This window comes from Ruegeria sp. C2, from assembly GCF_056537765.1.
Genome location: NZ_JBQFRZ010000005.1, coordinates 113262 through 169628, shown reverse-complemented (window position 1 = coordinate 169628; position 56367 = coordinate 113262). Strand labels below are relative to the sequence as shown.

Sequence of the window (56367 nt, the reverse complement as noted above, 5' to 3'; positions counted from 1 at the left end):
AGCCGCTTGCCGATCTCGCCATAGCCCATGACGCAGGGCGCAAGCGCCGCCAGAAGGTCGAGCAGATCGCCACTGTACCCGGCCTCTAGCACAAAGCGGGTATAGGCGAGATTTTCGGCGCGTTCGGGGGTGGCGAACAACTCCTCCTGCGAAATGCCCGCTGCTTCGCAAATGCCGATATGCAGCTGCATTTCTTCGGCAACCAGCGCATTTACGGTGCCCACGGCAGTCAGCATCTCGGAATGCGTTTCCGATTTCACCACCGCCAGCGCCCAGGCGCGGGAGAAGTGGATCAGAAACACGTAGTCCTGCCGCAGGTAATGCAGGAACGCCTCACGCGGCAGCATCCCGTCTTTCATACCTTCGACAAAAGCGTGGCGGGTGTAATCCCGCCACGGCCCTTGCGCCGCATCACGCATCAGCGTGAAGGCTTTGCCATAATCGCTCATTGCGCGGTCACGTCGATGGCGATGTCGCTGACAGGGTTGATGCTGTCGATCATGCCGCTGTCCTTCAGGAAGGCTTCGAACCGCGCATAGCGACCAGCCTCAAGGCCCGCAGGACGCAGCGCAAAGCGAGGCAGCGTGTCGACCCAGGCGCGGGCGTTCAGCTCGTCCTGCAATTCGGGCGAGGTGCCCGAGAAGATCTCCCAGCTTTTTTCGGGGTTGTTGACGATATACTGCGTCGCCTTCTCGGTTGCGGCGAGGAAGCGGGTCACCTTGTCGATATCCATAGTCTCGGGGTTGGCCACATAGATCAGCTCGTCATAGGGCGGCACGCCTTCTTCCTCGATATAGAAACAGGTGCCGGGGACACCTTCGATATCCATCTGGTTCAGTTCGAAATTGCGATAGGCACCGATGACGGCATCAACCTGACCGGTCATCAGCGATGGCGAAAGCGAGAAATTCACGTTGATCAGCTCAACCTCATCCAGCGCCACGCCATATTTGCCGAGAACCGTGCTCAGAACAGCCTCTTCCACACCTGCGACCGAAAAGCCGATTTTCTTGCCTTTGAGGTCGGCGGGCGATTTGATCGGGCCGTCTTCCAGCACCAGCAAGCAGTTGAGCGGGGTTGCAACCAGCGTGCCGACGCGTTTCAGGGGCAGGCCCTCATGGATCTGCAGATGCAGTTGCGGCTGGTAAGACACGGCCAAATCGGCCTGCCCGGCGGCCACCAGACGCGGCGGGGCGGACGGGTCGGCGGGCGGGACGATTTCGACCTCAAGACCCTGTTCGGCGAAATAGCCGTTTTCCTGCGCTACGATGATGGGGCCGTGGTCGGGATTGATAAACCAGTCCAGCAGGACGGTCATCTTGTCCTCGGCCCAGGCGGGCGCGGCGGCCAGCAGGGCGATTGCAGCGATCAGTTTCTTCATATCTCGCGTTTCCTTTTCATTCACGAGGTTGAGGCCGCGACGAGGACAATCTCGCCAGGCCAATCCGGTTGAATCTTTTCAGCCGCGCGCCATGCACGCAGACCGGTGGCACAGCACAGTGCAAGCCGTTTGCCATTATTAGGGTCTATTTCATACAGCTTATCCGGCGAAACGCGCGCCGCGCCGGGATGCACGGGGATGGGCGCTTCGTCGTGACTGCGCAGGTCAACAATCTGGTCATCTGTCGTCAGTTGGTCGGCCGATAGGAAGCGAAAACAGCTGTTCGGCTCGGGCGCGTCGTCGAACCGGAAACTGCTGCTGCGCAGGGTACGGCCATCATATTGCACCATCTGACCCAGCGGCGATGGCTGGATGCCAAGGATCAGGTTCAGCGTCATCTGCGCCTGCATCGTACCGATGATGCCCACGACCGGACCCAGAACCCCAGCGGTCGCACAGCTGGCCCCGCTGTCCGGTGCGTCCGGGAACAAGGCACGCAAGGACGGGGCATCGCCGCAAAACCCGCCAACATAGCCAGACAGGCCCAGCACTGAGGCACTGATCAGCGGTTTACCCTGGGCCAGACAGGTGTCCGACAGGATATAACTGGCCGCATAGCTATCTGCGCAGTCGAGGATCACATCCGCCTGCGCCACCATGGAAGCGACATTCACGCTTGTTAGAGCCTGTTTTTGACCGGCAAGCTCGATCTCGCCATTCAGCGCCCGGCAACGATCAGCCGCGACATCCGCTTTGAAGCGCCCGCAGTCCGCCTCAGTAAACAAGGTTTGACGATGCAGGTTCGACAGATCAACGGTATCGCCATCGACGATCGTAATCCGCCCGATCCCGGCCCCGGTAAGCAAAGGAAGCGCCGGAGCAGCCAGACCACCCGCGCCGATGACCAGCACATGAGCCGACGCGAGGCGGGCCTGCCCCTCGGCCCCTACTTCGGGCAGCAAGGTCTGGCGGGCGTAGCGGCTCATCTGGTGACCTCGATCCACTGACGCACGCGCGCCTCGGGGTCGGTGTTCAGGGTGATATCCGTGACGACCGAGACGATGTCTGCCCCAGCATCCAGCACACCCGGCGCGCGTTCAACGCTCATCCCGCCGATACCGACCAAAGGAATGTCCCCAACGCGGGCCTTCCATTCGGTCACGCGTGGCAAGCCTTGCTGATGCCACTTCATCTTTTTCAGGATGGTCGGATAAACCGGCCCCAGCGCGACATAGTCCGGGTCCATGGCCAGAACACGCTCAAGCTCATCATCGTCATGGGTTGAAACGCCCAGCTTCAGGCCGGCTTTTCGGATAGCGGTCAGATCGGCATCGTCCAGATCCTCCTGCCCCAGATGAATCCAGTCACAGCCCAGATCGATGGCCATTTGCCAATAATCATTCACCACCAGAACAGCACCCTGAGCACGGCAAAGGTCTCGTGCGAGCGCGATCTGCTCGCGCACTACAGCATCGGGCTGGTCCTTCACCCGCAGCTGCACCAGCTTCACGCCCAAAGGCAGCATCCGCTGCAGCCAGTCCACGTGATCAAAGATCGGATAGAAACGGTCCAGTATCATGACAGGAAGGCCTTTCCGATCACGGGGGTTGAGGGTTCCGCCATATCGCGCGCCTCAATCGGGTCGGCCTGATGGGCCAGTTGCCCGGCCTCAATCGCGCGCATCATGGCGCGGGCCATCATCGCGGGATCACCAGCGCGAGCCACGGCGGTGTTCAGCAGAACGGCGTCATAGCCTAGCTCCATCGCGTGCGCAGCGTGGCTGGGCAGTCCAATACCCGCGTCGATCACCAGCGGCACATCGGGAAATTCCGCCCGCATCGCACGCAGAGCGTATTCATTGTTCAGCCCGCGACCCGAGCCGATGGGTGCACCCCAGGGCATCAGCACCTCGCACCCGACCTCAAGCAGGCGTTCGCCCACGATCAGATCATCGGTGGTGTAGGGGAAAACCTGAAACCCGTCCTCGGTCAGGATGCGCGCAGCCTCGACCAGTTGGAACACATCCGGTTGCAGGCTGTCGGTGTGACCGATCAGTTCCAGCTTGATCCAGTTGGTGTCGAAGACTTCGCGCGCCATCTGGGCGGTGGTCACCGCCTCTTTCACTGTATGACACCCCGCCGTATTGGGCAGGATCAGCACGCCAAGGTCCTGAATCATCTGCCAAAACGTCTGCCCGGCCCCGGATTCCCGGCGCAGAGAAACCGTCGCCACCCCTGCCCCGCTGTCGCGGAACGCTTGCTCCAGGATCGCGGGGCTGGGATATTGCGCGGTGCCCAGCATCAGCGGGTTGGGCAGCTCGGTTCCATAGAATGTCTTCATCCTCAGCCCCCCTGCATCGGCGCGACCACTTCAACCCGGTCGCCATCCGTCAGTTTGTGGGCGATGCGTAGGCTGGAGGGCACGAAATCTTCGTTCACAGCGGTGGCGACGCGGCCCGAAAAACCGCATTCCTCCAACAGCTCGGTCAGAGTTTCGGCCCGCACTTCGCGCGCCTCGCCGTTAAGCACGATCTTCATCGACCATCTCCGAATGTTTGTTCTCTAGCGCCAGATCAGCCACGCCTTTTGCCAATGCCGGGGCGAGCAGATAGCCGTGGCGGTACAGCCCGTTGGCATAGATTGTCCGACCCAAGCGCCGGATGCGTGGCAGGTTGTCTGGAAAAGCGGGGCGCAGATCGACGCCGATCTCCAGCACCTCCGCCTCACCAAAGGCCGGGTTCAACGCATAGGCCGCGCTGAGCAGCTCCAGCATCGACCGCGCCGTGATCCGGCTGCTGTCCTCGGATTCGATCATCGTCGCGCCCAGCATATAGACGCCATCACCACGCGGCACGATATAGAGCGGCATGCGCGGGTGCAGCAGACGCACGGGTCGCGTCAGCGCCACATCCGGGCAGCGGATTACCAGCATCTCACCCTTCACGCCGCGCAGATCATGCAGAACCTCACGCGCGTGCAGCCCCCGGCAATCAATCGCGTTCTCAAGCCGCGCCGGGGCGAGTTTCCGATGAAAGGTGACGCCCTGTTCTTTCAGGTCACGATACAAGTCCTGCAACGCCTGGCGCGGATCGACATGGGCCTCATCCGTGAAATAGAGGCCTTTACCAAACCCATGCAAATCAGGCTCTAACTTGGAGATACCGTCGTGCGCCACCTCCTCAAAGCCATGCGTTCGACGCGCAAAGCGGCGCAGATCCGGCAGGTCCCGGGCATTGGCCACAACCAGCGTCCCCCGGCGATCCATCCTAGTCCGCGCCGCCCACCAATCGATGGCTTGCTGACCCAGGCGCAAAACCGGCTCTTCGGCATTTTCAAACTCACACCAAGGGGCCAGCATCCCCCCGGCCCACCAGGAACATCCATGCGGACCCGGAGGACCACCAGGATCAAAGACCTGCACACGTGCCCCGCGCGAGGCCATCTCACTGGCCACCGCAAGACCGGCCACACCCGCCCCTATGACGGACCAGACGGTCACGCGGACCAGGCCCGATGAAAGTGATGCACCGGCCCGTGACCCTGACCAATCCTTAGATTATCCGCCGCCGAGATTGCGCCCTGCAAATACTCATGCGCCTGAGAAACCGCCCCCTCAAGCGAAAGGCCTTGTGCCAGTCCAGCCGCAATCGAAGAGGATAGGGTGCATCCAGTACCATGCGTGTTCCTGGTGTGCTGCCGCGGTGCTTTGAACTCGTGCATCGGGCCCGATGCGTCAATCAGCAGATCATGACAGACATCCCCGGCGCCATGTCCACCCTTCATCAGAACAGATTTTGCACCCAGCGCACACAACGCCCGGCCCTGTTCAATCATGTCGTCGGGCGATTCAGCCACAGATTGCTCAAGCAGGCGCGCGGCCTCAGGCAGATTGGGGGTCAATACGGTGGCGCGCGGGAGAAGAACCTCACGCAGCGTCTGCACCGCCTCATCTGCCAGCAGAGCATCCCCCGACTTGGCGATCATGACCGGATCGAGCACGACCGGACCATCAAACTCGGAATTTGCACTCGCCACCGTGTGGATAATGTCGGGCGTGGCCAGCATGCCGATCTTGATGGCCCGAACGTTCAAGTCACTGAGAACCGCATCGATCTGCGCTGCGATAACGTCGAGCGGTATACCGTGCACAGCCGTCACGGCCCGCGTATTCTGCGCGGTCACGGCAGTGATGACGCTGGCACCGTAAACGCCCAAGGCCGACATGGCCTTAAGGTCGGCCTGAATCCCGGCCCCGCCGCCACTGTCCGACCCCGCGATTGTCAACGCAATAGGCGCCATCCGCATGCTCCATCTGTTTGGGGGCAACGGAGGCGTGGAAAACGTCTGCTTAGTGTAAGACCGTTCCCTCCGCCGGTATTGCCCGGATCAGGTTCGATGGGTTGATGCAACAGCAGCTCTCAGCCCCTTGACAGGGCACCCCAACGGTTGGCGCGGACCATCTCAGGTGGGGCGCAAAGAATCAAGGGGATTTTGCGAGGCTCTGCCTCGCGCTCCGGGATATTTGGGGCCAGATGAAAAACGGGTCCCCCGCTTCATCTGGCTATAAATATCCCGGGGGAGACGCCCGAAAGGCGGCGGGGGCAGAGCCCCCTTTTTTGAAGCGGTTCAGCCCTTCATGCCATCCCAGAAGGATTTGACTGATGAGAAGAAGCTTTTGGATTCCGGGTGGTTGTCTTCACCCAGATCGTCGAACTCGCGCAGCAGTTCTTTCTGGCGGCTGGTCAGGTTGACCGGCGTTTCCACAGCCAGCTCGATGAACATATCACCGACACCACCGCCACGCAGGGCAGGCATGCCTTTGCCACGCAGGCGCATCTGGCGGCCAGACTGGCTGCCTGCTGGGATCTGAATGCGGCCGCGACCGCCGTCGATGGTCGGCACCTCGATAGATCCGCCCAGGGCGGCCTTGGCCATGCTGACCGGCACGCGGCAATAGAGGTTTACGCTGTCGCGTTCGAACAGTTTGTGCTCGGAAACCTCAACGAAGATATAAAGATCGCCCGGAGGGCCACCGCGCATTCCGGCCTCGCCCTCGCCCGCCAGACGGATGCGGGTGCCGGTCTCGACACCAGCGGGGATGTTGACCGACAAGGCGCGTTCTTTTTCGACACGACCAGCGCCACCGCAGGATTTACAGGGGTTCTTGATGATCTGGCCCAGACCGGAACAGGTCGGGCAGGTGCGTTCGACTGTAAAGAAACCTTGCTGTGCGCGAACCTTGCCCATGCCGGAACAGGTCGGACAAGCCGTTGGTTCGACACCACCTTCGGCCCCCGTGCCCTCGCAAGAAGAACAGGCAACAGCCGTGGGCACGTTGATGGTTTTTTGCAGGCCTGCATAGGCCTCTTCCAGCGTCACGCGCAGGTTATAACGCAAGTCCGACCCGCGTGCGGCGCGGCGTCCGCCGCCTCCGCGCTGACCACCCATGAAGTCGCCGAACAGGTCGTCGAATACATCCGAGAATGCGCTGGAGAAATCGCCTTGCCCGCCAAAGCCGCCACCGGGGCGGCCTCCGCCCCCCATGCCGTTTTCAAACGCGGCGTGGCCAAAGCGGTCATAGGCGGCCTTTTTATCGGCATCGCGCAGTACATCATAGGCCTCATTGGCCTCTTTGAACTGCGACTCGGCATCAGGATTGTCCTTGTTGCGATCGGGATGCAATTCCTTAGCTTTCTTGCGAAAGCCTTTCTTGATCTCATCCGCAGAAGCGCCCTTGGACACGCCGAGCACTTCGTAATAGTCGCGTTTGGACATCAGTATTTCCTTCTGCCTCAACGTAATCGGGCCGGCCCGGCAACCGGACCGGCCCAAATTGGCCCGGTTACCCGTTAGTTACGCTTGTCGTCGTCCAGATCTTCGAACTCGGCGTCGACAATGTCGTCCTCACCCGGCGCGGCATCTGCGGCTGCGGGCTCATCTTCGCCCTCTTCCGCTTGTGCCTTATAGATCGCCTCACCCAGTTTCATGGCCGCTTCGGTCACGTTCTGGATGCCCGACTTGATCTTGTCGGCATTGTCCGTTTCCAGCTCATCCTTGAGCGCGGCAACCGCCAGTTCGATCGCTTCGACGGTCGACGGGTCGACCTTGTCGCCATGTTCCTCGATCGACTTCTCGGTCGCGTGGACAAGGCTTTCGGCCTGGTTCTTGGCTTCGACCAGCTCTTTGCGCGCCTTGTCCGCCTCGGCGTTTTCCTCGGCATCCTTGACCATCTTGTCGATATCTTCGTCCGACAGACCGCCCGAGGCCTGGATAGTGATCTTCTGCTCTTTGCCGGTGCCTTTGTCTTTGGCCGAAACCGAGACAATGCCGTTGGCGTCGATGTCAAAAGTCACCTCGATCTGAGGCATACCGCGCGGTGCGGGCGGGATTTCTTCGAGGTTGAACTGACCCAGGATCTTGTTGTCCGCAGCCATTTCGCGCTCACCCTGGAAACAGCGGATGGTCACGGCGTTCTGGTTATCCTCGGCGGTCGAGAAGACCTGAGACTTCTTGGTCGGAATGGTCGTGTTGCGGTCGATCAGACGGGTGAACACGCCACCCAGCGTCTCGATGCCCAGCGACAGCGGGGTCACGTCCAGCAGAACCACGTCTTTGACGTCGCCCTGCAGAACGCCGGCCTGAATGGCGGCGCCCATGGCAACCACTTCGTCCGGGTTCACGCCTTTGTGCGGCTCTTTACCGAAGAACTTGGTGACCTCTTCGATCACTTTCGGCATGCGGGTCATACCGCCAACCAGAACAACCTCGTCCACGTCAGCAGCCGACAGGCCCGCGTCTTTCAAAGCAGCCTGACAGGGCTTCATAGACTTCTTGATCAGGTCGCCAACCAGCGATTCCAGCTTGGCACGGGTCAGTTTCATGACCATGTGCAGCGGCTGACCGTTCGAGCCCATCGAGATGAACGGCTGGTTGATTTCGGTCTGCGAGGTCGAGGACAGTTCGATCTTGGCTTTTTCAGCGGCTTCTTTCAGACGCTGCAAGGCCATTTTGTCTTGCGACAGATCGACACCGTGTTCCTTTTTGAATTCATCCGCCAGGTAGTTGACGATGCGCATGTCAAAGTCTTCACCACCCAGGAAGGTGTCACCGTTGGTCGATTTGACCTCGAACAGGCCGTCGTCGATTTCCAGAATGGTCACGTCGAAGGTACCACCACCAAGGTCATAAACCGCGATGGTTTGGGTTTCTTCTTTGTCCAGACCATAGGCCAGCGCCGCCGCTGTCGGCTCGTTGATGATCCGCAGCACTTCGAGACCGGCGATCTTACCGGCGTCTTTGGTGGCCTGACGCTGGGCGTCGTTGAAGTAAGCCGGAACGGTGATAACCGCCTGCGTGACTTCCTCACCCAGATAGCTTTCTGCGGTTTCCTTCATCTTGCCCAGAGTGAAGGCCGAGATCTGGCTTGGGGAGTACTTTTCACCGCGGGCTTCAACCCACGCGTCGCCATTGCCGCCATCAACGATGGCATACGGCACCATTTTCTTGTCTTTTTCGACTTCGGCATCATCCACACGACGGCCGATCAGACGCTTGACGCCAAAGATCGTGTTGTCGGGGTTGGTGACCGCCTGACGTTTTGCAGGCTGACCGACCAGACGCTCTTCTTCGGTGAAGGCGACGATCGAGGGCGTGGTCCGCGCCCCTTCTGCGTTTTCGATGACCTTCGGCTGCGAGCCGTCCATGATCGCCACACACGAGTTGGTGGTACCGAGGTCAATCCCGATTACTTTTCCCATATTTTCAATCCCTTTCTCTTCAAGGCGATGTCCCGAGGGTTGGACCCGTTGCGGCATCCTGCCCCCGATTGATGTGCGCGACAGCACTACACCATCGCGCGTCGAGGCGTATATAAGGACGAGATCAGGGGCCTGCAAGCGTTCAGAAACGCTGGTTTTAGGGATTCTGCGGCCTTTTTTGGCAAGGTTTTGGCAAGGTTTGGGGAATCTTGAATGGCGCGGCTGCTTTTGCGCGGATTTGATATCCGCAAGGGCTATCTGGATGCGGTGGCGCAAGCTGGTTTGATTGACCTGCTACGACCGATTCTGAAAGCTGCGCCGCTCTATCGGCCCGTCACGCCTTCGGGCAAGGAGATGTCGGTGCGCATGACCTCGGCCGGGGCGTTGGGCTGGGTCACAGATCGGACGGGGTATCGGTATCAGGACAGCCATCCAAAGGGCATGACATGGCCCGCGATTCCGGATGAGATTTTGGCGATCTGGCAGGACTTAACTGGCGCGGACCGGAAACCCGATTGCTGTTTGATCAATTACTACGGCGAAGGCACCCGGATGGGCCTGCACCAGGACAAGGATGAGGCCGATTTCTCGTGGCCGGTTCTGTCAATCTCATTGGGCGACGACGCCCTGTTCCGCATCGGCAACACCACGCGCGGCGGCAAGACCGAGTCGATCTGGCTGAGCTCGGGCGATGTGGTGATCATGGGCGGCCCGGCACGGCTGGCCTATCACGGGGTGGATCGCATCCGGTTCGGCTCATCCCGGTTGCTGCCGAAGGGCGGGCGGATCAACCTGACGCTACGGGTAGCGACCTGAAGCGCAATCCGACAAGTGGGAGCCGGTTTTCGGAACAAATTGGGCGGCTGGCAAAGATCAGCGCCGCGCATCCCAGCTTTTCGAGACCTGCTTGCGGGTATAGAACTCGGCCAACAGCCCGATCATGGTCAAAACAATGCCGACCCAAAGCGCGTATTCCCAGCTGCTGTTGCGGGGAAAATAATTGCGGAACACAAAGCCCCGGCACTGGTCGATGATATGAAACAGTGGGTTCCAGGCGAACATGGTCAACATGAAACCACCCAGCGCATTACCCACGAACATCTTGCCGGAAAAGACCATGTTCATGCGGCGATAGACGTTGTTCAGGATCGTCGCCGTGTTTGGAAACCACGGCTTGATCGACAGAAAGACCAGCCCGACTGCGCATCCTGTAAACCACGCCAACACCAGCATCGCAAAGGCTCCGCCAGGTTCCTGAATCTCGAGCGGTGAGACTGTCACGCTGTAGACAAACAGGATTATCAGGATCGACATCAGCTGCGTATATAGCGCCCCGAAGGCCGCAGCCGAAAGCATCACCATCATGGTCATCGGTGAATGTAGTGTCATCGGATTGTTGCCAGTCCCTACACCAGAAACGGCCCCAACCGTTTTGATATGCGTGATGAACAGAAACACGCCAGACAGCAGAAACAGAATGAACTCACCCCGGATTTTTGCAATCCGTGTGCCCATGAAAGACAGGATGAAATAAAATGCGGTTGCGACCACAACCACCTGAAGAATGTTGATAATGATCGCCATCACGGCATTGGCATGCTGTGAGCGGATATTGCGCACCACCGCGTGAAAAATCAGTTCGGCCGTGGTGAAGGCCCCGCCCAGCAGTGACCGATTTCTTTGATACTTGAACACTCGACTGCTCTTTTCTGCTGCGTTGCCCGCGACTGTGGCACGAAATTCTTGCCGTTCCGTATCCGCCGCATCATAAGTCCGTCAGCAACACGGATCAACAAACCTCAGGAACGGAGCTTTTATGTGACCTATGACGCCCTAATTCCCGTCATCCGGCGGCTGGCCCTTCAGGCCGGGGACAAGATCATGCAGATCTATGCGGCGGATGATTTCGACGTCAAAGTCAAATCCGATTCCAGCCCGGTGACCGAGGCGGACGAGGCGGCGGATGCGCTGATCTCAGAGGGCTTGCGCGAGGCCTTTCCCGATATCCTGCTGGTGACCGAGGAACAGGCGGCCTCGCATTCGGAAAAGGGTGAGACTTTCCTGATCGTTGATCCTCTGGACGGTACCAAGGAATTCATCAACCGGCGCGGTGATTTCACGGTGAATATCGCGCTGGTCGAGAGTGGCGTGCCGACGCGAGGCGTGGTGTATGCGCCGGCGCGGGGCCGGATGTTCTATACTCAGGCTGATGGGCAATCGGTCGAGGAAACCGGTGTCCTGGACAAAGATCAGCCGGGCGCTCTGTCACCGATATCAGTCTCTAAACCGGACAATTCGGCGTTGATGATCGTTGCGTCCAAGTCGCACCGGGATCAGGCAACCGAGGATTACATCGACAAATATCAGGTGCGCGACAGCAAGAGCGCCGGGTCGTCGCTGAAGTTCTGTCTGGTTGCGACCGGCGAGGCCGACCTCTACCCTCGCGTGGGTCGCACGATGGAGTGGGACACTGCCGCAGGCCATGCCGTTCTGGCCGGTGCTGGCGGCGATGTGGTGCGTTTTGACGACCATTCGCCGCTGACCTATGGCAAGGACGGCTATGCCAACCCGTTTTTCATCGCCTATGCTCCGGGCGTAGATCTAAAGGAAGCCTGATGTCTGTATTGATCGCCATTCCCGCCCGCTATGCCTCGACCCGCTATCCGGGCAAACCTCTGGTGCCGCTGACCGGCGCCAATGGGGCCAGCATGACTTTAATCGAACGGTCCTGGCGCGCGGCGATATCCGTTTCGGGCGTGGACCGTGTGGTTGTGGCCACCGATGACGACCGCATCCGCGAAGTCGCCGAAGGTTTCGGCGCCGAGGTGGTGATGACCTCGGACACCTGCCGCAATGGCACCGAACGCTGCGCTGAGGCGCATGCGGTGCTGGGCGGTGGATATGATATCGTGGTTAACCTGCAGGGTGACGCGCCGCTGACCCCGCATTGGTTCGTCGAAGACCTGATCAACGGGTTGCGCGCCGCGCCTGAGGCTGGCGTGGCCACTCCGGTTCTGCGCTGCGATGGCGATGCGCTGAACGGGTTGCTGAATGACCGCAAACATGGCCGTGTGGGTGGCACGACGGCCGTGTTCGAGAACGATCACAGCGCACTTTATTTCTCTAAAGAGGTAATTCCCTATACCGCCGAAACCTATTCCAGCACCGACCCGACCCCGGTGTTCCACCATGTCGGTGTCTATGCCTATCGCCCCGACGCGCTGGCGGCCTATCCCGGCTGGACAAGCGGTCCGCTGGAAACTCTGGAAGGGCTAGAGCAGCTGCGGTTTATGGAAAACGGCCGCAAAGTCCTATGCGTCGAGGTCGAGGCAAAAGGCCGTCAGTTCTGGGAGCTGAACAACCCACAAGACGTCGCCAAGATCGAAGAGATGATGGCCGCGATGGGACTGGAATGACTCATATTCTGGTCACCGGCGGCGCTGGCTATATCGGATCGCACGCCTGTAAAGCATTGGCGCAGGCGGGTTATGTTCCGGTGACCTATGACAATCTGATCACGGGTTGGTGGGACGCGGTGAAATTTGGACCCTTCGAACAAGGCGACCTGATGGATCGCGCCCGGCTGGATGAAGTGTTTACCAGATACCAACCCGCCGCCGTGATGCATTTCGCCGCCCTCAGCCAAGTGGGCGAAGCGATGAACGAGCCGGGAAAATACTGGTCGAATAACGTGACCGGGTCCTTGAACCTGATCCAGGCAGCAGTGGATGCGGGATGCCTGAACTTCGTCTTTTCCTCGACCTGCGCCACCTATGGCGACCATGACAATGTGGTTCTGGATGAGGCGACGCCTCAGCACCCCCTGAACGCTTATGGCGCGTCAAAGCGGGCCATCGAGGATATCCTGCGCGACTTTCAGGCGGCTCATGGGCTGAACCATGTGATCTTCCGCTATTTCAACGTCGCTGGCGCTGACCCCGAGGCGGAGGTTGGCGAGTTTCATCAGCCTGAAACGCATCTGGTACCGCTGATGCTGGATGCCATCGCGGGTAAGCGTGACGGGCTGACCGTGTTTGGTACGGACTATGATACGCCCGATGGCACCTGCATTCGCGACTACGTGCATGTTTGCGATCTGGTTGATGCGCATGTTCTGGGGCTGCACTGGCTGGAGCAGGGCAAGGACAGCCGCGTATTCAATCTGGGCACCGGATCGGGCTTTTCGGTGATGGAGGTGATCGAGCATTCCAAAGCCGTCACCAACCGCGAAGTGCCCTATACGATTGGGCCGCGACGTGCAGGGGATTGCACACGGCTCGTCTCGGGCTCGGTCCGGGCCGAAGAAGAGCTGGGCTGGACGCCTAAAAGATCCACGTTAGAGACGATGATCACCGATGCGTGGCGCTGGTATCAGACCGGCAGCTATTCGACGTGAGCACACAAGACCAGCCGCTGAATTGGATGCAGCGCTATAAGCTGCGCCTGAAACGCAGGCGGTTGTTGTGGCGATCGTTTCGCAGCCGTCATCAACTGACGGTGCTTTCAGATCGGACAAACCAGATCAAACCGGGAGACATTCTGGTCTTCACCACCCTTCGCAACGAAATCACCCGTCTGCCCTGGTTCTTCCATCACTACCGCAGGCTGGGCGTTAATCACTTTCTGATGGTGGACAATGGCAGCGACGATGGTTCCGTCGCTTACCTGTCGGAACAGCCCGACGTATCACTGTGGCGGACCGAAGCCAGCTACCGCGCGGCGCGGTTTGGGCTGGACTGGCTGACATGGTTGCAGATGCGCTATGGCCACGGCCATTGGACGCTGATGGTCGATGCCGATGAACTGCTGATCTATGCCCATCATGAAACACGCCCGTTGCAAGACCTGACCGCATGGCTGGATGCGCAGGATCAAGCCGCGTTTGGCGCGTTGATGCTGGACCTGTACCCCAAAGGGCCTTTGGGGACACAAACCCATGACCCTGAAGCCGACCCGACCCAGATTCTGAGTTGGTTTGACCCCGCGCCCTATCGCGCCCAGCGCCAGCAGCATTTGGGCAACCTGTGGGTTCAGGGCGGGGTGCGTGAGCGGGCGTTTTTTGCTGATCAGCCGAAGAAATCCCCAACGCTGAACAAAATCCCGCTGGTGCGCTGGTCGCGGCGCATGGCTTATGTGAACTCCTGCCATTCCGCTCTGCCGCGCGGGTTGAACTTTACCTATGACGGGCCAGAAGGGCAGGCCCCGTCGGGCGTGCTGCTGCACACCAAATTCCTGCCCGAAGTCATCGAAAAGTCCCGGTCAGAGAAGACGCGGCATCAGCATTTTCACGACCCGGACCGGTTCGGTGCCTATTACGACGGGATCATCAGCGGACCTGATCTTTGGACCCCACAATCCGAGCGGCTGCGCGATTGGCAACAATTGCAGGCCCTCGGTCTGATGAACGCAGGGGGATTTCCGGCCACAGCGGGGAAGTAAACCGTATTTAAACCCGTTGCCTCACAAGGTGCGAAAGTGTCATAAAACGTTAATTGTCCGGCACCACTCAGGCCCCAGGCGGCCCCGGGCAGGCACACGTATTAAAATGGGTTGGGCAGCCGCGTGAGCCTTTTGGATTCCTATCGCATGAGATTGCGGCGCAAGCGCCGTCTGCTGCGTTGCCTGCGCAAGCGGCGCGAATTGAAGGCGGTCCGCAACCAGACCGCGCAGATCCGGCCCGAAGACGTTCTGTTGATGAGCGTCGTACGCAACGAAAAGATCCGCCTGCCCTATTTCCTTGACTATTACCGCAAACTGGGCGTCAGCCATTTCCTGTTTGTCGACAACAACAGCGGCGATGGCACGCGCGAATACCTCTCGGATCAATCCGACGTGTCCGTGTGGTGGGCCGATGCCAGTTACAAGCGGTCGACCTATGGCGTGGACTGGTCGAACTATCTGCTGCGCACATACGCCCATGGCCATTGGGTGCTGACGGTCGATCCTGATGAGTTCCTGGTCTACCCGTTCTGTGACACCCGCCCGATCGATGCGCTGACCGATTGGCTGGACGATACCGGCGTGCGCAGCTTCGGCACCATGCTGATCGACATGTACCCCGAGGGCACGATTGAGGATGCGCCCTATGACGAGGGGCAAAATCCGTTCGAGCTGGCACCCTGGTTTGACGCTGGAAACTACATGATCACCCGCAACCCGGCCTATGGAAACCTGTGGATACAGGGCGGTGCACGGGCGCGGGTGTTCTTTCAGGACGCACCAAAGAAAGCCCCCGCACTGAACAAGATCCCGCTGGTGAAATGGCATCGCCGCTATGCCTATGTCAGCTCGACCCACGCGCTGCTGCCGCGCGGCCTCAATCAGGTCTATGAGGAAAAGGGCGGCGAGAAAACCAGTGGCGCGCTACTGCATGCCAAGCTGATCGACACGTTGGGCGACAAGGCGCGGGAAGAGATGCAGCGCGGTGAACATTATCGCGCCTCAGGTGAATACAAGGCCTATGCCACGCAGTTGGACTATAATCCGGTGTTCTGGAACAAATGGTCCGAGAAATATATCAACTGGCGCCAGCTTGAGATCCTTGGCCTGATGTCGAAAGGAAACTGGGCATGAGCCTCGGCATCGTCATGCTGGTCCACACCGCGCTCGACCGGGTCGAGCAGGTGGCACGGCATTGGACGGCCTCGGGCTGCCCGGTGGTGATCCATGTGGATCGCAAAGTGCCCGGGAAAACCTACTCCGACTTTGCGGCAGCCTGTGCTGACGATCCGCTGATCCAGTTCTCGGACCGGCATGTCTGTGAATGGGGCGGTTGGGGAATTGTCGCAGCCTCGCAATCCGCTGCTGCGTTGATGCTGGAACGGTTTCCGGATGTCCGGCACGTCTATCTGTCCTCGGGCGCCTGTCTGCCCCTGCGCCCGGTGGGCGAATTGATCGACTATCTGGCCGACCGTCCCCGCGTCGACTTCATCGAAAGCGCCACGACACGGGATGTGAGCTGGACCATAGGCGGTCTGGATCTGGAGCGTTTCACGCTGCGCTTCCCGTTCTCATGGCGCAAACACCGCCGATTGTTTGACGCCTACGTGCGCCTGCAGCGCGCATTGGGGATGCGCCGTACCATACCTGAAGGGCTGGTGCCCCACATGGGCAGTCAATGGTGGTGCCTGACCCGGCAAACCCTGTCTGCGATCCTGCAGGACCCGAAGCGTGAGGAATATGATCAGTATTTCCAGCGCGTCTGGATCCCGGACGAAAGTTATTTCCAGACGCTCGCGCGGCTCTATTCCACCCATATCGAAAGCCGATCGCTGACCCTGTCGAAATTCGATTATCAGGGTCGACCACATATGTTCTATGACGACCACCTGCAGCTGCTGCGCCGGTCCGACTGCTTTGTGGCACGCAAAGTCTGGTACAAGGCGGACCGGTTGTATCAGACCTTTCTGACCGACCAGAGCAGCGCCATGACCCCGGCGGAACCCAATCCCGGCAAGATCGACCGGCTGTTCTCAAAAGCAGTCGAACGCAGAGTGCGCGGGCGCGATGGGCTTTACATGCAAAGCCGCTTCCCACGTCACAACGCTGAGCTGAATCTAACGGCTTATCCCTATTCGGTTTTTCAGGGCTTTACCGAGCTGTTCGAAGATTTCGAACCCTGGCTGGCCAACACCACCGGTGCGCGGGTGCATGGTCGCCTGTTCCACCCCGGCCACGCGCAGTTTGCAGGCGGCGAGCCCCTGATCAACGGCAGCCTCTGCGATTGCGCCGCCTTGCGCGACTATAACCCTGATGCGTTCCTGTCGAACCTGATCTGGAATACCCGCGGTGAGCAGCAGTGTTTTCAACTCTGCCCGGCGGATACTCAGAAGATAAATGAGTTCCTTGTGCGCGATAAAAACGCCCAGATCGCAATCGTCACCGGTGCCTGGGCCGTGTCGCTGTTCCGGTCCAACATGAACTTTGCCGATATCCGGTGCGAGGCCGCGCGCTTGCAACAGCTGGAGAGCAAACAGCTGGAGCTTCTGGATACGGCCAGGGCCAAGGCGCGAATCCGGACCTGGACGATGGCGGAATTCGTGGAATCTCCGATGGATCCGCTGCAGACCATTCTTGAGGATATGGGCGTACCGCAGCCCAACCACCTGACAGAAGCACCGACGATGGTGGATCTGACCGGGTTTGGAAAGTTCCTGCAAAACCTCAAGAACCAGGGAATGCACCCCTATCTTATGGGGGATTTCCCAGTCGACGATGTGTTCGGCACGCAAGCTAAGACCTTCAAGAAACCTTATCTGGTGCAGTAATCCTGAATGACCCGCGCCTTTGACACTTTCATCGTGCTGGCCGATATGCGCACAGGATCGAACCTGTTGGAACAGCATCTGAACACGTTCGAGGGCATCACCTGCCATGGGGAGGCGTTCAACCCGTATTTCATCGGTTTGCCGAAACTGGATCAGCTTCTGGGTTTCACCCTGAAAGAGCGCGATGAAAACCCGAATGCCCTGATCAAGGCAATCCGGAACGCGCCCGGAGCAATCAACGGGTTTCGCTTTTTCAGCGATCATGACACGCGCGGCCTTTCGCCAATGCTGGACGATCCACGCTGTGCCAAGATCATCCTTACCCGTAATCCACTGGACAGCTATCTGTCGTGGAAGATCGCGATGGAGACCAAGCAGTGGAAACTGGTCAACATCAAACAACGGCGCGAGGCACAGGTTGCGTTCGATACCGATGAATTCGCCGAACAACTGCAGCAGCGGCAGAGTTTTCAACAGACGGTACTAAGCCACCTGCAACGAACGGGGCAGGTGCCTTTCCGTATCGACTATGAAGATCTGAACGATCTTGAGGTCCTGAACGGCCTTGCTGCGTGGTTGGGGGTCGATGAGCAGCTCGAAGCGCTGGATCAGCATCTGAAACGACAAAACCCAGCGCCCGCGCTTTCGAAAGTGACCAATCCCCAAGAGATGGCAGAGGCGTTGTCGCATCAGGATCGGTTTGGCCTGCACCACCTCCCCAATCACGAACCGCGTCGCGGCCCGGCTGTATCGCGTTATGTGGCCACTCCACGAACACCGCTGTTGTATCTGCCCGTGCGTGGCGGCCCCGAGGCCGAGGTAGCGCAATGGATGGCTGATCTGGACGGTGTCGAACCGGACGGTTTGCTGACCGGGCACAATCAGAAACAGATGCGCAGCTGGATGCAGGGGCATCCCGGGCATCGCAAATTCACCGTTCTGCGCCATCCGCTGGCGCGCGCGCATTCGGTGTTCTGTTCCCGCATCCTTAGTACAGGGCCGGGTGCCTACAAAAAGATCCGCAATATGTTGCGCAGACGGTACGAGCTGCCGATTCCCGAGGCCCTTGATCAAGACGACTACACGCTTGATCAACATCGGGAGGCGTTTGCGGCATTCCTCGAAATGCTTCAACGCATTCTGGCCGGTCAGACACCGATCCGGGTCGACGGGGAATGGTGCGGTCAGGCGCAAACGCTTGAGGGGATGGCCAGTTTCGCCATGCCCGACCTGATCCTGCGCGAGGATGAGATGGCGACCGCCATGCCCGCGCTCGCCGCCAAGCTAGGCCATCAAGATCCCATAACCCCAATCGCTGCGCAGACAGACATGCCATTCTCGCTGGAACAGATTTACGATGCGCCGTTGGAAACGCTGGCAGTGCAAGCCTACCAGCGCGATTATCTGCTGTTTGGGTTCGAAAGCTGGAAACCGCTTAACATCAGGCGCGCAGAGTGATGACCGTGCCCTCGTTCACCATCGCGTAAATCTCTTCGATCTCTTCGTTAGTTACGGCGATGCAGCCAGCCGTCCAATCCGGGGTTTTCTTCGCGCGCTTGAACTCGGATCGCAGGTTGGGCTGGCCATGGATAAAGATATCACCACCCGGATCAACACCCGCGGCCTTGGCTTGCGCGATATCGGCCGAGTTCGGATAGGAAATGCCCAGCGACAGGTGATAGCGACTGCGCGGATTGCGGCGGTCGATCAGATAGGTGCCCTCGGGCGTGCGCCCGTCGCCCTTCTTAGTTTTGGTGCCGGTCGGCGCAAACCCAAGATCGACCTTATATTCCTTCAGGATCTGCTCATTATGCAGAAGATAGAGCTTTCGCGCGCCCTTGTTGATAACCAGAGAGGTCACCTCGGGCCCGTTATATGACAAAAATTTAGGGCTGGCTGATGCACAAGCCGAAAGGCTTAGCGTTGCCATCGCCCCCAATCCAAATGCTCGACGATCCATGAGATTCACTGCCTGCTGCTCTTTTTTGCCAATTATTATGCCAGATTTGTGCGAAACTGAAATCACTTTTTGATGTTCGACTGCTCTGCCAGGCGGCGTTCGATCGATTCCAAACGTTCGAGAACCTCGTCACGGTAAGCATCGGTTTTCACCTCATCCTCGGCATGGTGGGCATCCTGCATCGAGTTCACGATCAGACCGACGAGCAGGTTTACCACCGCGAATGTGGTCACCATGATGAAGGGCACAAAGAACAACCAGGCATAAGGGTAGATATCCATCACCGGGCGGACGATGCCCATGGACCAGCTTTCCAGCGTCATAATCTGGAACAGGGTATAGGCCGACAGACCCAAATCGCCGAACCAGTCCGGAAAGCTGTTCGAGAACAGCTTGGTCGAGATCACAGCCCCGATGTAGAACAGGATCGCCATCAGCAGGAACACGCTGGCCATACCCGGCAAGGCCGAGATGAACCCTTCGACCACCCGGCGCAGCCGAGGCGCGACCGAGATGACGCGCAAAACCCGTAGAATCCGTAGCGCCCGCAGAACCGAAAGCGCCCCGGCGCTGGGTACAAGGGCAACACCGACGATCACGAAGTCAAAGACATTCCAGCCGCTGGTGAAGAACCGGCGCCCCGTGGCGATCAGTTTCATCACGATTTCGATAACGAAGATGGTGAGGCATAGCTTGTCGAGCGTCACGATTAGCGGACCCGCCACCTCCATCAGCGTGGGTGAGGTTTCCATCCCCAGCAGAATCGCGTTGAACAGAATCACACCGGTGATGAATTTCCCGAAAGCCGGGGCTTCGATGACAGGCAGCAGACGTTGGGCGATCCCCATGCGGGTGGTCCTTATCTCAGGGCTATTTGTTTAAGACGAACCGAGCGGCAAGTTCGGTGTGTGACGACCATCGAAATTGGTCAACCACCTGTACCCATTCAAGGGTATATCCGGCGTTAACCAACATTTTTGCATCGCGGGCAAAGGTCACCGGATTGCATGAGACATACGCGATCACCGGGCGTTTGGCTTCGGCCAGCTCAACCACCTGCGCCTCGGCCCCCGCACGCGGCGGGTCGAGGACAACGGCATCGAACTTCCGCAGTTCATCGGGCATGAGAGGGCGGCGAAACAGGTCGCGCGCCTCGGTTGTGACCTGTTTCAGGCCTTGAGCCTTGCGCCAGCCCTGATCCAGGGCTGTGGTCATCTCGGCTTCGCCTTCAACCGCGTGCACCTCGGCCGATTGGGCCAGCGGTAAAGAGAAGGTGCCGCAGCCCGCGAACAGATCAACAATCCGCTTAGCGCCCTGAGTTGCCTCGGTAACGGCCTGTAACAGAGCCTGTTCTCCGTCTTTTGTGGCCTGCAGGAAAGCCCCGGGCGGCGGGACCACACCGGCGGCGCCAAAGCGCTGCAGGGGCGGTTCCCGCATGGCAATCACCTCATCGTCCCAGCTGAGCCGGGCAAGGCCGTGATGTTCGGTCGCTTGCGCCAGCGCCAGTTCCAGCGGGCCGTCCAGCGGCTTGCCACCTTTCACCGCCACATCCAGACCGTTTTCGGACAGGGTCAGCGTCACGGCCAGCACACCCTTGCGACTGCCGCCCAGAAGGGCCAGCGCCTCGGCCACCGGGATGGCGGCGATCAGGGCGGGGTGCAGCAGATGGCAGTCGGGGATTTCGGTGATCGTGTCCGACGCGCGGCCATGGAATCCGGCCAGAGTGCCCTTTTTGGTGCGCCGCACCGCGATAGTGGCCCGGCGGCGCGAATGTTCGGGCGAGGTGTGAATGGGCCGCATCGGGGCATCGAGCCCCTGCGCGGCCAGCGCGTTGCGCACCACCGCAACCTTCCAGTCGGCGACAAAATCATCGGCCGCGTGCTGCAACTGGCAACCACCACAGGCGTTGTAATGGCGACAGGGCGCTTTGACCCGCTGATCCGACGGGGTTTCAACACGGATGTCGGACAAGACCTGTCCGTCGAGCGTTCCGCTGACCACCTCGCCCGGCAGCGTGCGGGGCGCGTAGACAGGCCCATCGGCGATGCCGTCACCCTGATGGCCAAGGCGGTTTATGGTGTAGTGCTGCGTCATGAGGGCCTGATAGCGGGGGTTTGGTCGCAACAAAACCCCTTATTCCGCGGCCTCCGCCTGAATGAACCCGCCGGATTGGCGATGCCAGAACCGGGCGTACAGCCCGCCGCGCTCTAATAATGCCTCATGCGTGCCGCTTTCGACGATGTGACCGTGATCCAGAACAATAATCCGGTCCATTTCGCTGAGTGTAGAGAGGCGGTGCGCGATTGCCAGAACGGTCTTGCCCTGCATCACGCGATGCAGCGCAGCCTGAATCGAGGCTTCAACCTCGGAATCCAGCGCCGAAGTGGCTTCGTCCAGCACCAAAATCGGTGCGTCTTTCAAGATGGCGCGGGCCAGAGCGATCCGCTGTCGTTGCCCACCGCTGAGCTTCACGCCCCGTTCCCCCAGATGCGCGTCATAGCCCTTGCGGCCCTGCGCATCCTCAAGCCCGAGGATAAATTCATGCGCCTCGGCCTTGGTTGCGGCTTCGATCAACTCGACCTCGGATGCGTCGGGGCGGCCATAGAGGATATTCTCACGCGCCGAGCGATTGAACATTGCGGTTTCCTGCGTGACCATGCCGATCTGGCGGCGCAAGCTGTCCTGAGTGACCTGGTTGACATCCTGCCCATCGATGCGAATAACGCCTTTTTCGCCGTCGTAGAGCCTGAGCAGCAGCGAAACCAAGGTCGATTTTCCTGCACCAGACGCCCCCACAATGCCCAGCTTTTCGCCTGGTGCGGCGGTGAAATGCAGATCGGAGACACCGCCAATATCGCGGCCATAAGCAAAACTGACATGATCAAACGCAATCTCACCTTCTGAGACAATCAGCTCAGAGGCGGTCATCGCATCCTCGACCCGGTCGCGCTTGGTCAAGGTATGCATCCCGTTCTCGATCTCGCCGACGTTGGCATAAAGGCCCATCAGCGTGAAACTGACCCAGCCGGTCATTTGTGAGATCCGCACGGATACCGCCCCTGCGGCGACGATATCACCCGTGGTCGCATTACCTGCCTGCCACAGCCACAGCGTTGCCCCTATCAGCATCACCGGCAAAACACCCGCCAATGTCATCAGGATCAGCCGGAAGCTGGCCGAGAGCAGCCCGAACTCCAGCGACCGTTCGCGCAGATCGACCATCGAGCTGCGCGCCGCTTCATCCTCGTGCCTTGCATGGGCGAACAGCTTGACGGTTTTGATATTGGTGATCGTATCCACGATCTGCCCCGACACCATCGCCCGTGCCCCCGCCCGCGCGCCCGAGTGTTTGCGGATGCGCGGCAGATACCAGCGCACCAGCAGGAAATAGACCACAAGCCATGCCACAAAGGGCAGCATGACAAACGGATGAATAGATCCTAACAAAAGCAAAGAACCCACCAACGAGGCCAAGGCAAACACGATTGCACTGATCGTTTCCGACACGACAGAGGTCAGCGCCGTTGCCGTCTGAACCTGCTTTTGCGCGATCCGGCCCGCGAAATCATCGTCGAAATAGGTGACCGATTGGCCTAGCGTCCAATGGTTCAGCTTGGCCAGAACCAGCGGCGGGATATTGGGCATGACGATATAGTTGTTCGAAAAGGCCGACAGGCCGAAAAACACGGGACGCAGCAGCATGAAAAAAGCCACGGCGCCCAGGATCATCCACAGATTGCCGCCGGTCAGAAAGGCATCGGGTCCGCCTGACGTGGCTACGTCGATCACGCGCCCCAATATCCACGCGGTTCCGGCCTCCATCGCGCCCGCTGTGGCCGAGAAGGCGGCTGCGACAAACAGCATCGGCCACGCCCCGGACAAGGCCCAGCGAATGAACGCCCCCAGCGATTGCGGCGGGGGCGTTTGGGTGGCGTTGAACGGTTGGATGAGGTCTGCAATCCTCATTCAGCGGCCTCCGGGTTCAGGAAGCCACCAGATTGCCGCGCCCAGAACTGGGCGTAAAGCCCTCCTTGCGCCAGCAGATCGGAATGACCGCCCTGTTCGACGATCCGACCACCATCCATGACCAGAATGCGGTCCATCTGCGCGATCGTACTGAGCCTGTGCGCAATGGCGATCACAGTTTTACCTTGCATCATGCCGTAGAGCGTTTCCTGAATCGAAGCTTCGACCTCGGAATCTAGGGCGGATGTGGCCTCGTCCAACAGCAAAATCGGCGCGTCTTTCAGGATCACCCGCGCAAGGGTCACGCGCTGCCGCTGACCGCCGGACAGTTTCACGCCCCGCTCGCCCACATGCGCATCATAACCGGTGCGGCCCTGCGGGTCCTGCAGGTCGAGGATAAACTCATGCGCTTCGGCTTGTTTCGCAGCATCTCTCATCTGCGCCTCGGTTGCGCCGGGGCGGCCATAGAGGATATTGGCCCGCACCGAACGATGCAGCAGAGCGCTGTCCTGCTGAACCATCCCGATATGGCTGCGCAAACTGTCCTGCGTCACGGTCGAGATGTCCTGACCATCGATCAGAATCGCCCCCTGCTCCACGTCGTAAAACCGCAAAAGCAGCTTGACCAAGGTCGATTTCCCGGCACCCGAACGTCCGATCAGACCGATCTTTTCGCCCGGTTTGATGGTTAGGTTGACGTGATCCAGCCCACCGGCCTTGCGGCCATAATGATGCGACAGGTCACGGATTTCGATCTGTCCCTGCTCCAGCCGCAGGGGCTCGGCCTCGATCTCATCCAGCAGTTCGATGGGCTGCGCGATGGTCTCCATCCCTTCGGCGACGACACCGAGTTGACGGAAGAAACTGGTCAGGGCCCACATGATCCAGCCGGTCATGGAATTGAGCCGCAGCGTCAACGCTGTCGCCGCTGCGACCACCCCAACCGAAGCGCTGCCCTGCATCCACAGAACAAGCGCCCAGCCGACAACCCCAACGATCAGCATGCCATTCAGTGTGACCAGCACCGCATCCATGATGGTGAAGATCCGCATCTCGACCTGAAAGGTGTGCCGGGTTTCCTCGATGGCTTCGCGGGCATAGTCCAGTTCCTGCGAGTCATGGGCGAACATCTTGACCGAATGGATGTTGGTATAGCTGTCCACCACACGCCCCGTCACAGCCGAACGCGCATCGGATGCGGCCTTGGAGGCCGGCCCGACCCGCAGAACCGCCCAGCGCACCAGCAACGCATAAAGAGCAAACCAGATGACCAGCGGCAGCAGCAGACGGGGATCGGCTGCCATCAACAGAATCCCCGCGCCGACCAGATAGGCCAGTGAAAACGAAATCGCGTCGAAGACCTGAAAAACGGCCTCACCCGCCGCCGGAGGGGTCTGCATGATCCGATTGGCAATGCGGCCGGCAAAATCATTCTCGAACCAGCCAACCGACTGACGCAAAACATGCTTATGCGCACGCCACCGGAAGATGGTGCCGATATTCGGCAGGATTGCGTTGTTCAACAACAGCACGTCGACGACATGGAGCAAGGGCCGCAGCAGCAGGACAAACGCCGCCATCAGCATCAGCTCGGTACCGTGTGCTTGCCAGACTTCTGATGGCGCGCCGGACAGCAGATCGACGACACGGCCCATGTAGTAGATCAATCCGACCTCGACCGCGGCCACGACAACCGAGATCAGGCCTGCCCACAGGAACACGCGATAAAACGGACGGGTATAGTCCAGCATGAAGGGCCAAAGCCGCGTGGGCGGCGTATCGACTTCTTCATAGGCGACAAAAGGGTCAACAAGGTTTTCAAAATAGCGAAACATGGAGGGTGCTCCGATTGAGCAGAAAATAGGTCATGCGAAGAAAGATGGCGCCAGAACACCACCCCTACGGGTCACGTGTTCCGGGCTTTAGCCGAACCAGATCCCGTAATACATTCGCATTCCTCCCTCCATTATGAGATAGGCGCACCCTGCCAAATCAAATCGAGTTTGTCATCCCCTTTTGAGACTTCCCGCTAGTCCGCCAGCAAATCTTCGCGGCTGAGCGCGAAATCCGACGCGATCCAGCGCGCCTCAAGCTCGGCCAGTTTTGCGCCCAGAGCCGGGCCCGAAAAGGCGGGGATCAAATCCGCCGCTTTGATCGGAAAACTGGCCGCGGCCCCTTGCTCCAAGGCGCGGCGCAGGCCGTCGGACCAGGGCTGTTCCAGAAATGCGCAACGCAAAAGCGTCTCGTGCAATCCACCTTCCGCGCCATAGCGATAGCCCAGTTCTGCGACGCTGGTCGTCGCCATCGCCTCGTCGCGCATCCGGGTCAGGCGCTGCAGCTGCGCCTTGCTGAGACGTAGGGTTTTGGCCACCTCAGGCGGAGCAATCGCGGCCAAACGGCGAATCGCTTCGGGCGTGGCGTGGGCGTCTTGCTCCAGCTGGATCAGGATCGCCAAAGCCCGGTCATCCGCGCCGGGCAAAAGCCGTGCCAAAACACCCGTGCTGCGCATGGCGGCGACCGACGGCGCGGGGTCGGGCGCAGCCAGAAGCTTCAGCATCTCGGCCCCGACGCGTTCGCGGGAAAGTGTCTCTAATCCGTCCAAATTCGCGGCAATCGCATCAAGCGCATCGGGATCAAACCCCTCGTCCGCATCGCCATACCAGGCGTGAAACCGGAAATATCTGAGCGACCGTAGGTAATCCTCGCGGATGCGATCACTGGCCTCGCCGATAAACCGCACGCGACGCGTCTGCAGGTCCGGTAATCCGTGCAAGGGATCGAGGATCGTGCCGTCGGGCCGGGCATACAACGCGTTCATGGTGAAATCGCGCCGCGCCGCGTCTTCTTCGACCTTATCGGAGAAAGCGACGACAGCACGACGGCCATCCGTTTCGACATCGCGGCGAAAAGTGGTGACCTCATGTGGGATGCCGCCGCTGACAATCGTCACCGTACCATGATCAATCCCCGTCGGGATCGGTTTCAACCCGGCCTTTTGCGCCAGTTCCATCACCCGTTCAGGCCTTGCATCCGTGGCAATATCGATGTCAGAAACCGGAGCCTGCAGCAACGCGTTGCGCACGCAGCCGCCCACAAACAAGGCCTGCGCCCCGCCTTTGGTCAGTGCGGCACACACATCCTGGGTGGCCTTTTTTGCGATCCAGTCTTCCGTGATCCGCTTCATTCGCTCATCCGCGCCGCCAACCCTCGCAACATCCGCGCCGTCGCGCCCCAGATGTAATAGGGGCCATAGGGCACAGCGTAGTAATACCGCCTTTGTCCACGCCAGCGGCGCGACTCGACGACATAATTCTCCGGGTTCAACACATGCGCAAGCGGGACCGAGAAAACCTCATCCACCTCGCCGGGTTCGACTATCGTGTCGAAAGTCGTTTCGAGCACTGCAACGACCGGCGTCACCGCAAAAGACGTCACCGTTTCATGTGTCGGCAGATGACCCAGAATACGCGGCAAGTCGGTCGGCAAACCGATCTCCTCCTGCGCTTCGCGCAAGGCCGTAGCGGTGACATCCGCATCACCTTCATCCTGTTTGCCGCCCGGAAAAGCGATCTGCCCCGGGTGGTGCTTCAGCGCTGACGAACGCTTGGTCAGGATCACCCGAGGTGCGTCATAGGCCAGTGAAACAGGCACTAACACGCCAGCAGGGCGCAGTTTGCGCCCTGCTGGCAGCGCCGTCTCGGGGTTCAGGTCAAAGTCACTGGACCCGGAGCCGTCACGGCCCAGCGCCGCTGTTAGCTCTGAGATCAGATCACGCGCCATCCGGGCCTTCGGCTTCGAACCCGACGGTCGCTGGGTCCAGCACATAATGCGCACCGCAGAATTGACAGTCTGCTGTGACGGTGCCTTCGTCCGTGGTCATTGTCGCAATATCCTGCGCCGAATAGATCGACAGGCTTTGGCGCACGCGATCTTCGGAACAAGTGCAACCGAATTGTACCTGCTGCGCATCATAGACACGAGGCTGTTCCTCGTGGAACAGCCGTACCAGCAGGTCTGTCGGCGCAACCGACGGCCCGATCATCTCCAGATCATCCACGGTGTCGAGCAGGATGTTGACGCGGCCCCAGTTCTCACCTTCTTCACCGTCTACCAGATCTGAGGCGGTCAGGATCTCTCCGGTCCCCTCGCCCGATGCGGCAAAGGGTGAGGCCTTGGGCATGTGCTGCAACATGATCCCACCCGCGCGCCAGTGTTCACCAACACCGGGTTCAGTCGATTTGCCGAAGCTGAGCGAGAACCGGGTCGGCAGCTGTTCCGACTGTGCAAAATAAGCCTCGGCACAGGCGCTCAGCGACCCTCCGGCCAGCGGGGTGATGCCCTGATAGGGATGCGTGCCCTCGCCTTGGTCGATCATGATGGCGAAGTACCCGTCACCCACCTGATCAAACGGGGCAGCGTCGGTCAGACGATCCCGGTCAAAGCTGGCATAGGCGCGGATCTGCGCGGGTTCACCTTCCTGCTGAGGCGCGTAGTAGTCGGTCGCGATCATACGCACCGCGCCTTTGGATTGGACCTGCAGGGACAATTTCCAGCGCAGCGACACCGTTTGCCCGATCAATGCGGTCAGCAGGGCCATCTCGGCCACCAGCGCCTCGACCACTTCGGGGTAGTCATGCTGCTTCAAGATGCCGCCCAGCACACCATCCAGCCGGGCCACGCGACCACGCATGTCCGGTACATCGAGTTGAAAGGGCAGGACGGTATCGTCCCACGCGATTTTGGTTCCAAGAGACATGAGGGTTTCCTTACACGCCACAGGTTGGCATACCGCCACCATATAGGTCGAACAGATTGGGTTGAAAGGGGCCATACATGATCAGACGGTTCGGTGAAAGCCCCGAAGCCGGGCGGACATATACGCGGCGCGTCGGTGTCTATTCCTTGTTGCCGCAAGGCAACCGCCTGCTGCTGACCTGTCAACTGGAACCCGGCCCCGATCTGCAACTGCCCGGCGGCGGCATCGATCCGGGCGAATCCCCGATAACCGCATTGCACCGAGAAGTGTTCGAAGAAACCGGCTGGCTGATCGCCGCGCCGCGCCGCGTGGGCGCGTTCCGCCGCTTTACCTATATGCCTGAATACGATCTGTGGGCCGAGAAGATCTGCCTGATCTATCGCGCCCGCCCCGTCCGCCGTATCGGTCCCCCGACCGAGCCGTTTCACGAAGCCCTATGGATGGAGATCACCGACGCCGTGCATCTGCTGGGCAATGAGGGGGACGCTTATTTCGCCCAGCGTCATCTGCAAGGGCTGCTTTAGGTCCCGTTATATTCGAAGAACACGGCCGAGACGTCATCCTCCAGCCCGTGATCCGGCGACATGACCTGAGTCAGGCGCCAGAACATATCGTCCAGGAATTCTGAGCCAACATTCTCGGTCAGGCACTCAGTGGCCATCTGCTGCAGACCGCCCTCGTCCAGCAAGCTGCCATCCCTGAGGCGGCATTCCGTGAACCCATCAGAATGAAGCAACAGCTTGTCCCCGGGCTGCATATAAGTTTCGGTCTGCTGAAAGCCGACATCCGGCAACAGGCCGATGGGCAAGCCGCCCTCGCCCAGAAACTCGGCCCCGCCATCGGCGCGCAACAGCAAAGGATGTGGGTGCCCGGCCTGCACCATCTTCACATGCCCGTTGCGCAGATCGACGATGGCATAGACCATTGTAAAATATTCCTCGACCCCGGCATCGGCGATCAGGCGCGAGTTCAGCTGCTCCGCGACCTCCTCGGGCGGCAGCAAGGCGTAGAATTTGTTGAAGCGCCGCTCCATCGCGACGTTCTGGTCGAAATACGTGCTGGATAGATACCCGCCCAACCGCGCCGTCATCATCGCCGATGTGATCCCGTGGCCAGAAACATCGATGCTGTAGAAGCCCAGCCGATTGACGCCGGGCGAGAACATGCCCACCAGATCGCCGCCGATATGACCACAGGGTTTCAGCAACAGGCTGACGCGGGACTTACCAAATTGCCCGGTCAGTTCAGGCATCAGAGATTCCTGAATTTTGCGAGCCTGCATCAGGTCCTTGTCAATGGCATCATGCGCCAGTTTCAGTTCATCCAATGCAGTCTCGATCAGGCGGTTTTTCTCGGACAGTTCACGCTGCATGTCCAGAATCCGTGCACCGGCCGAAATGCGGGCGCGCAGCTCATCGGCCTCCAGCGGTTTGATTAGGAAATCATCCGCCCCTGCATCCAGTCCCTTCGCGACCTCCTGCTTTTCGCTTTTTGAGGTCAGTAGGATGAAATAACTGTATTGCTCGGTTTCGAGCCCACGAAAGGCGCGGCAGAATTCCAGCCCGCTCATCCCCGGCATGACCCAATCGCTGAGCACCAGGTCAGGTCTGTTGTCTTTACACAGGTCAATGGCGGCCTCACCCGTATCGGCCTCAAGCACCTCAAACCCCCACTTTTTAAGTGAGGCAACCAGAATCCGCCGTTGCAGCCTGCTGTCATCCACCACCAGAACCCGACGGATCGCGCCAAAGTCCAGCTCGACCCGGCTGACTGATTGACCGACTTCCGGCACCATTAAATCCCTGTGCTCATCCAATATCTCAGTTGGGCCAACGCTAAGACTGCTGGTTTAACATCTGGTGAAAAACTGCACGCCTACAGCTTAACCACTTCTTTACCGCCGTGACAGTATGCACAAACCAACCGCAAGAGGGTGGCATGATACAGTGGTCCAGAGTCAGGCAATTGCGCGACGAGGTCGGCGCGGATGAGTTCGACGAGGTGGTCGAGATTTTCCTGGACGAAGTGCAAGAGGTAATTGCCAAACTGCGCCAGGATGCAGGGCGTTCCGAGATGGAGCAGAATCTGCATTTCCTGAAAGGCAGCGCGTTGAGCCTTGGTTTTGATAGCTTCTCGAAGCTTTGCCAGGACGGAGAGCGCCGTGCTGCCGCGGGTAAAAGTGCCGCCGTTGATCTACCTGAGATTTTCGCGGCCTATGACGAGTCGAAAACATTGTTTCAGGCCGGTCTTGCCGAAAACCTGCGCTAGATCACAAACTGCGCCAATGTCTCGTCTTCGGTGATGTCCGTATAGGTAAACCCGGCCTCATCCAGATGGGCAAACAGGCGCATGAAATTCTCGGGCTTGCGGGTTTCGATCCCGATCAGAACCGAGCCGAAATTGCGCGCCGATTTCTTCATGTACTCAAAGCGGGCGATATCATCCTCGGGGCCGAGGATGTTCAGAAACTCTTTCAATGCACCGGGCCGCTGCGGCAGGCGCAGGATGAAATATTTCTTCACCCCGGAGTACCGCTGCGCGCGTTCTTTGACTTCGGGCAGGCGTTCGAAATCGAAATTGCCGCCCGAGGTGACGCAAACCACGGTCTTGCCCCGGATGAAGCTTTGGATGTCGCCCAGCGCTTCGATCGCCAGCGCGCCGGCGGGCTCCAGCACGATTCCCTCGACATTCAGCATCTCGATCATGGTGGTGCAGATGCGATCCTCGGACAATGTCAGCACATCCGACAGGTGGCGCGATTTCAGCAGCTCAAAGGGTTTTTCACCGATCCGGCCCACCGCCGCGCCATCGACAAAATTGTCCACATGATCCAGCGACACCGGATGTCCCGCTGCCAGCGCGGCGCGCAAACAGGCTCCGCCCGATGGCTCGACAAACAGGCAATGCGTGCGGTCGCCAAACCAGGTTGCCACTCCTGCGGACATGCCGCCACCGCCCACAGGCAACAGCACATGATCGGGAATGCTGCCCAGTTGTTCCTCAATCTCAGCCGCAAGCGAGGCCTGACCCTCGATCACATCCTCATCGTCGAAAGGAGACAGAAAATGGCCGCCCTGTTCCGCGCACCATTTCTGCGCGGCAGCCAGCGTGTCATCGAAATAGTCACCGGTCAGGTGAACCTCGATATTGTCGCCGCCAAAGATGCGGGTCTTCTGAATTTTCTGCTGCGGCGTGGTCACCGGCATGAAGATCACACCCCGCACGCCAAGATGCTTGCACATATAGGCCACGCCCTGCGCGTGATTGCCCGCGCTTGCGCAGACAAACAGATCCTGACCCTGCTGCTTGCGCATAGCGTTGAACGCGCCACGAATCTTGTAGGACCGCACCGGGCTGAGGTCTTCACGCTTGAGCCAGATTTCGGCCCCGTAACGGTCAGACAAATGGGCATTCCGCTGCAACGGCGTTGCGGGAAACACAGAGCGCATTGCCTGTTCGGCGGCGCGGGCGCGGGTCATGAAATCGGTCATGTCGATTCCCCTGCCCGATCACCGCTGAAAGGGCAAGGAATACATATGTGTACGCGGGTTAGGAGAGTTCGCGCTTTTCGATGAACACGCCATAGATCGTGGTCAGAATGCTGACATTGATCAACGGAACCACCAGCATCATGGCAAAGACCACAACCAACGGCCCAATGATCGGAACAAACAGCAACATAGATGCCAGAAACTGAAGCAGCATCTGAAACAGCGCCGACAGGATCACCAACAGGACAATCGCACCCTCGGCACCAGCTGTTGCCTGCCAAGCTTCTGACAGCTTCAGGTTTCGTCCGATTGCCGCACCGGGCAGGATCGGAGAAACCCGATAGAATGCTACCGTCAGCAATACGACAACCAAAAACCAGACCAGGATTCCCACCACCGCCGGAGCTTGCCCCAACATCCCTACGACAAACATGGCCGGGATCATGGCAACCGCTGCCAGCAGCATCAGCATCAGGAGTCTTCCAAAATAGGCCAATACGCGATCCGATCTGAATGCGGGAAGAAAACCGACCGGATATTCTTCGAGCAGCACGAAACGATGCCAGGACACGACGATCCAAAGCATGATCGTAAAAATCGAAAGCAGCACACTCAGAAGAAAACCTGCAATCGCGCCTGACGAGGCGGCGTCAGGCAAGCCGTTCGGCTCCGTCGAGATATCCTCGAATGAAATGCCAAACAGAACACTGAGAGCTATGACGATCATGCCTCCAATCAGCGCAGGCACCAACGAAATCTGGAGAGCCTGCTTCAGGTTCCTCAAAACCATCTTCACCGAGTGCACGAAAATCTCTAACCCCTGCATAAATACTGCCCTCTCAACCAATCCTTGTTCTCTGTCCGCCCGTTTCACCCCAATTCCCAGCCTGCGTCAATCCACGCCGCTTGCCCCCGCGTCCAAAACCCGTTAGGGGCCAGTCGTTCTACGCATAAAGGGAAGTCAGATGTCCGCGCCCAAGAAAGTTGTTCTGGCCTATTCCGGTGGCCTTGATACCTCGATCATTCTGAAATGGCTGCAGACCGAGTATGGTTGTGAGGTCGTGACCTTCACCGCCGATCTGGGTCAGGGCGAGGAGCTGGAACCCGCCCGCAAGAAAGCCGAGCTGCTGGGGATCAAACCCGAGAACATCTATATCGAAGACATCCGCGAGGAATTCGTCCGCGATTTCGTTTTCCCGATGTTCCGCGCCAATGCGCAGTATGAGGGGCTGTATCTGCTGGGCACGTCGATTGCACGCCCGCTGATCTCGAAACGCCTGGTCGAGATTGCTGAGGCAACCGGTGCTGACGCTGTCGCCCATGGTGCGACCGGCAAGGGCAACGATCAGGTTCGCTTTGAACTGGCCGCTTACGCGCTGAACCCCGATATTAAGGTGATCGCGCCGTGGCGCGAGTGGGACCTGACCAGCCGCACCAAGCTGCTGGAATTTGCGGAACAGAACCAGATCCCGATTGCCAAGGACAAACGCGGCGAGGCTCCGTTCTCGGTCGACGCGAACCTGCTGCACACCTCATCCGAGGGCAAGGTGCTGGAAGACCCCGCCGATATGGCGCCCGACTATGTTTACCAGCGCACCGTCCATCCCGAGGACGCGCCGAACGAGCCCGAATTCATTGAGATCGGCTTTGAAAAAGGCGACGCGGTCAGCATCAATGGCGAGGCGATGAGCCCGGCTACCATCCTGACCAAGCTGAACGAATATGGCGGCAAGCACGGCATTGGCCGTCTGGACCTGGTCGAGGGCCGTTTCGTGGGCATGAAATCGCGCGGCATCTATGAAACGCCGGGCGGCACCATCCTGTTGGAGGCCCATCGCGGGATCGAGTCCATCACCATGGACCGTGGCGCAATGCACCTGAAAGACCAGCTGATGCCGCAATACGCCGAGCTGATCTATAACGGCTTCTGGTACTCGCCCGAGCGTGAGATGCTGCAAGCCGCCATCGACAAGTCGCAAGAGCACGTCACCGGCACCGTCCGCGTGAAACTGTACAAAGGTCTGGCCTCGACCGTTGGCCGTTGGTCTGATCATTCGCTCTATTCCGAGGCGCATGTAACCTTTGAGGAAGACGCTGGTGCATATGACCAGAAAGACGCGGCTGGTTTCATTCAGCTGAACGCTCTGCGGCTTAAGTTGCTGGCGGCACGCGACAAGCGGCTGAGCAAGTAAGCTAACTCACATACCGACACCAAGGCCCGGCAATCCTTTGGATGCCGGGCTTTTTTGTGGGCGTCTTCCCGCTGCGTCAGGCTTGATCGACGCATGGGAGTGTCTTTACGCATACGTCAATCAGGAAAAGGACGGATCATGCTGCAGGACATCGCCGACGGGATTCAAAAGGGTCTGGCTGGCAAGAACTTTGACGGATCGCTCAAATTCGATTGCGGCGATGACGGCGTGATCGTTTTGGCCGACAACACAGCTTCGACCGAAGATCGTGAGACAGACTGCACCATCCGCATCTCGCAGGACAATCTGACAAAGCTGCTGACCGGAAAGCTGAACCCGATGACGGGGGTTGCACTGGGTAAGCTGAAGATTTCGGGCAATATAGGTGTCGCGATGAAGTTGGGGCAGTTGCTGGGGTAACGGGCGATCACGGATAAACTCGTCTCACCAGCACGTGACAAACGATGTCAGCGCATTGCAAGCGGGTGAAACTGAGGGCAGCTTGGTCTCGGAAGGAGACCTGCCATGACCCGGACTGCTTATCTGAACTGCATCAAACCCACTCTGCTGTTTGCGCTGATCCTGCTGACGGCCATGTTGCGTGCTCTGCCCGCCCCGGCAGCGGGGACCGAGACGCTGACGGTCGCCGGAGGCTGTTTCTGGTGCGTGGAATCCGATTTCGAATCCGTCCCCGGCGTGCTTGGGGCGGTGTCAGGCTATACCGGCGGCAAGACGGCGAACCCCACCTATGATCAGGTGTCCAAAGGTGGCACCGGTCATTATGAGGCGGTTCAGATCACCTTCGACCCCGCGAAAGTGTCTCGTGAAACGCTGTTGAACATGTTCTTCCGCTCGGTTGATCCTACCGATGCAGGCGGCCAGTTCTGTGACCGGGGCGACAGCTATCGCACTGCCATTTTCGTATCTAACATAGGGGAAAAGACGCTGGCGCAGAAGGCAAAAAGTAATGCTCAGCAGGCATTGGGGCAAACCGTCGTCACGCCGATCCTGCAAGAAGGCACCTTCTATCCGGCAGAAGAATACCATCAGGATTACTACAAGGGTGACAAGCTGGTCTTTACCCGCTTTGGCCCCAAGCGCCAGAAGAACGCCTACAAGGCCTATCGAAATGCGTGTGGCCGCGATGACCGTGTCCGGCAATTGTGGGGCAGCGCCGCGCCTTTCGCTGGGTCTTAATCGAGCTGCGCCTCGCGCACCTCTTTCAAATCCGGAATAACATCCGCTGTGCCGTGCCGCGTGACCATCAAGGCCGCGGCACGCATCGCTTGGGCGATCGCCTGCGCCATCGGCATCCCTCGATCCATCCCCGCCAGCACATATCCGGTGAAGGTATCCCCCGCGCCGGTCGTATCGACAGCGTTGACCTTGTGGGCCTCGAACTGCTGAGGGTCATGGCCTTGATGGTAATACCGCGCGCCTTTTGCACCCAGCGTCACGATCACATACTCTACCGGCAGGTCCGAGGGCGCAAGGCCTGACGCGGCCTGCAACTGCTCGGCCTCGACCTCGTTCAGGATCAGGAAATCCAGAAATGGCAGGACAGCCTGAACCGCGTCGGCCTGAAATGGGGCGGCAGCGTAGCAAACGGTCAGGCCAAGGTCGCGGCCCAGCCGTGCTGCCTCGACCTGTGCGTTGGTTTCGTTCTGCATCACCAAAACGTCCCCGGTGACGGCCTCACCCAAGGCCCGTTGCAGCTGCTGCGCCTCCAACGCGTGATTGGCGCCGGGGTAGAGGATGATCAGGTTTTCGCCTTCGGCATCCACAGCGATGATTGCATGACCGGTTGGGGTATCGGTCTCGGTGATAAACCGGGTATCAACCCCATATTCGGTCAGTCGGTCGCGCGCCCAGCGCCCATCTGACCCGACGGCGCCGATATGCGCCACCCGCGCCCCAGCCCGGGCTGCCGCCACCGACATATTGGCCCCCTTGCCACCCAGAAACCGATCAAGCCCGCCCGCCGCTAGGGTTTCGCCCGCTTCCGGCAAATGCGGCAGGGCATATACCATATCCGCGTTGATCGAGCCCAGGTTCCAGATCGTCATGGTCTATCCAATATCGCAGGAGGCCAGAATAGCCATGTTCAGAATGTCATTCGCGGTCGAGACGGTCGAGCAGATCTGAATCGGCTTGTCGACGCCGGACAGGATCGGGCCGATCACGGTCGCCCCGCCCATTTCCTGCATCAGTTTGGTCGAGATCGAAGCCGAGTGCCGCGCCGGCACGATCAGGATATTGGCCGGCCCGGTGAGGCGCTGAAACGGGTATCCAGCTTGCTGATCCACGTTCAGCGCGACGTCCACGGTCATCTCGCCCTCGTACTCGAAGTTGACGCCGCGCTGGTCCAGAACCACCGGCGCGCGGTGCATCTTCTCAGCCCGCTCGGACACCGGATAGCCAAAGGTCGAGAAGCTGACAAAGGCCACCCGAGGCTCCAACCCCATGTGACGCGCCACCGCGGCCGAACGTTCGGCGATCGTGGCCAGATCATTTTCATCGGGCCATTCGTGCACCAATGTGTCACCGATCAGAACGATACGACCTTTGTGCAGCAGTGCAGTCACACCGGCTGCACCATGGGCGGCATCGGCATCAAATACGTGATTGATACGATCCAGCACATGCGCCGATTTGCGCGTAGCACCGGTCACCAGACCGTCGCCATGACCATGCGCCAGCATCAGGGATGAGAACACATGCCGGTCGCGCGCCGCGAGGCGGTAGATGTCTTTCCGGTCAAAACCCTTACGCTGCAGGCGTTTATACAAAAAGTCTGTATAGGTCTCGAGATGTGTGGTGTTGGCCGCATTCACCACTTCCAACTCGCGTACCGCATCCCCCAATCCAGCTTCTTCCAGCTTGAGTTTGACATCGTCCGGACGGCCCACAACCAACGCCTTGCCGAAGCCCGAGCGCTGATAGGTCACTGCGGCGCGCAAGACGCGGGGATCGTCGCCCTCGGCAAAGATCATCCGGCTTTGTGCCTGACGCGCACGGGCGTTCAGGCCGCGCAGGATGCTGGCAGTTGGGTCCATGCGGGATTTGAGGCTCAGCTCATAGGCGTCCATGTCGATGATCGGACGGCGGGCTGCGCCGGTGTCCATACCCGCCTTGGCGACAGCAGGCGGAATACGGTGGATCAGGCGCGGATCAAACGGCGTCGGGATGATGTAATCACGCCCAAAGGTAAGCGACTTGCCATAAGCCATGGCAACCTCATCCGGCACGTCCTCACGCGCCAGATTGGCCAGCGCATGGGCGCAGGCGATTTTCATCTCGTCATTGATGGCGCGGGCATGAATGTCCAAAGCCCCGCGGAACAGGTAGGGGAAACCCAAAACGTTGTTGACTTGGTTCGGGTAATCGCTGCGTCCGGTGGCGACGATGGCATCGACGCGCACTTCATGGGCTTCTTCCGGCGTGATCTCGGGATCCGGGTTGGCCATGGCGAAGATCACAGGATTGTCGGCCATACTAGCGACCATCTCTTGTGTCACAGCGCCTTTGACGGATACGCCCAGGAATACGTCAGCACCCTTCATCGCTTCCTCGAGAGTTCGCAGATCTGTGGTGATCGCGTGCGCCGATTTCCACTGGTTCATGCCCTCGGCCCGACCCTGATAGATCACGCCCTTGGTGTCACAGACGATGCAGTTCTCATGCCGCGCGCCCATCGACTTGAGCAGTTCGATACAGGCGATGCCCGCAGCCCCGGCCCCGTTCAGAACGATCTTCACATCCTCGATTTTCTTGCCCGAGATATGCAGCGCGTTGATCAGACCCGCCGCACAGATCACCGCTGTGCCGTGCTGATCATCGTGGAAGACGGGGATGTCCATCTCCTCCTTCAGGCGCTGTTCGATGATGAAACATTCAGGTGCCTTGATGTCCTCAAGGTTGATACCGCCAAAGGTCGGCCCCATCAGGCGAACCGCGCGGCAGAACTCATCCGGGTCCTCAGTGTCCAATTCGATATCGATCGAGTTCACATCGGCGAACCGTTTGAACAGGACAGATTTCCCCTCCATCACCGGTTTCGAGCCCAGCGCACCGAGATTGCCAAGGCCCAGAACGGCTGTGCCATTCGAGATCACGGCAACCAGATTGCCCTTGTTGGTATAGTCATAGGCCGTTTCGGGTGCCTCGGCGATGGCTTCACATGGAACAGCAACACCGGGGCTGTAGGCCAGCGACAGATCGCGCTGGGTGGTCATGGGAACGGTGGCCTGCACCTCCCACTTGCCGGGGGTCGGGTCCAGGTGAAAGGCCAGCGCCTCTTCTTTGGTGATCTTCGCTTTGGGCATCTTTTGGGTCGTTTCCATGACTTCAGGGCTGATGCGTCATAGCGCAGGCGCGCGCGCGCCTCAACGACAATGCGTTTTCACCTTTCGTCGCACGAAGGGGATTTGTAAGGTCGCGTCCGGAAGACGCCAATAGGGGGCCGCTTTTGTCCACAGTCACGCCAATGATGGCGCAATATCTTGAGATCAAAGAGGCCCATGCCGACGCCCTGCTGTTCTACCGCATGGGCGATTTCTACGAGATGTTTTTCGAGGACGCCGTCAACGCTGCCGAAGCGTTGGACATCGCCTTGACCAAACGTGGCAAACACAACGGGACCGATATTCCGATGTGCGGCGTGCCGGTCCATTCGGCCGAGGGCTATCTGCTGACCCTGATCCGCAAAGGCTTTCGCGTCGCCGTCTGCGAGCAGATGGAAAGTCCGGCTGAAGCGAAAAAAAGAGGCTCTAAATCGGTGGTAAAGCGCGATGTCGTGCGTCTGGTGACGCCCGGCACACTGACCGAAGACGCCTTGCTGGAAGCCCGCCGTCATAACTTTCTGGCTGCCTATTCTGAGGTGCGGGACGAGGCAGCGCTGGCTTGGGCTGATATCTCAACCGGTGCGTTTCACGTGATGCCTTTGACATCCGTTCGTTTAAGTCCTGAGCTTGCGCGACTGGCTCCGTCCGAGCTGATCGTAGCGGATGGCGCGGATCAGCCGCTGCAAGAACCGGTTCGCGATCTGGGTATCTCGCTGACCCCTATCGGACGCGCAAGTTTTGACAGCACGGCGGCAGAGAAACGCCTCTGCGGTCTGTTTCACGTGGGCGCGCTGGATGCGTTTGGTTCCTTCGGGCGCGCCGAAGTGTCGGCCATGGGCGCGCTGATCGACTATCTGGAGATCACGCAGAAGGGTAAATTGCCCCTGCTGCAAACGCCTTTAAAGGAATCCGAGGATCGCGTCGTTCAGATCGACGCCGCCACACGCCGCAATCTGGAACTGACCCGATCTCTGTCCGGTGGTCGGGCCGGATCGCTGCTGTCTGTGGTCGACCGCACCGTCACACCCGGTGGTGCGCGGCTGCTGGAGCAGCGCCTGTCCAGCCCTTCGCGCAATCTGGATGTGATCCATGCCCGGCTGGATGCGGTGACTTTCGCGGCTGAGGACAGCTTGACCGCCTCAGACCTGCGCGAGGCGCTGCGCAAGACCCCGGATCTGGACCGCGCCCTTTCGCGGCTTTCCCTTGAGCGTGGAGGGCCGCGCGATCTGGCCGCCGTTCGCAACGGACTGACTCAGGCGTCAACGATTGCCGAGCTTTGCGGTACGCAGGACCTGCCAATATTGCTGTCTACAGCCGTTCAAAACCTTGTCGGCTTTGATGACCTCTTGGGTCTGCTTGACGAGGCGCTGGTTGCCGAACCGCCGCTATTGGCTCGTGACGGAGGCTTCATAGCCCCCGGCTTTGACTCGGAACTGGATGAGGCCCGAACTTTGCGCGACGAAGGTCGCTCGGTCATCGCCGGGTTTCAGCAGAAATATGCAGAGCATACCGGCATTGCTTCGTTGAAGATCAAGCATAACAACGTGCTGGGTTACTTCATCGAAACCACCGCCACACATGCCGAAAAAATGCTGAACCCGCCGTTCAGCGAGACCTATATTCACCGTCAAACCACTGCCAATCAGGTGCGCTTTACCACCGTCGAACTCTCCGAGATCGAAACCCGTATCCTGAACGCAGGAAATCTGGCTTTGGAGATCGAAAAAAGGCTCTATCAAAGGCTATCTGACGAGATTCTTACCCTCGCCGGCCGCCTGAACCAAGCCGCGCGCGGGCTGGCTGAGCTGGATTTGACCACCGCCTTGGCAGATCTGGCACGCGGAGAGAACTGGTGTCGACCGCAGGTCGATGCCTCGCGCGCGTTCGATGTGCAAGGCGGTCGCCATCCGGTCGTAGAACATGCGCTGCGCCAGCAAAGTGGCGATGCGTTCATCGCCAATGATTGTGATCTGAGCGCCGAGGACGGTGCTGCCATCTGGCTGCTGACAGGTCCCAACATGGCTGGTAAATCAACCTTCCTGCGCCAGAACGCGCTGATCGCCCTGTTGGCGCAAATGGGCAGCTATGTTCCGGCAGAACGGGCGCATGTCGGTGTCGTCAGCCAGCTGTTCAGCCGTGTCGGCGCGTCGGACGATCTGGCCCGGGGCCGCTCGACATTTATGGTCGAGATGGTGGAGACCGCTGCCATCCTCAATCAGGCTGACGACCGCGCGCTGGTCATTCTTGATGAAATTGGCCGCGGCACCGCCACCTATGACGGCCTGTCCATCGCCTGGGCGACACTGGAACACCTACATGCCGCCAACAAATGTCGTGCCTTGTTTGCGACCCACTACCATGAATTAACCGCCTTGGCAGGAAATCTGGAGGGCGTCGACAACGCCACCGTCGCGGTCAAGGAATGGGAAGGTGAGGTGATCTTCCTGCACGAGGTGCACAAAGGCGCCGCCGACCGTTCCTATGGTGTTCAGGTCGCCCAACTCGCCGGTCTGCCTGCATCCGTGGTTGAGCGCGCCCGCGTCGTGTTGGATCAGTTGGAAAAAACCGAGCGTGAGGGTGGCAAGCAAAAGGCCTTGATCGACGACCTGCCCTTGTTTTCAGCAGCGCCGCCTCCTCCGCCTTCGGCACCCAAGGCCTCACCGGTCACGGATATGCTCGACGAGATCCTGCCGGATGAGCTGACCCCGCGCGAAGCGTTGGACCTGATCTATAAATTGAAAGAGGCGGCCAGATCCTGACCGCCTCAAAATTCTTGTTTTTATAACTGCTTAGCTTGCAGGCATCGACGAAACGCCGACCTGCGCCGGGCGCAGCAGGCGGTCATGCAGCATAAAACCTTCGGCCGAGACCTGAATGATGTCCCCGGCTTTGGTGCCAGGCACCGGAGCCTCAAACATTGCCTCATGTACATTCGGGTCAAACCGGTCGCCAACTTCGGGCGTGATCACTTCAATCCCGTGCTTCTGGAACACGTCCTTCAACGCCCGCATGGTCAGCTCCACACCTTCCAGCAGACCGGCGGCAACCTCTTTCTGCTCATCGGTCGCGGCCTCAAGTGCGCGCTTCATATTGTCATAGACCGGCAGCATGTCGCGCGCCAGTTTCGACCCGCCATACTGCTCAGCATCCCGGCGCGCCTTGTCGCCGCGCTTGCGGGCGTTCTCGGCGTCGGCCAGCGCACGCATGAACTTGTCTTTATAGTCGTCTCGCTCAGCACGCAGCTGATCGATCTCCAGCGCCTCTTCGCTGATCTCAGCAAATTCCTCGGCAAACTCTTCCGCTTCTGCGGACATGATATCGTCCAGAAATTCTTCGTTCTTGGGCTCTGCCATCTCTTACCCTCTAGCTCCGGTCGGATATCAGCTTGCCGACCAGTTGCGCCGTATAATCCACGATTGGCACGATCCGCCCGTAATTCAGACGTGTGGGTCCGATGACCCCGACCGCACCGATTATCTTTCGATCAGCGTTCATATATGGAGACACCACCAAAGAGGAACCCGAAAGTGAGAAAAGTTTGTTCTCGGAACCAATAAAAATGCGCACACCCTCGCCATCTTCGGTCAATTCGAGGAATTCGGCGATGTCACGTTTGCGTTCCAGATCGTCAAACAGCGTTCGGATCCGGTCCAACTCTTCAGTCTGACCCGGTTCATTCAACAGATTCGCCCGCCCGCGCACAATCAAACGGGCCGAGTCGCCGCCATCGCTGTCCCAAGCGGCCATCCCGCTCTCGACCATCTCACGCGCCAGCACATCGATTTCTTGTCTGCGGGCGTCGATCTGGCTTTGCATCTGACGCCGCACTTCGCTGAGCGTCCGCCCCTCGATCAGCGCATTCAGAAAGTTCGCCGCCTCACGCATTGAACTGGGTGTCTGCCCTGGCGGCGGGGTGAACAGCCGGTTTTCCACGTGACCGTCCGAGAATACCAGAACCACCAAAGCCCGGTCATGGCCCAGAGAGACAAACTCGATATGCTTGATCTCGGCCTCGTGCTTGGGTGTCAGAACCAGTGATGCACCTTGCGTCACGTGAGACAATGCCGATCCCACACGATCCAGCATTCCGCCCACATCGCCCGCGTTAGAGCCTAAAGTCTCGTCCAGTTTCTGCCGATCATCCGCGCCCAGATCGCCAACTTCGAGCAATCCATCGACAAACATACGTAGCCCCTGCTGGGTCGGAATACGGCCAGCACTGATATGAGGGCTGTCCAGCAAGCCCAGAAATTCCAGATCCTGCATAACGTTGCGCACAGTGGCGGCGCTGACTTTCTCGGACAATGTACGCGTCAGCGTGCGGCTGCCGACAGGCTCACCGCTGTCCAGATAACTTTCGACGATCAGCCGGAATACTTCCCGTGACCGGTCGTTCATCTCATCCAGAATTTTGCTCGCTTCACTCATCGGCGGTCCCCTGCTGGATCGTCATTAAATCGCAGGTAAATGAAAGGTCAATCGGGGTTGCATCGTAACGCTGCGGGGCGGTATCCCCAACCCAGTAGATAAAGGAATTCCCATGCGACCCTCAGGACGTGATCTAAACGAAATGCGCGCCGTTTCAATCGAAACGGGCTTTACCAAACATGCCGAAGGTTCCTGCCTGATCAAGATGGGCGATACCCACGTGCTGTGCACCGCCACGATCGAGGATCGCGTACCGCCCTTCATCAAAGGCTCAGGGCTAGGTTGGGTCACCGCCGAATATGGAATGCTGCCACGGGCGACAAATACGCGGATGCGGCGCGAGGCTGCCTCGGGCAAGCAGGGTGGTCGGACTGTGGAAATTCAGCGCCTGATTGGCCGTGCGTTGCGCGCCGGTGTGGACCGGGTCGCCCTGGGTGAACGACAGATCACTGTCGACTGTGATGTGATCCAGGCTGATGGCGGAACCCGCTGCGCTTCGATCACCGGTGGCTGGGTCGCGCTGCGTCTGGCGGTCAATAAGCTGATGAAGATGGGAGACGTGATTTCTGACCCGCTGGTCGATCCGGTAGCAGCGGTTTCTTGTGGCATCTATGCCGGTCAGCCGGTTCTGGATCTGGATTACCCCGAAGACAGCGAAGCTGGCGTCGACGGCAACTTCATCATGACCGGTTCGGGCAAACTGATCGAAGTTCAGATGAGCGCCGAAGGCTCGGTCTTTAGCCGCGCCCAGATGGATCAGTTGATGGATCTGGCCGAAAAAGGCGTCGGCGAACTGGCCACCGCGCAAAAGGCCGCCACCGCATGACCCGCAAGTTCGACGGGGACAGGCTGCTGGTTGCCACCCACAACAAGGGTAAGCTTGAGGAGATGGCGCATCTCCTCGAGCCCTTTGGTGTGACGGTGGTTGGCGCGGGCGAGATGAACCTGCCCGAACCGGAAGAGACCGAAGACACATTTGTCGGCAACGCCCGGATCAAGGCTCATGCCGCTGCGAAGGCGACCGGCCTGCCTGCCCTGTCGGACGATTCCGGGATCACCATTGATGCGCTGGACGGCGCGCCCGGCGTCTATACCGCCGATTGGGCCGAAACCAGAAATGGCCGCGATTTCCTGATGGCCATGACCCGCGCCCATACTGAGCTGGAGGCCAAAGGTGCCGCGCATCCCCGCACCGCGCAGTTCCGCAGCACATTGGTTCTGGCCTGGCCCGATGGTCACGATGAGGTATTCGAGGGCATCGCCCCCGGTCATCTGGTCTGGCCAATCCGAGGCGAAGGCGGGTTTGGCTATGACCCGATGTTTGTCCCCGACGGATACGACATTACCTTTGCCGAGATGGATCGTTGGGAAAAGAACAAGATCAGCCATCGCGGCCGCGCGGTTGAGATGTTCGTGAAAGGCTGCTTTGGCGGATGATTGGCGCAATGGGGGCTTTGGCCTGTACGTGCATTGGCCCTTCTGCGAGGCTAAGTGCCCTTATTGCGACTTCAACAGCCATGTTTCCAAAAGTATCGTTCAAAAACAATGGCTTGATTGCTATCTTAGTGAACTGAAACGTTCTGCCGCTGAAACACCAGATCGCGTGTTGAACACGATCTTCTTTGGCGGCGGCACCCCGTCTCTGATGGACCCGGACACCGTTGCCGCCGTGATCGACCAAGCCCGCGCCCTTTGGCGCCCCGCCAACAACATGGAAATAACGCTTGAGGCCAATCCCGGCTCGGTCGAGGCTGGCCGGTTCGCCGCCTATCAAGACGCCGGGGTCAATCGTATTTCGATGGGCGTGCAGGCGCTGAACGATGACGATCTGCGCCGTCTGGGCCGCATTCATACCGTCGCCGAGGCCCGAGCAGCCTTCGATATCGCCCGCAATTGTTTTGACCGCGTCAGCTTTGATCTGATCTACGCCCGGCAGCATCAGACTCTGGATGCATGGCGCACAGAGTTGACCGAAGCCCTTTCGATGGCCGTCGATCATCTGTCTCTCTATCAATTGACGATCGAGGACGGCACGGCCTTTGGTGACCGGTATGCTGTCGGAAAACTGCGCGGCCTGCCCGAAGAAGATAGCGCCGCCGATATGTATCTGGCCACGCAAGAGATCTGCGAGGCCCACGGTTTACCCGCTTACGAGGTCTCAAACCACGCGCGGCCCGGTTCGGAATCGCAGCATAACCTGATCTATTGGCGCTATGGTGATTACGTCGGCATCGGCCCCGGCGCTCATGGTCGGATCACGCTGAATGGACGAAAGTTTGCAACCGAAACCCACCTGGCCCCGACGAAATGGCTCAAGTCTGCCGAGAATGGATCAGGAGAGAGCAATCGTTCAGAACTGAGCCGTCAGGATCAGGCCACCGAATACCTTATGATGTGTCTTCGCATAGTTGAAGGACTAGATATTGAGAGATATCAAGCTCTCGCGGACCAGCCCTTAGCGCAGGAAAAACTACAGGCTTTAAGTGATATCGGCATGATCACGATTGGCGAAAACCGCTTGCAGACGACATCTGATGGGCGCGCCGTGCTGAATGCCGTAATCCGGGAATTGTTGGAGTAGCGCATGCAATATCTCTGGGCCGGTCTGGGATTGCTCTGCGTTGCGCTCGCCATGATTGGCGTTGCCCTGCCCCTGCTTCCAACTGTACCGTTTCTACTGCTGGCTGCATTTTTCTTCGCACGTTCGTCGTCACGGCTGCACAACTGGTTGCTCAGCCACCGAACTTTTGGACCGATGATTGTCGACTGGCAAAGCTCAGGTGCAATCCGACCAGCGGCAAAAAAGGCGGCCACCGTTTCGATTGCCGCCGTGTTTGGCCTGTCGGTCGTGATCTCAGTTCCGACACATGTCCTGATCATTCAGGCCATTGTGCTTGGGTGTGTCATGATCTTTATCTGGACGCGCCCTAACGGCTGAGCTTGGCGCACAGATCGTCCAACTGATCCAGATTCTCATAAGCCAGCACCACCTGCCCCGATTCCGCACCAGCCTTGTGGTTGATGGTCACCTTCATCGCGAGAATCGCTGACAAGTCTTTCTCCAGCGCGCGTGTATCGGCATCCTTTCCAGCATTCAGGTTTCTGGATCGGGGAGCGGGCTTATCAGCATCGCCCTGTTGTTTTTTGACCAAAGCCTCGGTCGCGCGTACCGACAGCCCATCGCGCACCACCTGTTTTGCCAGCTCTGACGGGTTTTCCGCGGTGATCAACGCTCGCGCGTGTCCTGCTGAAAGCTTGCCTTCAATGACCAGCGTCTGCACATCCATCGGTAATGAGAGCAGACGCAGCAGGTTCGCGATGTGGCTGCGGCTTTTGCCCAAAGCCTCGGCCAGTTTTTCCTGCGTGTGACCAAAACGATCCATCAGCTGCTTGAAACCGGCAGCTTCTTCCACTGCATTCAGATCCGCGCGCTGAATATTTTCGATGATGGCGACCTCAAGCACCTCAGTGTCATCGAATTCACGAATAATGACAGGGATTTCATGCAGTTGCGCCATCTGGGCCGCGCGCCAGCGACGCTCGCCAGCGACAATCTCATATTGTCCACCTGTGATGCTGCGTACGATCAGAGGCTGAATGATCCCCTTTTCCTTGACCGAAGCCGCAAGTTCGTCCAGTTGCTCTTGCGCGAACCGGCGGCGTGGCTGATCCGGGTTTGCTTGCAGTTTTTCAATCGGAACCTTCAGATCAGGACGGCGCGGTTCAGCTGTGATCCGACCATCCGCCTCGGGCGCTACATCAGCCATCAATGCCGACAAGCCGCGACCTAATCCCCGGGATTTGCTTTTCTTGACGCTCACTATGCCCTCCTGACGTCCGCTTAGGCGGCTACTTTGTTATTCTTATGCATGATCTCTCGAGCAAGATGCCGATAGGCCATCGCCCCAAGAGACCCGGAATCATACTGCAGAACCGGCAACGCGTAAGACGGTGCCTCGCTCACCCGTACATTCCTGGGTATCTTGGTTTTAAATACCATCTCACCCAGATTGTCACGCGCATCCTTTTCAACCTGACGGGACAAGTTGTTGCGGTTGTCATACATGGTCAACACAACACCTTCGATTCTAAGGTCTGGATTCGCGGTCTGGCGCACCTCTCGAATGGTCAGCATGAGCTGGGACAGACCTTCAAGCGCAAAAAACTCGCTCTGCAGCGGCACGAGGACAGAATGCGCCGCGACCATTGCATTTACAGTCAGCAAATTCAGCGACGGAGGGCAATCGATCAGCACAAAGTCCAACCCAAAGGTATCTATTGCAGTCTGACGCAACGCGTCATGCAACAAATAACTGCGTTTTTCGTTTGAAATCAGTTCAATATCCGCTGAGCTAAGGTCAACCGTCGCTGGAACAACATAGAGATTGCTGATCTCTGTTTCCTGAACAACGGCCTCCAACGGGGCATCATCGAGTATGAGATCATATGTCGTCCAATCCCGGTCCTCGACACCCAAACCGGTCGAGGCATTACCCTGAGGATCGAGATCCACGACCAAAACCTTGCAACCCGCTTCTGCCAATCCAGCTGCCAGATTAATCGCTGTTGTCGTCTTTCCCACCCCGCCCTTCTGGTTGGCAACCGCAATAATCCGGGGCCCGGCAGGGCGAGACAGATCAACCACGAGAGACTCCTTTGATCTTCAGGATAACGGCTTGAGGTTCCGTTAAACTTGTAATCGGCTCAACCTCGAATTTCCATTCCTTGCAGGCCTCATCCAATTCTTTTTTCCAGGTTGCGCCTTTCGGCAACAAAGCAACGCCTTCAGGGTTTAAATGCCTATCACAAAAGGACAATAGACTGGTCAGATCTGACAACGCCCGTGCGGACAGGATGTCTGCCCGAAGCGGTTCAACATCTTCGATTCGCTTGGATATGACTTTGCAATTCGCGCCAGTTTCTCGTGCAACATTGCGCAGAAACGCCGATTTGCGTTGATCGCTTTCAACTAAGGTAAACTGCGTGTCCGGAGCAGTTTCAAGCGCCATGATCGCGCAAACCATGCCCGGAAATCCCCCACCACTTCCCAGGTCCACCCAATGAGCGACGGAATCTGAGCAGTGAAACACTTGCACCGAATCCTGGATGTGACGGGTCCAGATTTCTTTAAGACTGTTACGCGAAACCAGGTTTATCTTGGGATTCCAACGCTCAACAAGTTCAACATATTTGCGCAAGCGCTCCAATGTTTCACGTGAAACATTCAGGTTATCGGGCGCCGCACCTTGGATGGCACTCATGCTTTACGCACCTTCATATCGCGACGAAGCTTTGCCAGCACCAGAGTCAATGCCGCCGGCGTCACGCCTTCAACCCGACCCGCCTGAGCGATATTAGCTGGTTTGGCCTGGGACAGTTTTTGCTTCATTTCCGTCGAGAGACCATCGAGCGAGTAATAGTCAAAATCCCTTGGAATCACATGTGATTCATCTCGCTTCATAGCTTCGACATCCCGCTGTTGTCGCGCAATGTAATTGGCATAGAGCGCATCTCTCTCAATCTGACGGCGTGTCCCGTCATCGGTTTGGGAGAGTTCTGGTTCAAGCGCAATCAAATCTTCGAATGCAACATTCGGAAAGGCCAGGACAGCCATACCATCCCGGCGATTACCGTCCTGATTGACCTCGATTCCAGCTGCGCGAATTTCTTTCGGCGTAAAAGTCCGTTCTGTGAGTTTTGATTTTGCCGCCAAAAGCTTATTCAGTTTCTCCGTAAAGGCTGATCGCCGCTTCTCTCCCACACAGCTAAGTTCAATTCCCAATGGCGTCAAACGTTGATCTGCATTGTCAGCGCGAAGCGAAAGACGGAATTCTGCTCGTGAGGTAAACATTCTATACGGTTCCGCAACACCACGAGTGGTCAGGTCGTCGATCATTACGCCGATATAGCTGTCAGAACGTGTAAAAAACACCGATTCCAGCCCCTGAACTTCTCTGGCAGCGTTCAGACCGGCTACTATACCTTGGGCGGCCGCCTCCTCATATCCTGTGGTTCCATTGATTTGGCCCGCAAGATATAGCCCCGGTACATCAGGCAGCGACAGGGAAGCATCTAAGACTCGAGGATCAACATAGTCATATTCGATCGCATAGCCCGGTTGCTGGATTTCGGCCTGCTCAAGCCCTTTGATCGAGCGCACATATTCAACCTGAACATCCTGAGGTAATGATGTGGAAATACCATTGGGGTACACCGTGTGATCGTTTACGCCCTCGGGCTCTAGAAAAATCTGATGCGAGTCCTTATCCGCAAATCTCACGATCTTGTCTTCGATCGAGGGGCAATACCTGGGCCCCACGCCATCAATATGCCCGCCGTACATCGCGGATCGCGACAGATTGCGCTCAATAATCTCATGCGTTTTGGCGTTGGTATGTGTGATACCACAGGCAATTTGCGGTGCCGTCACCGATTTTGACAGAAATGAAAACAAGGTAGGTTCAGTATCGCCATCCTGTTGTTCCAGCACATCCCAGTCGATTGTCCGGCCATCGAGGCGTGGAGGTGTCCCGGTTTTCAAGCGTGCCATCGGCAGTGCAAAGCCGTTCAATCTTTCTGCCAGCTTCACTGAAGGTCGGTCACCCATGCGACCTCCGGGCTTCGAAACGTCGCCAATATGAATGACGCCCCGTAGAAATGTGCCGGATGTCAGGATAACAGTCTGCGACGGGATCACCGAACCATCCGTCAAAACAACTCCGGTAACGCGATTTCCATCCATTCGAAAATCGACCACTTCACCAGTGATGATGGTTAAATTCGGCTGATTCTGAGTGGCTTGAACCATGGCCGCGCGATACAGTGCGCGATCAGCCTGCGCGCGCGGGCCCTGCACTGCCGGCCCTTTTCGGCGGTTCAAAAGGCGGAACTGAATGCCTGCCTGATCTGCCACACGGCCCATGACACCGTCCAACGCATCGATTTCGCGAACCAGATGGCCTTTCCCAAGACCTCCGATGGCGGGGTTACAGGACATCACCCCAATATCCCGTTCGGACAAAGTGACCAGAGCAGTCGACACACCCATACGGGCGGCTGCATGGGCGGCCTCAGCCCCTGCATGGCCGGCACCAATCACGACAACATCAAACTCCGAATGTTTCACGTGAAACACTCCTCACTTACCCAGACAGAAACTGGCGAATATCTCATCCAGAAGAGTTTCGACATCGATTCTTCCCACCAGCGATTCAAGTGCACGAATGGCAGTTCGCAGCTCTTCTGCTGCTATATCATACATATCGGGACCTGATTCCAGAACCGCCTGCGCGGCGTTCAATGCCTCACTTGCCCTTATCATCGCAATTCGATGCCTTTCGCGTGTCGCAATACCATGACTGGTAGTTCGGTCACTCAAGACACGCGAAATGTTGTCTATGAGCCTATCGATCCCCTGCCCGGTTTTACCCGAGATTCCGTCTTCGGAATCGTCGCGCAGATCAGATTTTGGCAGAACATGGATATCACCCTTCTGCATATCAACACCCAAGGAGTCTGGATTGTCAGTCAGAAACACACGTAAATCGGCAGCATCCGCACGGCTGCGCGCCAGTTCAATCCCGAGGTTTTCGACATGATCCTCAGTCTCTCTCAAACCGGCCGTGTCCAACAATGTGACAGGTAAGCCTGCGAGATCCATCCGAACCTCGATCACATCTCGCGTTGTGCCTGCGTATTCCGAGGTGATTGCTGCCTCTCGACCCGCCAAAGCATTCAGTAACGTTGACTTTCCGGCATTCGGAAGACCAACAATCGCAACCTCAAATCCAGTACGGATCCGCTCAGCAATCTGTACGCCATTGGCCTCACGGGCCAGATCAGCCTTTACACCAGAAATCAGGTTCCGGACTTCGGGCGTTACATCGGTCGGCACTTCTTCATCTGCGAAATCAATCACAGCTTCCAGCAATGACGCCGCCCGGATCAGATCCCGCCGCCAACCCTCAGCCAGGGAACCAAGCGCGCCGGCCAGAATGGTCTGAGCCTGTTTACGCTGGGCTTCGGTTTCAGCGTCGATCAAATCGGCAAGCCCTTCGACCTGAGCCAAATCCATCTTGCCATTTTCCAAGGCTCGACGCGTGAACTCACCCGGCTCCGCTAGACGCAATCCATCCAAGTCAGACAGGCAACGCAGAACTGCATTGACCGAGGCGGTACTGCCGTGAATCTGCAACTCAACCACGTCTTCACCTGTGAAACTAGCCGGGGCCTGAAAGGTCAGCACCAACCCGTCATCCAGGCGCGCGCCATCTGGCGTGCGCAATGTGCGCAGATGCATCCCGCGTGGCGGTAGCCCGCCCCCGGCCAACGTGTTCGCGGCCTCATGGGCATCAGGCCCCGAAAGGCGAATGACCGCTACACCTGCTTTGCCCTGGGCGCTGGCCAGGGCGAATATCGTATCCATGGATAGCCCCCGCGACAGTGCCGGTTCAGCGTCAGGTGTTCATTGAATCGAAGAATTCCGAATTCGTCTTGGTCTGTTTCAACTTGGACAGAAGGAACTCGATCGCGTCGGTCGTGCCCATCGGGTTGAGGATGCGGCGCAGAACGAAGGTCTTGGCCAAATCGCCCTTATCGACCAGCAGGTCCTCTTTCCGGGTACCGGATTTGAGGATGTCGATTGCAGGGAACACGCGCTTGTCTGCAATCTTGCGATCCAGAACGATTTCCGAGTTACCGGTGCCTTTGAATTCTTCAAAGATCACTTCATCCATCCGGCTGCCGGTATCGATCAGCGCCGTGGCGATGATGGTCAGCGAGCCACCCTCTTCAATGTTCCGGGCAGCACCGAAGAAACGCTTGGGCCGTTGCAACGCGTTTGCGTCCACACCACCGGTCAGAACTTTACCCGAGGACGGGACCACAGTGTTAAAGGCCCTACCAAGTCTTGTGATCGAATCGAGAAGAATAACAACATCTCGTTTGTGCTCGACCAGACGCTTGGCTTTTTCGATCACCATCTCAGACACAGCCACGTGGCGAGTCGCCGGTTCATCGAAGGTCGAAGATACAACCTCACCCTTCACCGAGCGCTGCATGTCCGTCACCTCTTCGGGGCGTTCGTCGATTAGCAGCACGATCAGGTAACACTCTGGATGGTTCTGTTCAATCGAATGCGCGATGTTCTGCAGGATCACCGTCTTACCAGTCCGCGGCGGCGCTACGATCAGCGACCGCTGACCTTTACCGATAGGCGAAACCAGGTCGATCACTCGGGCCGACTTGTCCTTGATGGTCGGATCTTCGATCTCCATCTTCAGACGCTCTTCGGGATACAGCGGCGTCAGGTTGTCAAACAGGATCTTGTGCTTGGCCTTGTCCGGATCTTCGAAGTTGATCTTGGTGACCTTCGTCAGAGCAAAGTACCGCTCGTTCTCATCCGGTGCCTTGATCTCGCCCTCAACCGTATCCCCGGTGCGCAACGAGTGCTGGCGGATCATCTCCGGAGAGACATAGATGTCATCAGGACCCGGCAGATAGTTCGCCTCGGGCGAGCGCAGGAAACCAAAGCCATCCTGCAGGACTTCCAGCACGCCATCGCCACCAACGGTCCAGCCCTCATCCGCGCGCTCGCGCAGAATCTGGAACATCATCTCGCCTTTACGCATGGTCGAGGCGTTTTCGATCTCCAGCTCTTCGGCCATCGCCAGAAGGTCTTTGGGGCTTTTGGCTTTCAGGTCAGCCAGATTCAGGGCGTCAGTTGTCATGATATATACCTTCACCGCTGATCATGCGGCACGAAGTGGAATTTCAGTACGGAAGATACGCCGCCCGGACGGGCGTGTTGTGATCTACATATGCGCCCGGACGAGCGGAGTCAAATAGGCGCTCAGAACTTCACTACGACCGCCAGAACGATGGCAACCATCAGAATCGTCGGAACCTCGTTCATCATGCGATACTGCCGCCCTGTGAGCTTATTTCGACCCTCAGCGAAGTCTTTGCGCCGTGCCATCAGCCAATGATGGAACCAGGTCATCCCGATCACCGCCGCGCCCTTGATCCAGGGCCAGCTCCAATCCCAGCCAACGATGCCCGGGGTGAACACCATGATCAGGCCGCAGACCCAGGCCACGATCATTGCAGGGCCCATGATCAACCGCAGCAGTTTCTCTTCCATTTCAAAGAAAATCTGTTCTGCCCCGTCGACCGCTTGCGCCTTTTCAACATGATAGACGAACAGTCTGGGCAGATAGAACAAACCGGCCATCCATGAAATCACGGCCATGATATGCAGTGACTTCACCCACGGATATATCGTGAAAAGAAGATCGGTCATTTTGGCTCCGAACGTTGCTCGGAACTCTCCCTAATAAAAAAATAAGAAAAGAAAAAGGATGATGGTTTTGTAGGGTGCGTAAAATCCGTGGATTACTTTTTTACCCATGGGTTTTCCCCAGGTGGATGAATTCTTCCGGTACGCACCCGATTCTGTTGGCGAAATAGAAAAACTTTATATTTCATATAGTTAATAGGTATCTTAGTTTGTGCTTCTGGGGATAACTCTCAGAGTAAGTTGGGACATAACGGTTATCCTGCCAATCCGAGTTATCCTTACCCAGATTGGATGGTGTTCGAACGACTCAGGTAAGTTTTGCACCAAAATCCCGGGCTTGCGTGTCAACCGGAAAACCATACAAACCATTCAGGAACGCTCAACGATTTACACAGGTGGTTTTCCACATGTCTGTCCCCATTCTGCTGGCCTCGGGTTCGGCCATCCGGGCGCAGTTGCTGCGCAACGCGGGTGTGCCCTTTGACGTGCAGACCGCGCGCGTGGATGAGGATACCGCCAAGCAAGCGCTGTTGGCCGAAGGTGCATCGCCGCGCGATATCGCCGATACGCTGGCTGAGATGAAAGCACGCAAGGTCAGTGACAAGAACCCCGGTGCGATGGTGCTGGGTTGCGATCAGGTGCTGGATTTCGACGGGCAGTTGCTGTCGAAACCTCAAAGCCCCGAAGAGGCGCTGGCGCAATTGAAGGCGATGCGGGGTAAACGGCATATGCTACTTTCTGCCGCTGTGATCTATCAGAACGGTGAACCGATCTGGCGGCATGTCGGGCAGGTGCGGTTGCGGATGCGGATGAGCTCGGACGCCTATCTGCGCGACTATATCGACCGGAACTGGGACAGCATTCGCCACGCGGTTGGGGCTTATAAGCTGGAGGAAGAAGGCGTGCGAATGTTTGCGACCATTGACGGAGACTATTTTAACGTCTTGGGTATGCCCCTGCTCGAGCTGTTGAATTTCCTGGCAATCAAAGGTGTGATTGAACAATGACCAAGACCCACATTCCTTTGGCCGGGGTGATCGGACACCCGATTGCGCATTCGAAGTCTCCCGTTTTGCACGGGCATTGGCTGAAATCCTACGGGTTGGCCGGGCACTATATTCCAATGGATGTCGCCCCGGCGGATTTGGAACAGGTTCTGCACACGCTGCCAAAGGCAGGCTTTGTTGGTGCCAACGTCACCGTCCCGCATAAAGAGGCCGCGCTGAGGGTGGCTGATCACGTCTCGGACCGCGCCTCGGTAATCGGGGCGGCCAATACGCTGGTGTTCCGCGAGGATGGCTCGATCCATGCAGACAACACCGATGGTTATGGGTTCATGCAAAATCTGCGCAGCGGCGCGCCGGACTGGGTGCCGGGTGATGGCCCGGCAGTGGTTTTCGGGGCCGGAGGGGCCGCGCGCGCGGTCCTGCAGGCGTTGGCCGAGGCCGGTGTCCCTGAAATCTTGCTGACCAATCGCACGCGCACGCGCGCGGATCACCTGAAAGAAGAGTTCGGCCAACGCATTACTGTGATCGACTGGGTGCAAGCAGGCAATGTGATCGAAACCGCTGAACTGGTGGTCAACACGACCTCGCTGGGGATGCAGGGCCAGCCGGAGCTGCGTGTGCCGCTGGATGGGCTGCAACCCGGAGCAGTGGTCACCGATCTGGTTTATGCACCGCTGAAAACCCGGCTGCTACAGACCGCGGAAGAGGCCGGATGCACCACTGTCGATGGCCTCGGAATGTTGTTGCATCAGGCGGTTCCCGGTTTTGAGCGCTGGTTCGGTATCCGCCCCGAGGTGGACGACGATCTGCGCGCAGCAGTGCTGGCATGAGTTTCGCGCTGGGCCTGACCGGTTCCATTGGGATGGGCAAAAGCACTACGGCGCAGATGTTCGTGGATGAAGGCTGTGCGCTGTGGGACGCGGACGCGGCAGTGCATCGGCTGTATTCCAAGGGGGGTACAGCGGTTGAGCCAATGCGCACGGCTTTCCCTGAGGCCGTTATTGATGACGCGGTCAGCCGTGATGCGTTGAAGCGGATCATCGCAGGGGACGCGACCGCCTTGAAACAGATCGAAGCGATTGTGCATCCACTGGTCGCTGCGGATCGGGCGGCGTTTCGGGACTCGGCGACAGCTGATATTTTGGTCTTCGACATTCCATTGCTGTTTGAAACCGGAGGTGACGCAGCAATGGATGCTGTTGCCTGCGTCTCGATCTCGGCAGAGGAACAAAAGCGTCGGGTGATGGGACGTGGTACGATGACCGAGGCGCAGTTTGAGCAGATCCGCTCCAAGCAAATGCCGAATGAAGAGAAATGCGTGCGGTCGGATTATGTGATTGTGACGGATACGCTGGACCATGCCCGCGCGCAGGTGCAGGATGTGGTCAGGCGGATACGGGCGGGGATGGCAGATGCGTGAGATTGTACTCGATACTGAAACCACAGGGTTCGATCCCGAAAGCGGTGACCGGATCGTCGAGATTGGTGCGGTTGAGCTGTGGAACCACGTCGCCACGGGCGAGACCTATCACGTCTATATCAACCCCGAACGGTCGATGCCCGACGAGGCATTCGGCGTACACGGTATCGGCCCCGACCTGCTGGAAAACCCACGCCCGCCTGAAAAGGGTGAGGTAACGCTGAAGGACAAGCCAGTCTTCGCAAAAGTAGGCCAGGGTTTCCGCGATTTTGTGGGCGACGCCAAGCTGGTGATTCACAACGCTTCGTTCGACATGAAGTTCCTGAATGCGGAACTCAATTGGATGGGCGTGCCGCTGATCCCGATGGATCAGGCAATCGATACGCTTGCTATAGCACGTAAGCGGTTTCCGGGATCGCCAGCTTCGCTGGATGCATTGTGCCGCCGGTTTGGCATCGACAACTCGAACCGGGTTTTGCACGGCGCGCTGCTCGACTCGGAAATTCTGGCCGAGGTTTATCTGGAGCTGATCGGTGGACGACAGCCCGATTTCGGCTTGGCCACGGCGGCCTCAAACGCAGCTGGTGGGGCGGATGAATGGCGCCCGACGGCGCGCCCGACGGCTTTGCCGTCTCGTATCACCGAAGACGAGCGCGCAGCGCATCAACAATTTGTAGAGAAACTGGGCGAGAACGCCCTGTGGACCCGCGCCTGACCCAAGCCACGCGCGGGTCAGATACTTATGCGTCAGCCTGTTGTGCCTGAGCAGCAGCCTGACGGCGTGCCAGCTCATTGCGGTACAGCGCGACGAAATCGATATTGTCCAGATTGACCGGCGGATAGCCACCGTCGCGGGTGATGTCGCTGACGATGCGGCGCAGGAACGGGAACAGCATGCGCGGGCATTCGATCATCAGGAACGGGTGCAGCTGGTCCTCGGGCACGCCTTCCACGTGGAACAGACCGCAATAGTCGAGCTCACACAGGAACAGAACGTCTTCCATGCCTTTGGCTTTGGATGTCAGTTTCAGCTTGATTGAAACTTCAAACTGGTGATCTGCGGGGCGTTTCTTGGCGTCCAGGTTCACCTGAACTGAAATCTC

Annotated in this window: 56 protein-coding genes and 1 riboswitch (2 of these 57 running past the window's edge); of the genes, 22 read left to right on the top strand and 34 right to left on the bottom strand. The window is 58.6% G+C overall.

Going from position 1 to position 56367, the window contains the following annotated elements; genetic code table 11:
• The 10 genes from tenA to dnaK all read right to left on the bottom strand — a co-directional run.
• On the bottom strand, window positions 1–449 hold the 5' portion of the coding sequence (gene tenA, locus ACR0IV_RS15995; RefSeq protein WP_480660165.1) for a thiaminase II. 226 nt of this gene lie to the left of the window's left edge; only the first 449 of its 675 coding nucleotides appear in the window; it begins with the start codon at window positions 447–449; its stop codon lies beyond the left edge, outside the window.
• The gene (locus ACR0IV_RS15990) at window positions 446–1381 is read right to left on the bottom strand and encodes an ABC transporter substrate-binding protein (RefSeq protein WP_480471375.1); all 936 of its coding nucleotides are present in this window, start codon (window positions 1379–1381) and stop codon (window positions 446–448) included. The genes tenA and ACR0IV_RS15990 overlap by 4 nt, the downstream gene beginning before the upstream one ends.
• Window positions 1382–1401: 20 nt before the next feature.
• On the bottom strand, window positions 1402–2367 hold the full coding sequence (locus ACR0IV_RS15985) for a ThiF family adenylyltransferase (RefSeq protein ID WP_480660164.1): 966 nt from the start codon (window positions 2365–2367) through the stop codon (window positions 1402–1404).
• Window positions 2364–2960, bottom strand: coding sequence for a thiamine phosphate synthase (locus ACR0IV_RS15980; protein ID WP_480660163.1), 597 nt, complete (start codon window positions 2958–2960; stop codon window positions 2364–2366). The genes ACR0IV_RS15985 and ACR0IV_RS15980 overlap by 4 nt, the downstream gene beginning before the upstream one ends.
• A complete protein-coding gene (locus tag ACR0IV_RS15975) occupies window positions 2957–3721 on the bottom strand; it encodes a thiazole synthase (protein ID WP_480660162.1) in 765 nt (254 codons plus the stop codon). Before ACR0IV_RS15975 ends, ACR0IV_RS15980 begins: the two co-directional genes overlap by 4 nt.
• A gap of 2 nt (window positions 3722–3723) precedes the next feature.
• Complete coding sequence (gene thiS, locus ACR0IV_RS15970) at window positions 3724–3918, bottom strand: sulfur carrier protein ThiS (RefSeq protein WP_480471371.1); 195 nt, start codon at window positions 3916–3918, stop codon at window positions 3724–3726.
• Window positions 3902–4879, bottom strand: coding sequence for a glycine oxidase ThiO (gene thiO / locus ACR0IV_RS15965; protein WP_480660161.1), 978 nt, complete (start codon window positions 4877–4879; stop codon window positions 3902–3904). Before thiO ends, thiS begins: the two co-directional genes overlap by 17 nt.
• Window positions 4876–5679, bottom strand: coding sequence for a bifunctional hydroxymethylpyrimidine kinase/phosphomethylpyrimidine kinase (thiD, locus tag ACR0IV_RS15960; RefSeq protein WP_480660160.1), 804 nt, complete (start codon window positions 5677–5679; stop codon window positions 4876–4878). The genes thiO and thiD overlap by 4 nt, the downstream gene beginning before the upstream one ends.
• Window positions 5680–5726: 47 nt before the next feature.
• Window positions 5727–5832, bottom strand: a riboswitch (TPP riboswitch).
• A 174-nt stretch (window positions 5833–6006) separates the two neighbouring features.
• Window positions 6007–7155: a molecular chaperone DnaJ gene (dnaJ, locus tag ACR0IV_RS15955; RefSeq protein ID WP_480660159.1), complete on the bottom strand. Its 1149-nt coding sequence runs from the start codon at window positions 7153–7155 to the stop codon at window positions 6007–6009.
• Window positions 7156–7229: 74 nt separating this feature from the next.
• A complete protein-coding gene (gene dnaK / locus ACR0IV_RS15950) occupies window positions 7230–9137 on the bottom strand; it encodes a molecular chaperone DnaK (protein WP_480660158.1) in 1908 nt (635 codons plus the stop codon).
• A 213-nt stretch (window positions 9138–9350) separates the two neighbouring features.
• On the opposite strand from dnaK, the gene ACR0IV_RS15945 reads away from it, so the two are divergent.
• The gene (locus tag ACR0IV_RS15945; protein ID WP_480660157.1) at window positions 9351–9953 is read left to right on the top strand and encodes an alpha-ketoglutarate-dependent dioxygenase AlkB family protein; all 603 of its coding nucleotides are present in this window, start codon (window positions 9351–9353) and stop codon (window positions 9951–9953) included.
• A 57-nt stretch (window positions 9954–10010) separates the two neighbouring features.
• Here ACR0IV_RS15945 and ACR0IV_RS15940 read toward each other — a convergent pair whose 3' ends face one another.
• The gene (locus ACR0IV_RS15940; RefSeq protein WP_480471366.1) at window positions 10011–10832 is read right to left on the bottom strand and encodes an ABC transporter permease; all 822 of its coding nucleotides are present in this window, start codon (window positions 10830–10832) and stop codon (window positions 10011–10013) included.
• Window positions 10833–10955: 123 nt separating this feature from the next.
• Between ACR0IV_RS15940 and cysQ the strand changes: the two genes are divergently transcribed.
• The 7 genes from cysQ to ACR0IV_RS15905 all read left to right on the top strand — a co-directional run bounded on the left by cysQ (window position 10956) and on the right by ACR0IV_RS15905 (window position 18862).
• Window positions 10956–11753 (top strand): 3'(2'),5'-bisphosphate nucleotidase CysQ, encoded by a 798-nt coding sequence (gene cysQ, locus ACR0IV_RS15935; protein WP_480660156.1) that lies wholly within the window; start codon window positions 10956–10958, stop codon window positions 11751–11753.
• Entirely contained in the window at window positions 11753–12553 is an 801-nt protein-coding gene (locus ACR0IV_RS15930; protein WP_480660155.1) for a 3-deoxy-manno-octulosonate cytidylyltransferase family protein, read from the top strand. The genes cysQ and ACR0IV_RS15930 overlap by 1 nt, the downstream gene beginning before the upstream one ends.
• Complete coding sequence (gene galE, locus ACR0IV_RS15925; RefSeq protein ID WP_480660154.1) at window positions 12550–13533, top strand: UDP-glucose 4-epimerase GalE; 984 nt, start codon at window positions 12550–12552, stop codon at window positions 13531–13533. The genes ACR0IV_RS15930 and galE overlap by 4 nt, the downstream gene beginning before the upstream one ends.
• The gene (locus ACR0IV_RS15920) at window positions 13530–14576 is read left to right on the top strand and encodes a glycosyltransferase family 2 protein (protein WP_480660153.1); all 1047 of its coding nucleotides are present in this window, start codon (window positions 13530–13532) and stop codon (window positions 14574–14576) included. Before galE ends, ACR0IV_RS15920 begins: the two co-directional genes overlap by 4 nt.
• 147 nt (window positions 14577–14723) lie before the next feature.
• Window positions 14724–15710 (top strand): glycosyltransferase family 2 protein, encoded by a 987-nt coding sequence (locus tag ACR0IV_RS15915; protein WP_480660200.1) that lies wholly within the window; start codon window positions 14724–14726, stop codon window positions 15708–15710.
• Window positions 15707–17404: a DUF5927 domain-containing protein gene (locus ACR0IV_RS15910; RefSeq protein ID WP_480660152.1), complete on the top strand. Its 1698-nt coding sequence runs from the start codon at window positions 15707–15709 to the stop codon at window positions 17402–17404. Before ACR0IV_RS15915 ends, ACR0IV_RS15910 begins: the two co-directional genes overlap by 4 nt.
• A 6-nt stretch (window positions 17405–17410) precedes the next feature.
• On the top strand, window positions 17411–18862 hold the full coding sequence (locus tag ACR0IV_RS15905) for a nodulation protein NodH (protein WP_480660151.1): 1452 nt from the start codon (window positions 17411–17413) through the stop codon (window positions 18860–18862).
• Here ACR0IV_RS15905 and ACR0IV_RS15900 read toward each other — a convergent pair.
• From ACR0IV_RS15900 to hslO, 8 genes are all read right to left on the bottom strand, one after another.
• Window positions 18846–19364 (bottom strand): L,D-transpeptidase family protein, encoded by a 519-nt coding sequence (locus tag ACR0IV_RS15900; RefSeq protein ID WP_480471358.1) that lies wholly within the window; start codon window positions 19362–19364, stop codon window positions 18846–18848. The two genes, ACR0IV_RS15905 and ACR0IV_RS15900, sit on opposite strands and share 17 nt — an antisense overlap.
• Before the next feature lie 62 nt (window positions 19365–19426).
• Window positions 19427–20212 carry an ion transporter gene (locus ACR0IV_RS15895; RefSeq protein ID WP_480660150.1) on the bottom strand — a complete coding sequence of 262 codons (786 nt, stop codon included), beginning with the start codon at window positions 20210–20212 and terminating at the stop codon, window positions 19427–19429.
• 22 nt (window positions 20213–20234) lie between these two features.
• The gene (locus ACR0IV_RS15890; RefSeq protein WP_480660149.1) at window positions 20235–21458 is read right to left on the bottom strand and encodes a class I SAM-dependent RNA methyltransferase; all 1224 of its coding nucleotides are present in this window, start codon (window positions 21456–21458) and stop codon (window positions 20235–20237) included.
• Window positions 21459–21497: 39 nt separating this feature from the next.
• Window positions 21498–23330, bottom strand: a complete 1833-nt coding sequence (locus tag ACR0IV_RS15885; protein ID WP_480660148.1) for an ABC transporter ATP-binding protein — start codon at window positions 23328–23330, stop codon at window positions 21498–21500.
• Window positions 23327–25165 (bottom strand): ABC transporter ATP-binding protein, encoded by a 1839-nt coding sequence (locus ACR0IV_RS15880; RefSeq protein ID WP_480660147.1) that lies wholly within the window; start codon window positions 25163–25165, stop codon window positions 23327–23329. Before ACR0IV_RS15880 ends, ACR0IV_RS15885 begins: the two co-directional genes overlap by 4 nt.
• A 194-nt stretch (window positions 25166–25359) precedes the next feature.
• Window positions 25360–26514, bottom strand: coding sequence for a CCA tRNA nucleotidyltransferase (locus tag ACR0IV_RS15875; RefSeq protein ID WP_480660146.1), 1155 nt, complete (start codon window positions 26512–26514; stop codon window positions 25360–25362).
• Window positions 26511–27110, bottom strand: a complete 600-nt coding sequence (locus ACR0IV_RS15870) for a CoA pyrophosphatase (protein WP_480660145.1) — start codon at window positions 27108–27110, stop codon at window positions 26511–26513. Before ACR0IV_RS15870 ends, ACR0IV_RS15875 begins: the two co-directional genes overlap by 4 nt.
• On the bottom strand, window positions 27100–28086 hold the full coding sequence (hslO, locus tag ACR0IV_RS15865) for an Hsp33 family molecular chaperone HslO (RefSeq protein WP_480660144.1): 987 nt from the start codon (window positions 28084–28086) through the stop codon (window positions 27100–27102). The genes ACR0IV_RS15870 and hslO overlap by 11 nt, the downstream gene beginning before the upstream one ends.
• 77 nt (window positions 28087–28163) lie before the next feature.
• Between hslO and ACR0IV_RS15860 the strand changes: the two genes are divergently transcribed.
• The gene (locus ACR0IV_RS15860) at window positions 28164–28610 is read left to right on the top strand and encodes an NUDIX hydrolase (RefSeq protein ID WP_480660143.1); all 447 of its coding nucleotides are present in this window, start codon (window positions 28164–28166) and stop codon (window positions 28608–28610) included.
• On the opposite strand, the gene ACR0IV_RS15855 is transcribed toward ACR0IV_RS15860, so the two are convergent.
• Complete coding sequence (locus ACR0IV_RS15855; protein WP_480734410.1) at window positions 28607–29878, bottom strand: PP2C family protein-serine/threonine phosphatase; 1272 nt, start codon at window positions 29876–29878, stop codon at window positions 28607–28609. The two genes, ACR0IV_RS15860 and ACR0IV_RS15855, sit on opposite strands and share 4 nt — an antisense overlap.
• Before the next feature lie 146 nt (window positions 29879–30024).
• Here ACR0IV_RS15855 and ACR0IV_RS15850 point away from each other — a divergent pair, with 146 nt between their 5' ends.
• Complete coding sequence (locus ACR0IV_RS15850; RefSeq protein ID WP_480660141.1) at window positions 30025–30354, top strand: Hpt domain-containing protein; 330 nt, start codon at window positions 30025–30027, stop codon at window positions 30352–30354.
• Here the strand turns inward: ACR0IV_RS15850 and ilvA are convergent.
• Both ilvA and ACR0IV_RS15840 read right to left on the bottom strand, forming a co-directional pair.
• On the bottom strand, window positions 30351–31577 hold the full coding sequence (gene ilvA, locus ACR0IV_RS15845; RefSeq protein WP_480660140.1) for a threonine ammonia-lyase IlvA: 1227 nt from the start codon (window positions 31575–31577) through the stop codon (window positions 30351–30353). The two genes, ACR0IV_RS15850 and ilvA, sit on opposite strands and share 4 nt — an antisense overlap.
• 58 nt (window positions 31578–31635) lie before the next feature.
• Window positions 31636–32304 (bottom strand): hypothetical protein, encoded by a 669-nt coding sequence (locus tag ACR0IV_RS15840; protein ID WP_480734409.1) that lies wholly within the window; start codon window positions 32302–32304, stop codon window positions 31636–31638.
• A gap of 238 nt (window positions 32305–32542) precedes the next feature.
• On the opposite strand from ACR0IV_RS15840, the gene ACR0IV_RS15835 reads away from it, so the two are divergent.
• The 3 genes from ACR0IV_RS15835 (at window position 32543) to msrA (ending at window position 34966) form a co-directional block, all read left to right on the top strand.
• Window positions 32543–33769: an argininosuccinate synthase gene (locus ACR0IV_RS15835; RefSeq protein ID WP_171171502.1), complete on the top strand. Its 1227-nt coding sequence runs from the start codon at window positions 32543–32545 to the stop codon at window positions 33767–33769.
• A gap of 138 nt (window positions 33770–33907) precedes the next feature.
• Window positions 33908–34189: an SCP2 sterol-binding domain-containing protein gene (locus tag ACR0IV_RS15830; RefSeq protein ID WP_480660138.1), complete on the top strand. Its 282-nt coding sequence runs from the start codon at window positions 33908–33910 to the stop codon at window positions 34187–34189.
• Between the two features lie 105 nt (window positions 34190–34294).
• Window positions 34295–34966, top strand: a complete 672-nt coding sequence (msrA, locus tag ACR0IV_RS15825) for a peptide-methionine (S)-S-oxide reductase MsrA (protein ID WP_480660137.1) — start codon at window positions 34295–34297, stop codon at window positions 34964–34966.
• Here msrA and ACR0IV_RS15820 read toward each other — a convergent pair.
• The gene (locus tag ACR0IV_RS15820; RefSeq protein ID WP_480660136.1) at window positions 34963–35835 is read right to left on the bottom strand and encodes a ribokinase; all 873 of its coding nucleotides are present in this window, start codon (window positions 35833–35835) and stop codon (window positions 34963–34965) included. The two genes, msrA and ACR0IV_RS15820, sit on opposite strands and share 4 nt — an antisense overlap.
• 3 nt (window positions 35836–35838) lie before the next feature.
• Entirely contained in the window at window positions 35839–38094 is a 2256-nt protein-coding gene (locus tag ACR0IV_RS15815) for an NADP-dependent malic enzyme (protein ID WP_480660199.1), read from the bottom strand.
• A 161-nt stretch (window positions 38095–38255) separates the two neighbouring features.
• Here ACR0IV_RS15815 and mutS point away from each other — a divergent pair, with 161 nt between their 5' ends.
• Window positions 38256–40871 (top strand): DNA mismatch repair protein MutS, encoded by a 2616-nt coding sequence (mutS, locus tag ACR0IV_RS15810; RefSeq protein ID WP_480660198.1) that lies wholly within the window; start codon window positions 38256–38258, stop codon window positions 40869–40871.
• 30 nt (window positions 40872–40901) lie between these two features.
• Here mutS and ACR0IV_RS15805 read toward each other — a convergent pair whose 3' ends face one another.
• Window positions 40902–41465, bottom strand: a complete 564-nt coding sequence (locus tag ACR0IV_RS15805) for a nucleotide exchange factor GrpE (RefSeq protein WP_480660135.1) — start codon at window positions 41463–41465, stop codon at window positions 40902–40904.
• A gap of 10 nt (window positions 41466–41475) precedes the next feature.
• The gene (hrcA, locus tag ACR0IV_RS15800) at window positions 41476–42540 is read right to left on the bottom strand and encodes a heat-inducible transcriptional repressor HrcA (protein WP_480471341.1); all 1065 of its coding nucleotides are present in this window, start codon (window positions 42538–42540) and stop codon (window positions 41476–41478) included.
• A 112-nt stretch (window positions 42541–42652) separates the two neighbouring features.
• On the opposite strand from hrcA, the gene rph reads away from it, so the two are divergent.
• Genes rph through ACR0IV_RS15780 form a run of 4 tightly spaced genes read left to right on the top strand, consistent with a single transcriptional unit; the run spans window position 42653 to window position 45478 of the window.
• Entirely contained in the window at window positions 42653–43366 is a 714-nt protein-coding gene (gene rph, locus ACR0IV_RS15795) for a ribonuclease PH (protein WP_480660134.1), read from the top strand.
• Window positions 43363–43977, top strand: coding sequence for an RdgB/HAM1 family non-canonical purine NTP pyrophosphatase (gene rdgB, locus ACR0IV_RS15790; RefSeq protein ID WP_480660133.1), 615 nt, complete (start codon window positions 43363–43365; stop codon window positions 43975–43977). Before rph ends, rdgB begins: the two co-directional genes overlap by 4 nt.
• Entirely contained in the window at window positions 43967–45121 is a 1155-nt protein-coding gene (gene hemW / locus ACR0IV_RS15785) for a radical SAM family heme chaperone HemW (protein ID WP_480660132.1), read from the top strand. Before rdgB ends, hemW begins: the two co-directional genes overlap by 11 nt.
• Window positions 45122–45124: 3 nt before the next feature.
• Window positions 45125–45478, top strand: coding sequence for a YbaN family protein (locus ACR0IV_RS15780; RefSeq protein WP_480660131.1), 354 nt, complete (start codon window positions 45125–45127; stop codon window positions 45476–45478).
• Here the strand turns inward: ACR0IV_RS15780 and ACR0IV_RS15775 are convergent.
• The 7 genes from ACR0IV_RS15775 to hemJ form a co-directional block, all read right to left on the bottom strand.
• Window positions 45468–46361 carry a ParB/RepB/Spo0J family partition protein gene (locus ACR0IV_RS15775; protein ID WP_480471336.1) on the bottom strand — a complete coding sequence of 298 codons (894 nt, stop codon included), beginning with the start codon at window positions 46359–46361 and terminating at the stop codon, window positions 45468–45470. The two genes, ACR0IV_RS15780 and ACR0IV_RS15775, sit on opposite strands and share 11 nt — an antisense overlap.
• Window positions 46362–46381: 20 nt before the next feature.
• The gene (locus tag ACR0IV_RS15770; protein WP_480471335.1) at window positions 46382–47185 is read right to left on the bottom strand and encodes a ParA family protein; all 804 of its coding nucleotides are present in this window, start codon (window positions 47183–47185) and stop codon (window positions 46382–46384) included.
• Window positions 47178–47801: a 16S rRNA (guanine(527)-N(7))-methyltransferase RsmG gene (gene rsmG / locus ACR0IV_RS15765; protein WP_480660130.1), complete on the bottom strand. Its 624-nt coding sequence runs from the start codon at window positions 47799–47801 to the stop codon at window positions 47178–47180. Before rsmG ends, ACR0IV_RS15770 begins: the two co-directional genes overlap by 8 nt.
• Window positions 47798–49666 carry a tRNA uridine-5-carboxymethylaminomethyl(34) synthesis enzyme MnmG gene (mnmG, locus tag ACR0IV_RS15760; protein ID WP_480660129.1) on the bottom strand — a complete coding sequence of 623 codons (1869 nt, stop codon included), beginning with the start codon at window positions 49664–49666 and terminating at the stop codon, window positions 47798–47800. The genes rsmG and mnmG overlap by 4 nt, the downstream gene beginning before the upstream one ends.
• A 12-nt stretch (window positions 49667–49678) precedes the next feature.
• Entirely contained in the window at window positions 49679–50965 is a 1287-nt protein-coding gene (gene mnmE / locus ACR0IV_RS15755) for a tRNA uridine-5-carboxymethylaminomethyl(34) synthesis GTPase MnmE (protein WP_480660128.1), read from the bottom strand.
• A gap of 31 nt (window positions 50966–50996) precedes the next feature.
• Window positions 50997–52268 carry a transcription termination factor Rho gene (rho, locus tag ACR0IV_RS15750; RefSeq protein ID WP_480471331.1) on the bottom strand — a complete coding sequence of 424 codons (1272 nt, stop codon included), beginning with the start codon at window positions 52266–52268 and terminating at the stop codon, window positions 50997–50999.
• Window positions 52269–52390: 122 nt separating this feature from the next.
• The gene (gene hemJ / locus ACR0IV_RS15745) at window positions 52391–52840 is read right to left on the bottom strand and encodes a protoporphyrinogen oxidase HemJ (protein ID WP_480660127.1); all 450 of its coding nucleotides are present in this window, start codon (window positions 52838–52840) and stop codon (window positions 52391–52393) included.
• A 404-nt stretch (window positions 52841–53244) separates the two neighbouring features.
• Between hemJ and ACR0IV_RS15740 the strand changes: the two genes are divergently transcribed.
• The 4 genes from ACR0IV_RS15740 to dnaQ are packed head-to-tail and all read left to right on the top strand — an operon-like array spanning window position 53245 to window position 55979.
• A complete protein-coding gene (locus tag ACR0IV_RS15740) occupies window positions 53245–53844 on the top strand; it encodes a Maf family protein (RefSeq protein ID WP_480660126.1) in 600 nt (199 codons plus the stop codon).
• Window positions 53841–54674: a shikimate dehydrogenase gene (locus ACR0IV_RS15735; RefSeq protein ID WP_480660125.1), complete on the top strand. Its 834-nt coding sequence runs from the start codon at window positions 53841–53843 to the stop codon at window positions 54672–54674. Before ACR0IV_RS15740 ends, ACR0IV_RS15735 begins: the two co-directional genes overlap by 4 nt.
• Entirely contained in the window at window positions 54671–55264 is a 594-nt protein-coding gene (gene coaE / locus ACR0IV_RS15730; protein ID WP_480660124.1) for a dephospho-CoA kinase, read from the top strand. Before ACR0IV_RS15735 ends, coaE begins: the two co-directional genes overlap by 4 nt.
• Window positions 55257–55979: a DNA polymerase III subunit epsilon gene (dnaQ, locus tag ACR0IV_RS15725; RefSeq protein ID WP_480660123.1), complete on the top strand. Its 723-nt coding sequence runs from the start codon at window positions 55257–55259 to the stop codon at window positions 55977–55979. Before coaE ends, dnaQ begins: the two co-directional genes overlap by 8 nt.
• Before the next feature lie 25 nt (window positions 55980–56004).
• Here the strand turns inward: dnaQ and secB are convergent, their stop codons facing one another.
• A protein-coding gene (secB, locus tag ACR0IV_RS15720) for a protein-export chaperone SecB (protein ID WP_480471325.1) crosses the window boundary here: on the bottom strand, window positions 56005–56367 show its 3' portion. It continues 141 nt past the right edge of the window; the window shows 363 of its 504 coding nt (coding positions 142–504); the start codon falls outside the window, past its right edge; the stop codon is at window positions 56005–56007.

Bases quoted from the DNA above. Each gene is read 5' to 3' on its own strand.
- ACR0IV_RS15990 (WP_480471375.1), bottom strand. From the start codon at position 1,381: ATGAAGAAACTGATCGCTGCAATCGCCCTGCTGGCCGCCGCGCCCGCC.
- ACR0IV_RS15985 (WP_480660164.1), bottom strand. From the start codon at position 2,367: ATGAGCCGCTACGCCCGCCAGACCTTGCTGCCCGAAGTAGGGGCCGAG.
- ACR0IV_RS15980 (WP_480660163.1), bottom strand. From the start codon at position 2,960: ATGATACTGGACCGTTTCTATCCGATCTTTGATCACGTGGACTGGCTG.
- ACR0IV_RS15975 (WP_480660162.1), bottom strand. From the start codon at position 3,721: ATGAAGACATTCTATGGAACCGAGCTGCCCAACCCGCTGATGCTGGGC.
- thiS (WP_480471371.1), bottom strand. From the start codon at position 3,918: ATGAAGATCGTGCTTAACGGCGAGGCGCGCGAAGTGCGGGCCGAAACT.
- thiD (WP_480660160.1), bottom strand. From the start codon at position 5,679: ATGGCGCCTATTGCGTTGACAATCGCGGGGTCGGACAGTGGCGGCGGG.
- dnaJ (WP_480660159.1), bottom strand. From the start codon at position 7,155: ATGTCCAAACGCGACTATTACGAAGTGCTCGGCGTGTCCAAGGGCGCT.
- dnaK (WP_480660158.1), bottom strand. From the start codon at position 9,137: ATGGGAAAAGTAATCGGGATTGACCTCGGTACCACCAACTCGTGTGTG.
- ACR0IV_RS15945 (WP_480660157.1), top strand. From the start codon at position 9,351: ATGGCGCGGCTGCTTTTGCGCGGATTTGATATCCGCAAGGGCTATCTG.
- ACR0IV_RS15930 (WP_480660155.1), top strand. From the start codon at position 11,753: ATGTCTGTATTGATCGCCATTCCCGCCCGCTATGCCTCGACCCGCTAT.
- galE (WP_480660154.1), top strand. From the start codon at position 12,550: ATGACTCATATTCTGGTCACCGGCGGCGCTGGCTATATCGGATCGCAC.
- ACR0IV_RS15915 (WP_480660200.1), top strand. From the start codon at position 14,724: ATGAGATTGCGGCGCAAGCGCCGTCTGCTGCGTTGCCTGCGCAAGCGG.
- ACR0IV_RS15910 (WP_480660152.1), top strand. From the start codon at position 15,707: ATGAGCCTCGGCATCGTCATGCTGGTCCACACCGCGCTCGACCGGGTC.
- ACR0IV_RS15905 (WP_480660151.1), top strand. From the start codon at position 17,411: ATGACCCGCGCCTTTGACACTTTCATCGTGCTGGCCGATATGCGCACA.
- ACR0IV_RS15900 (WP_480471358.1), bottom strand. From the start codon at position 19,364: ATGGATCGTCGAGCATTTGGATTGGGGGCGATGGCAACGCTAAGCCTT.
- ACR0IV_RS15895 (WP_480660150.1), bottom strand. From the start codon at position 20,212: ATGGGGATCGCCCAACGTCTGCTGCCTGTCATCGAAGCCCCGGCTTTC.
- ACR0IV_RS15890 (WP_480660149.1), bottom strand. From the start codon at position 21,458: ATGACGCAGCACTACACCATAAACCGCCTTGGCCATCAGGGTGACGGC.
- ACR0IV_RS15885 (WP_480660148.1), bottom strand. From the start codon at position 23,330: ATGAGGATTGCAGACCTCATCCAACCGTTCAACGCCACCCAAACGCCC.
- ACR0IV_RS15880 (WP_480660147.1), bottom strand. From the start codon at position 25,165: ATGTTTCGCTATTTTGAAAACCTTGTTGACCCTTTTGTCGCCTATGAA.
- ACR0IV_RS15875 (WP_480660146.1), bottom strand. From the start codon at position 26,514: ATGAAGCGGATCACGGAAGACTGGATCGCAAAAAAGGCCACCCAGGAT.
- ACR0IV_RS15870 (WP_480660145.1), bottom strand. From the start codon at position 27,110: ATGGCGCGTGATCTGATCTCAGAGCTAACAGCGGCGCTGGGCCGTGAC.
- hslO (WP_480660144.1), bottom strand. From the start codon at position 28,086: ATGTCTCTTGGAACCAAAATCGCGTGGGACGATACCGTCCTGCCCTTT.
- ACR0IV_RS15860 (WP_480660143.1), top strand. From the start codon at position 28,164: ATGATCAGACGGTTCGGTGAAAGCCCCGAAGCCGGGCGGACATATACG.
- ACR0IV_RS15850 (WP_480660141.1), top strand. From the start codon at position 30,025: ATGATACAGTGGTCCAGAGTCAGGCAATTGCGCGACGAGGTCGGCGCG.
- ilvA (WP_480660140.1), bottom strand. From the start codon at position 31,577: ATGACCGATTTCATGACCCGCGCCCGCGCCGCCGAACAGGCAATGCGC.
- ACR0IV_RS15840 (WP_480734409.1), bottom strand. From the start codon at position 32,304: ATGATCGTCATAGCTCTCAGTGTTCTGTTTGGCATTTCATTCGAGGAT.
- ACR0IV_RS15835 (WP_171171502.1), top strand. From the start codon at position 32,543: ATGTCCGCGCCCAAGAAAGTTGTTCTGGCCTATTCCGGTGGCCTTGAT.
- ACR0IV_RS15830 (WP_480660138.1), top strand. From the start codon at position 33,908: ATGCTGCAGGACATCGCCGACGGGATTCAAAAGGGTCTGGCTGGCAAG.
- msrA (WP_480660137.1), top strand. From the start codon at position 34,295: ATGACCCGGACTGCTTATCTGAACTGCATCAAACCCACTCTGCTGTTT.
- ACR0IV_RS15820 (WP_480660136.1), bottom strand. From the start codon at position 35,835: ATGACGATCTGGAACCTGGGCTCGATCAACGCGGATATGGTATATGCC.
- ACR0IV_RS15815 (WP_480660199.1), bottom strand. From the start codon at position 38,094: ATGCCCAAAGCGAAGATCACCAAAGAAGAGGCGCTGGCCTTTCACCTG.
- mutS (WP_480660198.1), top strand. From the start codon at position 38,256: ATGATGGCGCAATATCTTGAGATCAAAGAGGCCCATGCCGACGCCCTG.
- ACR0IV_RS15805 (WP_480660135.1), bottom strand. From the start codon at position 41,465: ATGGCAGAGCCCAAGAACGAAGAATTTCTGGACGATATCATGTCCGCA.
- hrcA (WP_480471341.1), bottom strand. From the start codon at position 42,540: ATGAGTGAAGCGAGCAAAATTCTGGATGAGATGAACGACCGGTCACGG.
- rph (WP_480660134.1), top strand. From the start codon at position 42,653: ATGCGACCCTCAGGACGTGATCTAAACGAAATGCGCGCCGTTTCAATC.
- rdgB (WP_480660133.1), top strand. From the start codon at position 43,363: ATGACCCGCAAGTTCGACGGGGACAGGCTGCTGGTTGCCACCCACAAC.
- ACR0IV_RS15780 (WP_480660131.1), top strand. From the start codon at position 45,125: ATGCAATATCTCTGGGCCGGTCTGGGATTGCTCTGCGTTGCGCTCGCC.
- rsmG (WP_480660130.1), bottom strand. From the start codon at position 47,801: ATGAGTGCCATCCAAGGTGCGGCGCCCGATAACCTGAATGTTTCACGT.
- mnmE (WP_480660128.1), bottom strand. From the start codon at position 50,965: ATGGATACGATATTCGCCCTGGCCAGCGCCCAGGGCAAAGCAGGTGTA.
- rho (WP_480471331.1), bottom strand. From the start codon at position 52,268: ATGACAACTGACGCCCTGAATCTGGCTGACCTGAAAGCCAAAAGCCCC.
- hemJ (WP_480660127.1), bottom strand. From the start codon at position 52,840: ATGACCGATCTTCTTTTCACGATATATCCGTGGGTGAAGTCACTGCAT.
- ACR0IV_RS15740 (WP_480660126.1), top strand. From the start codon at position 53,245: ATGTCTGTCCCCATTCTGCTGGCCTCGGGTTCGGCCATCCGGGCGCAG.
- ACR0IV_RS15735 (WP_480660125.1), top strand. From the start codon at position 53,841: ATGACCAAGACCCACATTCCTTTGGCCGGGGTGATCGGACACCCGATT.
- coaE (WP_480660124.1), top strand. From the start codon at position 54,671: ATGAGTTTCGCGCTGGGCCTGACCGGTTCCATTGGGATGGGCAAAAGC.
- dnaQ (WP_480660123.1), top strand. From the start codon at position 55,257: ATGCGTGAGATTGTACTCGATACTGAAACCACAGGGTTCGATCCCGAA.